Source organism: Corynebacterium halotolerans YIM 70093 = DSM 44683, assembly GCF_000341345.1.
In the GTDB taxonomy this organism is placed as follows: Bacteria; Actinomycetota; Actinomycetes; order Mycobacteriales; family Mycobacteriaceae; genus Corynebacterium; species Corynebacterium halotolerans.
In genome coordinates this window covers 56388-114058 of the sequence record NC_020302.1, presented here as the reverse complement: position 1 = coordinate 114058, position 57671 = coordinate 56388, and the positions used below count along the sequence as shown (strand labels likewise).

Sequence of the window (57671 nt, the reverse complement as noted above, 5' to 3'; positions counted from 1 at the left end):
CCTCGATGGAACGTTCTTTGCCATCACCCCCACATGCGACACCCGGGAGACGGCTACAGGGATTCGGTGACCGGGCAGTGCCGCTCGGCGAGATCCCGGAAGACGCCGCCATTGAGATCGAAGGCCCGGTTGGCCTCGGAGATCAGCCAGCCGGACCCCGGGGCGTCGAGGCCGAGGGCGTCGAGACGTGCACGGTAGGCGTCGCGGTAGGGCTTGATCTTGCCGATCGATGAGAAGTCGTAGAAGTTCACGCCCCGCTCGCCGATGCCGTAGCGCTGACGCAACATGCGCGCGATGACCTGTCCGCCCGCCAGGTCCCCCAGATAACGGACGTAATGGTGGGCGATGAGGCCGAGCTGGTCCCCCTTGTCGGCCAGCTCGTCTAGGCGCGCCACGTAGGCGGCGGTACCCGGACCGGGGACGAGTTTCTCACGCCAGTCCAGTCCCACCAGCTCCAGCAGGTCGCGCTCGAGGGCGTCGAGACGCTCGAGCCGCGGATCCGCGATCGCCGCCAGGTACGGCAGATGCATGTTGCCCCGCACCGCCCGCTCGAGGGCGGCGTAGACGAACCAGAGCTGGCCGGCGTAATCCGCGACGGCACCCCGGGTCAGCGTGCCCCGGACCAGGCGGGACATGAACGGCGACTGCTCGGCGTGGCCGTGGGCGGCGGCGGTACACTCGCGCAGACTGACGGACAACGGCGCTTCATTGGCGATGAGCATGAATCAAGCCCCTCTCTTCGGTAAAGCCCAATAGGTTAGGCTTGCCTTAACTCTGTGAGGCTGACCTTAGCCGCGGGTTATTCCCGGGGGTATGGGCGCGAGGAAAATTCCTCCTTTCGATTGACCCCGGAGAGGCCGCCGGTCCCCGGCGGGGTACGCACCCGGGAGCCGGACCGGGGTGCCCCGTCCACGGAAAAGGCCTCCCGGAAAACCGGGAGGCCCGGGGCGAAACCGGGACCAACAGTTACCGGTTGCCGTCGTTGCGCGGGTGGGCGGTGGACAGCTGGGCGTCGATACGCAGCAGTCCGGAGCCGTCGTCCCCGACGAGCCTGATCTGATCGACGATGCGCGAGACGGTGTCCTCCTCCTCGATCTGCTCGTCCAGGAACCAGTTGATCAGCGAACGGCTGTCGTAGTCCTCGACGGAGTCGGCGATGCGCGCCAGCTCGCGGATCATCTCGGAAATCTTCCGCTCGTGCTTCAGCGCGATCTCGAAGGCCTCGAGCGGGGTGCTGATCGTGGTCGGGGTGACAGGCACGTCGGAGAGCTGGACGCGCACGTCGCGGGCCAGCATGTGGTCGGCGAACTTGGAGGCGTGGAAGCGCTCCTCGTCGGACTGGTTGGACATCCAGGAGCTCATGCCTGGGAAGCTGAGGCGGTCGAGTTCGTAGGACAGCTGCATGTAGACCAGCGCGGACTCGAACTCCGCGATGATCTGGCTGTTCATGGTCTGGTGGAGTTTCTCGTTCATGCTCATGCCTGAATGCTAGAAAAAAGGATCGCTCCTGTCATTGTTTTAGGAAAGGCTTATCTTTATTTCCGTGGCCCGCAACTCCCCTACCGGCCACAACGGTTCCGTGCGGGGGTCGGCGGTCCCGGCCCGGCGCGGCTAACCTGGGGGTCAACCGTCGTACACGTAAGGAACCCGACCGTGGCCCAGGACCGTTTCGCCGATCTCCGCACCGAGCTGACCGAACGCCTGCGCCATTTCTGGCGCCCGGATCCCTCCGGGGACGGCTCCGCCGACGTCGCACCCGAGGCCAGCGCCGGATTCGCGCGCGCCGACCGGGTGCCCGAGGAGGTGGCCCGGGAGATCGTCGACAATTACGACGATGACCCGCAGCACACCCGCAACATCGACGAGGACGAGTCCGAGGCCCTGCCGCTGCTGGCGCGTGTGCGGCCCCGCGGAATGTTCAACGACGACTGGCGGGCACGGCCGACACCGACGCACCCCTGGCCGGTGGTGCTCATCCACGGCACCGGCTCCACGAAGGGCGACTGGCAGGAGCTCGGCACCGAACTACGTGAGGACGGCTGGGCGGTCTTCGCCCCCGATTTCGGCAACCGCGCCACCGCCCTCGTGGAGGAGTCCGCGGAGCAGATCGGCGCGTACATCGACGCCGTCCTGCAGGTCACGGGCGCGGAGCAGGTCATCCTCGTCGGCCACTCCCAGGGCGGCATCCTCGCCCGCTACTGGATGCGGCTGCTCGGCGGGGCACCCAAGGTGCGGCACCTGGTGTGCCTGGCGGTACCCAATCACGGCACGACGATGGGTGGCGTCGTCAACCCGGTCATCCGCACACAGCTGGCGGAGAACATCGCGAACTCGATCGTCCACGCCTGGTTCGGGCCGAGCGGTTTCCAGCAGATCCACGGCCACCCCATCATCGAGGCGATCAACGAGGACGGGGACCTCGACGAGGGCGTGAGCTACACGTGCATCGCCACCCGTGCCGACACCGTCATCCAGCCGCCCGAGACCTGCTTCCTGGAGGTCCCGGAGGGCGAGGACCCCGACCGGGTGCAGAACCTGTGGATCCAGGACATCGAGCCACGCGCCGTGGTCCTCCACCGCGACCTGCCCTGGGACTGGCGGGTGCGTCGCATGGTGCGCATGGCGCTCGATCACCTGCGGTGATCGGCGGGCCGGTGCGGTTTCAGAGGGGGCGGTTTCAGAGGGCGAGCGGTGAGAAAATACACTTCCGGTTTCCGCGGCCGGCCCGCCAACAGGGAGAATGCACCTCGAGGCCGGTTCACCACCGAGTGCGAAGTGTATTTTCCGGCTCAGCCCGGCTCAGCGGAGTGGGGCAGGCGTGATTGCACGTCCACCTGCACTCCGCCGGGCGTCGGCAGGCCGACATTTAAGCCATGCACGCGAAGTCCCAGGCCTCCACGCGGTCGGCCTCCCGGAGCACGGCCCCGGATAATGGCGGTCAGGGCCACCACGGGGGTGGCCCGTGAGCGTGAGAGGGCGAAACCGTGAACTGGTCCGAGACACTGATGCTGAGCGTGCCGCTGCCGGAGCTGCTCATCCGCGGGAGCATCACCTTTGTGCTGCTGTACGTCCTCATCCGCATCGTGGGGCGCCGCGAGTCCGCCGCCGTGGGGCTGACCGACGTGCTCGTGGTCGTGCTCATCGCCGACGCCGCGAGCACCGGCATGCTCGGCGAGAGCAAGACCATCGCCGACGGTTTCGTCGTGATCGTGGTGATCCTGTTCTGGAGCGTGGTCATTGACGCGCTGAGCTTCCACTTCCCGTGGTTCTCCCGCCTGGCGAAGGCCGGCCCGAAGCCACTGATCGAGGACGGTCAGCTGGTGCGCAGGACGATGAAACGTGAGTTCATGACCCGTGAGGAGGTGATGACGCAGCTGCGGATGAACGGCATCGGGGATCCGTCCGAGGTGGAGCGCGCCTACCTGGAGCCGAACGGCAGCATCAGCATCGTCACCAGGGAGGAGGGCGACCGTGAGCGCGAGCGCTACGGCAAGAGCCCGGAGAGCACGGAGGAGCAGTAATGCCCGCGCAGGCGAGCGCGTGGGTGGGCGTCGGTAAGCGGGGTCCGACACGCCGGCACCCCCGGCGTGTCAATTCCCCGACAAGGGTGCGTTTGTCGCCTAAAGTTTTCTGCGGTGCCACCGAATGACGAAGCGGTCGTTCCCCCGGCAAACCGGTAGGCACCCACCCGGCCGGGGCCGCCTCAGCAGCGCCCAGACGAAGGCCGGGAGATTCCGGCCTGCAGTTCCCGTCAGCTATCCCCGCCATTTTCCCGCAGGAGAGCTCCCCCATGCACGCCCTGACCAAGAACACCGCCCACACCGTCGCCGATGTCTCCGACACCCTCAAGCACGCCCGCGTCGCCGCGGGGCTGACCCAGTCGGAGATTGCCAAGCAGCTCGACGTCTCCCGCTCCTGGATCAGCCAGTTCGAGCGCGGCCAGACCAAGGGTGTGGCGCTGGCCCGCATCCTCGACATCGCCGAGGCCCTCGGCGTGACCATCTCCCTGGACTACGAGGGCGCCGAGGAGCAGCCGCAGGGTGCCGTGCTCCCGCCGGAGACCATCTCCCCGAAGGGGGCGGTCTTCCACGTGCGCAGCGGCCTGGATCTGGTGCACCAGCGCCAGACCGTCGCCGACGCCGCACAGGTGGCCCAGCCCGTGGAGCTGCCGGAGCTCGTCGAGGCGTAGCCCGGGGCCTGGGGTCCGGCCCGGGTGGGAAAGCCGCCTGTGGCTCTTCGTCGAGATCACGTCGTCGAAAGGGGACGTGCTTTCGACCAAGCGGGTCGAAAGGACGAGCCCTTTCGACGATGCGCTTTCGACGTTTCACGGCAGTACCCGTCCTACAGCTCCAGCTCATCGAGCAGCGCGTCGAAAGCCGGCGCGACCCGCGGACGCCACAACGTGGTCACCTTGCCGTCCGCCCGCCCCGGACCGCCGGGCCGTGCTCCCCGCGCGGGGACTCAGCCGACCAGGTACAGGCCGGACAGCGGGAACCCCATGTCCAGCGCGACGTGCGTCTCGATGGAGGTGTTGTCCAGGCTGGGAACCGCCCAGATCTTGCCGGACAGATCGGCGACGTAGGTCACCTGCTGGCCCTTGTCGACAGCGAGACCGACCACCTCCTCGAAACCCTCCGCGAGGATGACCGGGGCCTGGCCCTTCTCCCCGATGGCCGGCACCGCGGCGCGGTTCAGGGAGTTACCGCCGGTATGGTGACCACGGTCGGTCCAGAACAACTGGCCGTCGTCGTACTCCAGGTTGATCGGGGCGGGCAGGTCGTCCCACAGCAACTCGATATCGGAACGGTTCTCGGCGGTCTCACCCCCGGGGATCTCGAGCCCGGCGCGGAAGATCCGGCCGTCGCCGCCCTCGTGGGAACCCTTCTGGGTCCAGTAAACGTGGCCGTTCACATCGTCGACCGCGACACCGACGATCCAGTCGCGCTCAGCGCCGGAACCGTCGCGCTTGACCAGGTCGCGCAGACCGGTACCGTCGGTGCGCACCGTGGACAGGGCGAATCCCTCCCGGTTACCCCAGTACAGGTTGTCCTCACTGTCGATGGCCAGCTGCTTGCCGGTGATCGTCTGCCCGGGCGGGACGACGTCGCGGCGGTTGCCGCCGTCGAAGTCGACGGCGTGGACGCCACCGTCCGCGGCGGTGTACAGCGCCCCCTCCGGGTTGTCGGCGGGCACCCCCTCGCCCATCGTGGTCCAGTAGATGGTGCCACCGCCGGAAACGACGCCGTCCGGGTGCGGACCGGTCTCCGTGGTGATGATCCTGCGTCCCCCGCCGGGCAGGTCGATCAGAGCGATCTTGTTCTGGTCCCAGGCCAGGGCGAGCAGCTGTGACATATCGGGCTCCTCAACTTCGGGCGTCGCTGGTCATGTCGCCCGACGCACCGCCCGTTGCGGGCGGAGCGTCGGAGCACGGACATGTGAGTGTTTCCGTGCCCACGGTACCCGTGGTCAAATCCCCTCGACGGTGGCCGACCTCACAGCCCGAGCTCGTCCAGCAGGGCGTCGAAGGCCGGTGCGACCCGCGTGCGCCACAGCGTGGTCACCTTGCCGTCCGCCCGCCCAGGACCGCCGTTGATGACGGCGACCGGTTTGCCCTGCTTGCACGCGTCGAGCGCGATGCGGTAGCCGCTCATCACCGCCAGCGAGGACCCGGCGACGATCAGCGACGCCGAGTCCGCCAGCATCTGCGCCGCCCGCCGCTTGCGTTCAACCGGCACCGGCTCGCCGAAGTACACCACGTCCGGCTTCAGTCTGGCCGAGCCACACATGGCGCACCCGGCCATGACGAAACGGTCGACGGCCGACTGCGGCAGCGTGACGTCGCCGTCCGGGTTGACCATCGACGGGTCCAGCGCCACCGACTCCAGGTAGCCCGGATTCGCCTCCTCCAGACGGAGGTCGAAGAGGTGGCGCTCCTCGCGGTGCCCGCAGTCCAGGCACATCACGGTGGCCAGATCGCCGTGCAGGGGGACGAGATTCTCCGAGCCGGCCTCGCGGTGCAGGCCGTCGACGTTCTGAGTGACGACACCGTGCACGAACCCGGCGCGCTCAAGCTCGACGAGCGCGAAATGGGTGCGGTTGGGCCCCGCGACATCTATCTGCCGCCAGCCGACGTAGCTGCGCGCCCAGTACCGGTGCGAGGCGGCCGGGTCGTGGCTGAACTCCTGGTAGGTCATCGGCCGGTGCCGGGACAGCGAGCCGCGGGGGCCGCGGTAGTCGGGGATGCCGGAGTCCGTGGACACACCGGCGCCCGTGACGACGAGCGCGGGTCCGAGGTTCAGCTGTTCGGTGATCTGCTGGAGGGCCTGCTCCGGTGGGGTGGGCGTGGCCGTCTCGTCGACCACGCGCGCGATGGAACGCAGCGCCGCCTGGTGGGCCTGGTTGATGCCCGGCTCCGGGAAGGCGTCGGATGGGCCGAAAATTGTAGTCACAGTGCCCAATGTAGTGGTGCAGGGACCTGCGGAGCGAGTCTTGGGCGGGCGCCGGGAAGCGGGATATTTTAGCATGTCAGAAGCGTGCGCGTCCGGGTTATTTTGCTCTACTACTGTTATCTAATTTCCCTCCGGCCGGGGTGTGAGGGAAAATACACCGCATGAGCACCGACACCACACAGGACGGTGTGACACCCGAGCCCGTCAGCACAACATCAGCGGACGGCAACTCGGCTGCCCACCAGCAACGTCAATTCTTCGGTCAGCCCTGGGGGCTGGCGAACCTCTTCGGGGTCGAGATGTGGGAGCGCTTCAGCTTCTACGGTATGCAGTCGATCCTCGCGTACTACCTCTACTACTCCGTCACCGACGGTGGTCTGGGCATGGACCAGACCGCAGCGCTGTCGATCATCGGCGCCTACGGCGGCTTCGTCTACGTCACCTCACTGATCGCCTCCTTCGTCGCGGACCGACTCATCGGCTCCGAACGGACCCTGTTCTACGCCGCCGTCACCGTGATGGCGGGCCACATCGCCCTGGCCCTGATTCCGGGCTACGTGGGCCTGTCCATCGGCCTGGTGCTGATCGGCCTCGGCTCCGGCGGCGTGAAGACCGCCGCGCAGGTCGTCCTCGGCCAGCTCTACAGCCGCACCGACACCCGCCGCGACGCCGGCTTCTCCATCTTCTACATGGGGGTGAACATCGGTGGCCTGTTCGGGCCGCTGCTCACCGGCTGGATCTGGGGCATGCAGGGCTTCCACTGGGGTTTCGGCCTGGCCGCCATCGGCATGGCCCTGGGCCTGATCCAGTACGTCCTCATGCGCAAGTCCACCATCGGTGCCGCCGGCCACGCCGTCCCCAACCCGCTGCCGAAGAAGCAGTACCTGCCGTGGGCCCTGGGTGCGGTGGTCGTCGTCGCCGTCGTCATCGCCCTGATCGGCACCGGCATCATCCGTCTCGAGTGGCTGTCGACGATCACCGCCGCCATCGCCTTCATCGCCGCCGTGGTGCTGCTGTCCCAGATGTACACGTCCCCGCTGACCAGTCCGGAGGAAAAGTCCCGTCTCCTCGGCTTCATCCCGATGTTCGTCGGCGGCGTGCTGTTCTTCGCGATCTTCCAGTCACAGTTCACCGTCCTGGCCGTCTACGCCGACCAGCGCCTGAACCTGAACTTCCTCGGCCTCGAGCTCACCCCCAACCAGGTCCAGTCCTTCAACCCGCTGTTCATCATCATCTTCTCCGGCGTCTTCGCCGCCCTGTGGACCAGGTTGGGCAAGCGCCAGTGGTCCACCCCGGTGAAATTCGGCGTCGCCAACATCATCATCGGTGCCTCGCTGTTCTTCTTCCTGCCGTACGCCGGCGGCGGTGAGAACTCCACCCCGATGCTGGTGATCATCTGGATCCTGTTCCTGTTCACCATGGGTGAGCTGCTGCTCTCCCCGGTGGGCAACTCCCTGGCCACCAAGGTCGCCCCGCAGGCCTTCCAGTCCCGCATGTTCGCCGTCTGGCTGATGGCCGTGTCCATGGGCACCTCGCTCTCCGGCACCCTCGGCGGGTTCTACAACCCCGAGGACGCGGGCGCGGAACGCACGTTCTTCGTCACCGTCGGCATCGCGGCGATCGTCCTCGGCCTGGTGACCATCGCACTCAAGCGGTGGGTGCTGAAGAAGTTCGTGGACGTGCGGTAAGTTTCTGACGTTTCCGTCCGTTTGGGCCGGGTCCTGCGCCTTCGGGTGCGGGGCCCGGTTCTTTTGTTGTCGGGGGGTGCACAGCTGCGTGCCGGTGATGCTGATGGCGAATCAAATCCACGCACCTACAAACAGCAATTTTTTAGCCCGTTCGCTGACCTGCGGTTTCAGGATTCTACTTTCAACGGCTGCAAGTATCCGCGTGGATCTGACCGGATTCAGTCGCCGCGGAGTGGGCGTTTTGGCACTTCCATGAATGAGGGGACTTCTAAAACTGACGTAGGCCTACCCGACGAAAGGGAGGTACAACCTGCCGTTGACGTCCCGCCTGCTCACACCCGATACATTGAAAGCGGCCAGCAAACGGAAGGACAGCCCCCGATGAATCTCAGGGAACAGAAGGCAGCCGAGACCCGCCGGCGCTTCATCGACGTCGCCTTCGAGCTGTTCTCGGAGCAGGGCTACGGCGCGACGAGCATGAACCAGATCGCCAAGCACGCCGGCGGTAGCCGGGCGAATCTCTACCTGCACTTCCGCAACAAACCTGACCTGGTGCTGGCGAAGATGCGGGAGATCGAACCCGGCATCATCGGGCCCTTCCGCGGGCTCTTCGAGTCCGCGCCGCACGACGCGGCGTCGGTACGCGCCTGGCTGGAGCGCATGCGCGACCTGTGGCTGGAGACGAAGGTGGAGTTCGCCGCGATGGAGCAGGCCATGTCGGAGGACGGGGAGGTCGCCGCGGAGTGGCTGGACATGATCCGGCGCATGAGCCACACGATGCCCGGCCTGGCGGAGAACAGGCAGCGGAGGCAGGACTTTGTGTGCCTGCTGATGAGCCTGGACCGCAACTACTACTTCCTCTACGTGCGCGGCCACCGCGAGAACGAGGACTTCGTGCTCGAGGCCCTGACGCGGCAGTGGCTGACGTTGTTTCCTTAGGAGGGGTAGAAGGGCAGTCATTGGGCAGGCCCGGAGAACATGCTTCCGAGATCCCGAAGAGCTTTCGCTCTTGAGGTCATCGCGCACGAGCGGAGGGACAATTGGTGTTCGAGGAGATGGGGAGCCGACGTTCAAAAATCGTATGCACGGGTGTCAGAAACTGACAGAACTCCTCGCTTGCTCCCAACTGAAGTGTCTCGGTTCCTAGGAACCGAGACATACGGCACGCCCATTACACAATGAGTAACGGAAGTTCAGAGCGCCGCCTATCTCCCTTGGTAGGGGTCCTGGATGCCGATGTACTGGACGGTGGTGTACTCGTCGAGGCCCTCGGCGCCGCCCTCACGGCCGAGGCCGGACTGCTTGACGCCGCCGAACGGGGCCGCGGCATTGGAGATCACGCCGGAGTTGAAGCCCATCAGGCCGAACTCGAGACCGTCGGACAGCCGCCACATGCGGCTGGGGTCCTCGGTGAAGACGTAGGACGCCAGGCCGTACTCGGTGGCATTGGCCAGGGTGATGGCCTCCTGCTCGGTGGAGAAGGTGATGACCGGGGCGACGGGGCCGAAGATCTCCTCCTGGACCACGCGGGCGTCGGCGGGCACGTCGATCAGCACGGTCGGCTCGTAGAAGTAGCCGGGCCCGTCCACCCGCCTGCCACCGGCGACGGCGCGGGCACCGGAGGCCACGGCGTCGTCGACCAGCGAGGCCACGGAATCGAGTGCCTTCTGCTCGACCAACGGCCCGCAGGTGACGTCCTCATCGAGGCCGTCGCCGACGTTGAGCCCGCTGATGCGCTCGGCGAACTTGTTCGCGAATTCCTCGGCCACGGACTCGTGGACGATGAAGCGGTTGGCCGCGGTGCAGGCCTCGCCGATATTGCGCATCTTCGCGCCCATCGCGCCCTCRACCGCCTCATCCAGGTCGGCGTCGGCGAAGACGATGAACGGGGCGTTGCCGCCGAGTTCCATCGAGGTGCGCAGCACATTGTCGGCCGCGGCCTTCATCAGGGTCTTGCCCACCGGGGTCGAGCCGGTGAACGAGACCTTGCGCAGACGCGGATCCGCCATGATCGGCTCGGAGATCGCAGACGCCGACTTGCCGGCGACCACGTTGAGCACCCCGGCGGGCAGGCCGGCGTCGAGCATGGTCTGGGCGAAGTACTGSGAGGTCAGCGGCGTCAGCTTCGCMGGCTTGAGCACCATCGTGCAGCCGGCGGCCACGGCCGGGGCGATCTTGCGGGTGGCCATGGCCAGCGGGAAGTTCCACGGGGTAATCAGCAGGCACGGGCCCACCGGCTTGCGTACCGTGACCATCCGCAGCGTGCCCTCCGGGGCGGGGWAGGCCCGRCCGTAGTCGCGCACCGCCTCCTCCGAGAACCAGCGCAGAAACTCCGCGCCGTAGGTGACCTCGCCGCGGGCCTCGGAAAGGGGCTTGCCCATCTCGAGGGTCATCAGTGCGGCGAATTCCTCCGCGCGTTCGTGCACCAGGTCGAAGGCSCGGCGCAGGATGTCGGAGCGCTCCCGCGCCGGGGTGCGCGCCCACTCGTCCTGGACGGCGCACGCGGCGTCGAGGGCGGCGTTCGCGTCATCCGAGGTGGCCGAGGCCAGGGTGGCCAGGGTCTCACCGGTGGCCGGGTTCTCCACGTCGAAGGTCTCGCCGTCGCTGGAGTCGGTCCACTGGCCATTGATGAGCAGGCCGGTGGGGACCTTGTTGATCAGTGAGATGAGGTCACGTGGGATGTCTCCGTCCGAGGAATCGGTAGATGATTTCTGTAACAAGGTAGTGGTGTCCATGAAAAGCTCCTCGTGGTGGGACCGCGGCTATGGTGCCGCATGTTCAGGCACTCTCCTCCCGCAGCGTGGACAAAGCGGGAGAAATGTGACCCAAACCATAACGGAAAAATGCCGCGGAAAACCTGGATAAGACCACATTATTTACCTCTTTATATGTAGTTTTCTACACCTTTTCCCTGCCTGCAAGCGCGGTGAGCCGGTCTAGAGTGAAGTGCATCACGATTCAATTCTCTCCAGCAAGGCTAGGACGAGAAGCACCCCTGCCCGGAACGACGAAAGGAAGACAGATGACCGAGAGGGAACCGCACCCTCGGGTACTGGTAACCACCGGCGGCGCTTCAGGCATCGGCCTCGAAGTCTGTCGCCGTTGGGCTGCGGATGAGGGGGTGGCCATACTCCTGGATATCGACAGCGACAATCTCGACGCCGCCGTCGACTTGATAGGGAAGAATGCTCGCGGCGTCGTCGTCAACGTACGTGATTCGTCGTCCGTGGATGAGGCTTTCTCCGTCATCACCGACGAATTCGGCCAGATCGACGCACTGGTCAACTCGGCTGGGAACTCTTGTCCCTCTCCGACCGCCGAGATGTCAGACGGTGATTGGGAGTCAGTCATCGACATTCATCTGAATGGCACGATGCGTGTCTGTCGCGCGGCCTACCCCCTGCTCAAAGCGGCGGGAGGAGCAATTGTCAACGTTTCATCCGTGGCCGGCGTTCTCGGCATGCCACAGCGGGCAAGCTACAACTCAGCCAAGCACGCCATCGGTGGCCTAACGAAAAGTCTTGCCGTGGAATGGGCAGCAGAAGGAATCCGCGTGAATTCCGTCGGTCCCGGCTATGTGCTCACCACCCTGACCCGGAAGCTCATCGCTGACGGGGCGCTCGACACTGAACCCGTCACCCGCCGCACCCCGCTGGGCCGCTGGGCTCGGCCGGGAGAAATCGCGGACGGCATCGGCTTTCTCCTGAGTAACCAAGCGAGCTTCATCACGGGACACACCCTGATGATCGACGGCGGTATGACCATTGACGGCAACTGGTACAGCGACTGAAAGGAAAAACATGAGCCACCCCCACCCTTTCTCCACGACCGCATTCGAAGGAAAGCGTGCATTGATCACAGGGGCCGCCGGAGGTATCGGTCATGCATGCGCCCGCGTTCTTGCGGTCGGTGGCGCAGATCTTCTCCTCACCGATCTCGACCAGATTCGTCTCGACAAACTTGCCGGGGAGATCAGCGCCACCGCAGGCAGACCTGTCACTGTCGAGACATTCAGCGGCGATCTCACCCGACCCGATACTCGGGCAGACCTCATCGCACTGGTGGCCGAGGCAGGCGGCATTGACCTTCTCATCCCGGCCGCCGGAATCTACCCGGAGTCACCATTCCAGAAAATTTCCGATGAGGACTGGGAAACAGTGCTCTCGGTTAACATGACCGCGGTGTTCACCCTAACCCGGGACTTGTCCATGCACCTGCGGCGAGGTGGGGCGATCGTGAACTTCGGCTCGATTGCGGGCGCGCGAGGCAGCCGTAACCACAGTCACTACGCGGCGACGAAGGGGGCGATTGCGGCGTTCACTCGGAGCATCGCAATCGAACTCGCGGACCGGGATATTCGAGCCAACACCGTTGCACCCGGAATCATCCAGACCTCGATGACGAACAACCTCGTTGCGGACGTTGGAGACGATCTTCTGAAAGCCACTCCCCTACACCGCTTTGGAACCCCAGAAGATGTCGCCGGGATTGTGGCTTTCTTGTGCACCGATACCGCTGGCTTCATCACCGGTGAAACGATCCACGTGAACGGCGGCTTGCACATGGCATCATGAGCGCATGAGTTTGCTCGTAAAGATTCTAGAGTACATACAAGCGGGACAGCCCGTTCCCCAGGAAATCTTCAGCAGTCTCAACCCCGAAGAGCAGGCGGCGGTACGGTCATTCGAGAACAGCCGTCAGATTGAGCACCGTTGGCGCGACATCACTCTGTCCCTTCTGCGTACCGCCACCGACCTGTCCCGAGGACAGGACCGCATGAAGGTACTCGACGAGCTGGTACATAGCAGTCGACAAATCATCCGCTCCGACGTCGCGTACATCAGCCTTAACAACGAGAACACAGCGTCGACCTCGGTGTTGACCACTTCCGGGGTGATCACCGAGCAGTTCCGAAACATCCGGATCCCCTTCGGAATCGGTGTGCTCGGCGTGGTGGCATCGACGAAGCAGGCGTCCTGGACATACGACCATGAACAGGATCCCAAGGTCTCCCACGTTCCCGAGGTGGACGAAGCTGTGCGCGCGGAAGGCATCCGGGGGATCTTGGGAGCGCCGCTGGCGATCGGCGGAGAAATGATCGGAGCGCTTATGGTCGGCGACCGGCGACCACGGTCCTACACAGCCGACGAGATCGTCATTCTCGATTCACTAGCCTCACTGGCATCGGTCGCACTGGAGACCTCGCAGTTGATCGAGGACCTCGAGGAGAATATCACGGCGCTGCGGGACGCCCAGGAGCAAAGCGAGCAGCAGATTGAGCAGCTTGAGACCCTCTCAGAAGCCGACTCCCGCCTGATGGACACCTTGACCAAGGGTGCCCAGCTAAAAGGTGTCTACGAGATAGTCAAAGAGAAGCTAGGTTGCCAGGTATGGTTCTGGCGCGACGGCGAGCCATTCCCGGTGCACACTGGTGAACGCGTAGAACTTGAGGAAAACGCCGAGCAGGAGATGCGTCGCCTGATCGCGGAATCACAAGACACGGGGAGCATCACCATAGGCGAGCAGATCTCCGTGCTCGCCCTCACCGTCAATCAACGTCACCTGGGGGCGATCTGCGTCGACCGCCGAGTCAGCGCTTCGGAAGCCCGGATCCTCCATCGAGCGTCACTTACCTTCGCTGCGATCATCCTATTCCGAGAAGCCCTCGTAGAGGCCGAGAGCCGCCAGGTCGACGACCTGCTGCGCAGGGTAGTCGCCGGCTCCGCCATCGAAGAGGATGCCGCCCGGTTGAAGAAACTGACCGGAGTCAACCTCAAAGAGAACGTGGACCTGCACATCGTTGTCCTAAAGTCCCCCACCCCCGCACCAAGCGCCAGGACCCTCGACAGACTTCTGGCCAAGAACGGCCTGGTGTTCGAGCACGGCGACCACCGGTGCGCCGTAGTACGCGCACCCACAGGAATTGAAGGCACACTCCGCGTCCTGTTCGACACAGCCCGCCAAGACGGGCGCAAACTCTACGCCGGTGCAACCCACTTTCCCGATGACCCGGGCGAGATTGTGTCCGCACACTCACGCGCCGTGTCCCTGGCGACCAGCTTGCAAGGATTAAACCTGGCGAACCAGGTGGCCACGCCTTCCACTTTCGGGAGTCTGGGGCTACTCCTCAGCACGGAACCTTCCACCGTCGACCAGATCATCACGGACAGCATTGGTGCGTTGATCGCACATGACGAAAAACACTCTACCGAGCTCACAATCACAGCAGCCCAGCTCTTCGACAACTCGCGAAACATCAGCGCCACCGCCAAGGCACTCTACGTTCATGAGAACACTGTTCGCCAACGACTGGAACGGATCACTGGAATCCTGGGCCCGCACTGGAATACAGGAGTTCGCGCTTTCGACACTCACCTGGCGTTGCGCGCGTGGAGGATCCGGACGCAAGCCGCACCGGAACCGAAAACATGACCACCGGATGCCCCCGATCGCCTCAGGACGTGAAACGGGACCTTTCCCCGGATGATATCGATGCCCCCGAGGACTCTTGTAGAAAAGGACATCTCACCAGGAAAATAAAGTAGCTTTCTCCATACCGTAATCCTTCTAACAACATGTTCTTGAATGTAATCTAAGTCTCACTTCCTCCCGGAAAGACCAGAAAGTGAGACTGCAATGTCTACTACATCCAGGGCGTCGAGCGGCCACACTCAGTCAGATAAAGGCACTCTCCGCAGGGCTGTCACCGGCTCAATGGCCGGCACCGTCATTGAATGGTATGAGTTCTTCATCTATGGTACCGCCGCGGCGCTTGTGTTCAGCGTGACGTTCTTCCCGAATGGCGGCAACCCACTGGACGCGGTACTCGCCGCGTTCCTGACCTACGCCATCGGCTTTATTGCCCGTCCCCTCGGCGGCTTCGTCTTCGGACAGCTCGGTGACCGGTTCGGACGCAAGAAGATGCTGCAGGTGTCGCTCATCATGATTGGCGTAGCCACTTTCCTCATGGGCTGCCTGCCGGACTTCAGCGTCTGGGGCTACGCGGCACCCATTGCGCTTGCTGCCCTCCGCTTCATCCAGGGCTTCGCCGTCGGCGGCGAGTGGGGCGGCGCTGTCCTGCTGGTTGGTGAGCACAGCCCACCCGAGCAGCGTGGCTACTGGGCCTCCTACCCGCAGGCCGCCGCCTCCGTCGGAAACGTCTTGGCCACCATCGTGCTCCTCGGTTCGAACTTCCTGCTCTCCGAAGAGGCCTTCCTTGCCTGGGGCTGGCGCATCGCCTTCTGGCTCTCCGCGGTCGTCGTGTTCATCGGCTACTACATCCGCAAGAAGGTCGAGGACGCCCCGATCTTCAAGGAGGCCCTCAAGAGCCAGGAGGAGAACTCCCACGCTTCCACCGGCCTGCGCACTGTCATCACGCAGTACCCGAAGCAGCTGGCCGTGGCTACCGCGGTGCGCATCGGTGAGAACGCCATGTACTACCTGATCATCGCGTTCACGCTGACCTACCTGACGATCTTCGACGCCATGACATCCCAGGATGTCCTGTTGATCATGTTCATTGCGAACATCGTTCAGTTCTTCTCGATGATCTTCGGCGGCTACCTTTCCGACCAGATCGGTCGCCGGAAGACGTACCTCATCGGAGGAGTCCTGGCCCTCGTCTGGGCCCCATTCTACTTCCCACTGCTGAACACCGGATCGTTCATCATCATCCTCTTCGCTGTCATCTTCGGCCTTGTCGTCCAGTCCTTCATGTATGGCCCTGAGGGTGCGCTGTTCGGTGAGCTCTTCCCCACCCGTGCCCGCTATGCCGGCGTCTCCGCCGCCTACCAGCTCGGCTCGATCCTCGGTGGTTCGTTGGCCCCGATCATCGCCGTCTTCCTGTGGAACACCTTCGACAGCTGGATCCCGATCGCCATCTACCTCTTCACCCTCCTCGCCTTCTCCATCTTCAGCATGGTCTACGGCGTGAAGGAAACTAGCGGCACGCTTCTCGAGGACGTCGATGAGGAGGACTTCGACAAGCACATCCGTTCCTCCGCACCGGCAGTCGAAACCGTAACCGAGCGCCCCACCGTGAAGAGCAGGACTCTCTAATGACCACAGTTACCCAGGCCCCCGCCCGCCTCATCCAGGGCGCTGTTCTCGAAAACTCCGGCGCTGATCGCCCCTACGCGCAGTCACAACCTATTGTGGTATCCGAACTGGAGCTTGCTGGCCCGGAAGACAACGAGCTGCTCGTCCGCATTACCGCCGCTGGTGTCTGCCACTCTGATCTCTCCGTGGTGAACAACGACCGGCCCCGCCCCGTCCCGATGCTGCTGGGCCATGAAGCCACCGGCATAGTGGAACTGGTCGGACCCGGCGTGAATGACATTGCCGTCGGCGACACGGTCGTCATGACCTTCCTGCCGCGCTGCGGCAACTGTCAGGGCTGCCGGTCTGAGGGAAAGATCCCCTGCGAGAACGGTTCCCGCGCCAATGAAGCGGGCACTCTTCTCGGAGGCGGACGCCGCCTCCGCCGTAACGGTGAAAAGGTCCAGCACCACATCGGTGTCTCTGGCTTCGCCACGCACGCCGTCGTCTCCCGCAACTCCGTCGTGCCAATCGGCAGTGATGTCCCGCCGGAGGTCGCCGCGATCTTCGGCTGCGCCATCCTGACGGGCGGCGGCGCCGTGCTCAACGTTGCCAAGCCAGCGTCGGACGACACCATCGCCGTCATCGGCCTCGGAGGCGTAGGTATGGCGGCTGTCATCACCGCCGCCGCCCTCGGAGTCAAGGAGATCGTCGGTATTGACCTCCAGGAGTCCAAGCGGGATATGGCACTGGAACTCGGCGCTAGCTCGGTGATGTCCCCGATCGAGGCAGAGGCCTCCGGGAAGCGCTTTGCAGCTGTTATCGAAGCCGCCGGGCACCCCAAAGCCCTGGAGACCGCCTGGGCGATCACCGAACCGGGCGGGATGACTTGCACCGTGGGCCTTCCTGCACCGGGTCAGAAAATCGAGATCGACCCGCTGCAGATCACCTCCCAGGCCCGCCACCTCGTGGGCAGCTACCTCGGCTCCGCCGTGCCGAGTGTGGACATCCCAATCTACGAAGCGTTGTGGCGCGAAGGAAAACTCAATGCCGAGGGACTCATCTCCTCACGGATTGAACTCACTGACATCAACGAGGCAATGGATCAGCTGGAGCAAGGTAACGTCCTGCGGCAGATTATTGTTTTCCCCACTCCCTCCGACGAGGAAGACAAGGAATGACCATCATGAGCAATGACCACGTGTACAACGCGATCATCATCGGTGCCGGTTACTCCGGCCTAGGCCAGGGCGCGCAGTTCGCCCGGGACGGGATCGACAACTTCCTCATCCTGGAGAAGGAGGATCAGCTCGGCGGAGTCTGGCGGGACAACACCTATCCTGGGGCCGCTTGCGACACCCAGTCCGTTATCTACTGCTTCAGCTATTTTCTCCATCTCGGGGTGTCCCGCATGTACGCCGGCCGCGAGGAGTTGCTGGGCTACCTCAACGCCCTGGCCGACGAATACGGCCTCAAGGATTATCTTCGCACCGGCCAGCACGTCACCTCGGCGGTCTGGGACGAGACCGATAAGGTGTGGGCACTGACGACCAAGGAGGGAACCCGGTACCGGAGTCGTGCGCTGGTCCCCGCATGGGGGCAGCTCGGCACGCCGAACATCCCGAACTTCCCGGGCCTGTCCACTTTTGAGGGTATCTCCTTCCACTCTGCCGAGTGGCGGCATGACGTCGATCTCACCGGCAAGCGCGTCGGCTCCATCGGCGCGGCGGCTTCCGCCGTGCAGTATGTCCCCGAGGTCGCGGAGGTCGCCTCCCACCTGTCAGTCTTCCAGCGTTCGGCCAACTACATCCTTCCTCGCAATCAGCAGGTGTTCACCGAGGAGGAATTGGCAAGCTTCCAGCGCAACCCTGAAACCTATCGTCAGCTGCGCAAGTCGATTCACAACGAGCGCGAGGCGGGCTTCGAGCGCACCCGACGTCAGACTGATGCTGCGGCCGAGGGCATGCGGCTCGCCCGGGAGCACCTGGAGAACCACATTCAGGATCCGGTGCTGCGCGAGAAGTTCACACCAGATTACGATTTCGGCTGCAAGCGAATCCTGCGCTCCGATGACTTCTACCCGACCTTCAATCGAGAGAACGTCTCGCTGGTTACCGAGGGAATTGAGCGCATCACACCCAGGGGCATCGTCACCCGCGACGGCGTGGAGCACGAATTCGACGTACTGGTCTTCGGCACCGGATTTCAGAGCCAGGCATTCCAGGCGGGCATGGAAATCATTGGCCGCGACGGCGTGAGCCTGGACGAGCGATGGGGCAACGCTCCCGAAGCTTACCTGGGCATGAGCGTGGACGGGTTTCCCAACATGTTCATCCTCTACGGACCCAATACCAATCTGAACCACCACTCGATCGTCGCCATGATCGAGGCCCAGAATCGCTACATTCGCCAAGGTGTCGACTACCTGGGTGCCGACGAGCAGAACGTCCTCGACGTCACCCCGTCGACCCTGCGCACGTTCAACGTCCAAATCCAGGACGAACTGAGCAAGTCCGCCTACTCCTCGGACTGCTCCTCCTGGTATAAGAACGAGGACGGCAAGGTCATCAACAACTGGTCCGGCACCGTCGCCGAGTACCACGCCCTCGCAGCCGAGCTGAACCTCGCTGACTACGGCATCATCGGCGACGCCGAGGTTGCAGCAGAACTAGATCTGGCAGGTTACGGAGCAAGCTAATGCGAGTTGACAAGGACGAATTCACCGGCCGAGCGATCGCGAAGGACGCTCTTCCCCCGCTTGAGGCATTCCGCCGAGCTGGCGGTCTGCCCTTCCACGAGTACTCGGTCGAGGACGTGCGTCGCATGTACGTCGAAAACTGCGAAGCCGCCCCTCTGCATGAGACGCATACCCCGGAGCAATCCGACTTTGAGGTGGGCGCTTTCCACGTCCGTCTCTACGATCCGCGCTCCAAGACGGAGCGCTCCAACCCCACCGCCGGCATCCTGTTCGTGCACGGCGGGGGGTGGATCATGGGGAACCTACGGACTCACCACTTCGTGGCTCGTCGCTTGTCAGTCCGCACCGGTCTTCCCCTGCTGGCGGTGGATTACCGTCTTGCCCCGGAGCACCGCTATCCCGCCGCTATCGATGATTGCCGGGAGGCGATGGACTGGTTCCTCGAGCGGGACGACCTGCACGGCGTCCGATTATCGTCACTGAGTCTCGTCGGGGACAGTGCGGGAGGCCAACTGGCTACGGTGTTGACCAACGAAGCGGTGGCGGGCGGCGTCAAGAATCCCATTGATTCCCAGGTGCTGCTTTATCCAGTCACGGACCTGACAGAGGGGAACATCACTACCTCCGCGTCATACCAGCGGGTGGTGGCTGGCTTCCCATTGGTCGCCGAAACGATGGAGTGGTTCGCGGATGCCTACGTCAGCAAAGAGGTGGATCGCTCCGCATCAGACCTGAGCCCCTTGCAGGCCGTGCTTCCCGAGGGCCTGCCCGCCTCCTACGTGATCACGGTAGACAACGATCCGCTGGCTGAGGAAGGAGCACGTTATGCGGCAAAGCTCGCGGCGGCAGGTGCCCCTGTCCAGTATGAACACTTAGTCGGTTACGCTCACGGGCTTTTCACTTCGGCCGGGAGGATTCCTACCGGCGAGCACTACGTGAACAAGGCTGCGGACTTCATCGTGGAGAACACCTCTGTGTAGCGGGGTGAATTGCCCCGTCACTGCTTGAAAGGCCGAAGCCACCATTGACCCGCGCGTTTTTCGGGAACCGGAGTTCTTGTGAAGCGGTACCGGGAGTCTTGCCGATACCCAGAAAACCAGTACCATTTACCCGCGCGCGTCACCACCATCCCGGCCCCTGCAGAAGGGAATCAGATTAGTAGGTTGGGCCTTTATCCCGGATGGTGGGCACGGGGTAATACTAGATGATTGATTCCAGGGGAGTCGCTACCCAAAAATAAAGCGAGAGTGTTCAAGATCGAAGTTGTGGACAACAATCTCAACACTCTCGCAACCGCACTCTACGTCACCGCCGACGACTTCATCAACACCCATCCCGAGCTCGCGCCACAGCGACCAGCCACCGGAATCCAACCACGGATCAGCGACGCGGAACTCATCGTCCTGGGCATCATCGAAACCCTGCTCGGATTCACCTCCGAACGCCGCTTCATCCGCTTCGCCCGCACACGACTGGCCAGCGTATTTCCCTATATCCCCCAGCAGCCCGGCTACAACAAACGCCAACGCAACCTCACCGAACTCATGCAGCACATCATGACCCACCTGGCCACCTGTACCGGGCTGCTCAACGATGACGTCTGGGTCGTGGACTCCACCCCGGTCGAATGTGGCCGCTCCCGGGAAACGGTGAAACGATCGAACATGGCCGGGTTCGCCGAGTACGGCTACTGCGCGTCGCACTCCCGCTTTTTCTGGGGACTACGGCTGCATCTGGTCTCCACCCTGCACGGTCTGCCGGTCGGCTACGCGCTCACCGGGGCGAAGGCCGATGAACGCGCCACCCTGCTGTCCATGCTGGATGCGGCACCGGTGCCCGTGCCGGCCGGCCAGATCATCATGGCGGACAAGGGCTACAACGGCACCTGGTTGGAAGAAGAACTCAACAATGGTGGTGTCGAACTCATCCGGCCGGCCCGGAAAGGGGAAACATCCAGGCCCGGCAAGCACTTTCTGAAACCTCTGCGGCAACGGATCGAGTCGGTGTTTGACACGTTGAAAGGCCAGTTGGGCCTGGAGCAGCACGGAGGCCGGACCATCTCCGGGGTGCTCAGCCGGATGGTGCGGCGGTTGCTGGCGTTGAGCGCGGTGATCTGGCACAACCACACCACCGGCCAGCCGGTCCTAAGATCATTGACCGCGTACGACCACTAAACCCCCGGAATCAATCATCTAGGCTAGGACTCGTAGCTTATCAGCGTAGATGTCCTCGTACGCATTCAGAGGCTGGTACTTGCAGTAGGAGTGTCGGCGCCGGGTACTTTAACAGGTTCCCCACCGGAACACTGATGCGAGCTGTTACTCGCAGTTGGTGCCGTCGTTGTCACCGTCGCGGTACCAGTTGTATTCCGGATCGACACCGGAGACGTAGGGACCGAAGCCGGCGGCCTTGGCAGCCTTGCAGCTGCCGAACTGCGGATCCGTTCCCGCCGACTGGGGAACCTCAATCTGCGGGGCCGGGGCCGGTGCCTCGGTCACGGGAGCCGGTGCCGGAATCTCAGCCACCGGAGCCACCGGAGCCGCAGGGGCCGGGGACTGGGTGGCGGTGGTATCCACCTCGTAGGCGGCAGTCTGGCCGGTCGGCAGCGCCTGCCCGGGGCAGTCGGACAGCACCGTCGCCATGGCGTCCTTCTCCGCGCTGGTCACCCAGAGGTCGTAACGCGCCTTCACCGCGATCTGCCGGGAGACGTAGTCACAGCGGAACGACCGGTTGGCCGGCAGCCAGGTCGCGGCGTCGCCGTCACCCTTCTGGGCGTTGGCCGGACCGTCGACGGCCAGCAGGTTCAACGGGTCGTTGGCGAACTCGGTGCGCGTGGTCTCGTCGAGCTGCTGGGCGCCCTTCTGCCAGGCATCCGACAGGGCCACGACGTGGTCGATCTGCACCTCGGTGGAGGTGTCCTGGCCGCGCTGGAAGTGGATTTCGGTGGCGGTAAAGGGATCGTCGAGGACACCGGTGAGCACCACGCAGTCCTGGGTGCCGGGCCGGAAGGTCTCGGACTCCAGGTCGCGGGCGAGGATGTCGTTACGGGTGTCGCAGCCGTTGTGGTCGGTGTCCGCCCAGGCGGGCCCGAACATGTCGCGGTCGTACCCGGTCTTCGGGGCCCGGCCCTTGACCTCCAGGGTCTCCAGCGCGGCCATCGCGCTCCCCGCGGCCGCAGTCTGATCGCCCGGGGCACCGGACTGCTCCCCCGCCGCGGCGGCGTCCCCATCCGGAGCGGTGTCGGCTGCCGGTGATACTGGTGCGGTGGTTTCCGCCGCCGGGGAGGCCGTGGCCTCGACCGTGCTCGAATCAGTCGCTCCCCCGTCCGGGGACGTGCAGCCCACAGCAGTCAGCCCCACGATCAGGGCCGCCCCGGAAACAGTAATCCAACGCTTCAACGTCATGAGGAGATATCTTAGAAGAAGGCTGAATGAAAACTAAATAATGGCTCACTGATGGCGATTGCTGAGGAGGTTGGCGAGCTTGGAGGCGCCTATAAGCGCGGATCACTCTTATCACTTCTTACCCAGGCATGGAACTCCAGCATAGGAACACAGGTTCTAATATTAAGTGCATCTGTGAAATCCCTGTCTATCCCCCTTGATAATGTCTTTCCCCGTCCAAGGCGTCCGTCGAGAGCCCCATCCAACAGAAGGGTCACAATGAGCCACCCGGGAGAGCAGCCGAACCAATATCCGGCTTTCAACCCAATCCCCCAGCCGATCGAGAAAAAGCCCGGCTGGTCAACGAAAAAGAAGGTCGGAGTTACGCTGGGCAGCCTGGCTGCGCTCGGCGTGACATTTTTCGCCGGTTTCGGCACCGGATATGAAGAAGCAAGATCCGACATCATTGCCGCTTACGAAGATGCCTTCAGCGATGCTTTCAGCAAAGACCTCGTTGAACCTGCAACTGACGCATCAGACGATTACACCGCGACGCAGGAACCGGAGTCACTCTACCCTGTGACGCTCAATGTCGGAGACTCTGTTGACGTGCCCTGCTCGATGTACTCGCCGGAAGATGGCACGTGCATGACCCTCACACTCACTGAAGTTAATTCACAAGCGGTATGCCCGGAATCTAATCACGTTGGCCGCTTCGTCTCTCTGGCTTTCGAAGCAACGATGCCCGCCGACGCAGATTCCGATTTCACCTCCCCTTTCCGCTCGTTCCCCTGGTCAGCCACCACCACTGATGGAAGAATGACCGGTGTTATGCCTGAGTCCTACTGCAATGGCGCAGGAACCCACAGTGACCTTCGCGCGGAGTTCCCGGGGTACTCGGCAATAGGCACCTCTTTCTTGCCCGTTCCCGACAATGTGGCAGAAGTTCACTTTGAGTCAGACCACGAGAATCTGTTCATCGTTCCCATCGAATAATCCGTAGTCACATCATCTCGGTTTTTCATGTGTCGTTGGCAAGAGACCGACGAAGACGAGAAACCAGTGCCCCATCACGGTAGAGCCCGCAGCGACAATCTACGTCCTCAATGTCTCGGCTTTAGAGCAATTGATGCCCTTCCGGATTTCCCAGAAAGGCATCAATCGCCCAACAAGTCCAACTACCGCTCCAGCACGAGCTTCCCGCAGCCCCGCTCGGCACGCGAGACACAGATCATCATGGTGTCGTTGGCGGCCTGCTCGTCCGCGGTGAGAATCGAGTCGCGGTGGTCCACGGAACCACCCAGCACCGCGGTCTCGCAGGTACCGCAGGTGCCGGTCTTGCACGGGGCCGTCCCCTGTTTGGTGGACACGCTGACCCTGGCCCAGAATGGGCCGGAGAATGCGAGAGACCACCATGCCGAAGAACACCTACACCGATGAGTTCAAAGCCGACGCGGTCCGGCTCTACGAGGACACCAAGGGCGCTTCTTTTTCCTCAATCGCCGTGGACCTCGGCATCAGCCGGGCGACGTTGAAGAACTGGGTCTACGCCGCCCGCAGGGCCCGCGGCGTCCAGCCCAGCCGCACCGCCGAGGACCCCACCGACGAGCTGCTGCGCCTGCGCAAAGAAGTCCAGCACCTGCGCTCGGAGACCCAGAAGCTTTCCACCGAGCGCGATATCCTGCGCAAGGCCGCGAAGTATTTCGCGGGAGAGACGACCTGGTGATCCGCTTCCAGTTCGTTGACGACTACGCCACCACCTACTCGGTGAAGCGGTTGTGTCATGTCCTTAATCTGAACCGGTCAAGCTTTTACAAGTGGCGGGACGGCAAGCCTGCCCGCAGGCAGCGCCAGCACGCCGATGAGGTGCTGGTGGCCCAGATGCGGGACTACCACGAGGAGTTCGACGCCACGATCGGAGTGCGCCGCATGACCGCCGAAATCAACGACACCGCGCCCACGCCGGTCAACCACAAACGCATCGAACGTCTCATGTGCCAGCACCAGATCGTCGGGGTGAGCCTGCGCAAGAAGAAGCGCACCACCATCCCGGACCAGGACGCGAGGGTCTTCGACGACCTCGTCGGCCGAGACTTCACCGCCGAGGACTGCAACCAGCTCTATATCGGCGACATCACCTACTTGCCCTGCGGGAAAGGAGAATTCATGTACCTGGCCACGGTCATCGACGTCTGTTCCAGGCGTCTGGTCGGCTACTCGCTTGCGGACCACATGCGTACCAGTCTCGTCCAGGACGCGATTGAGGACGCGGCACGCACGAGAGGCTCCCTGGACGGGGCAATATTTCACTCGGACCACGGCAGCGTCTATACCTCCTCAGCGTTCCAGACCACGTGCCGGAGGCTGGGGATCCGCCAGTCGATGGGCCGGATCGGATCGAGTGCGGATAACGCGATGGCTGAGTCGTTCAACGCCTCGCTGAAGCGGGAGACGCTGCAAGGTTCTGGTGGTTGGGCGTCGCCGGTTCAGTGTCGACGGGAGGTGTTCCGGTGGATCACGAGGTACAACACACGTCGTCGGCACTCCGGGATCAGTTACTTATCGCCGAGAGCTTTCGAACACCGCGCCACGGCTGTTACCGTGGCACCCGCTGCTTGATCAATCCTGCGTGTCCACTCAAAGGGGGACACCCCCCACGAGGAGATCACCGGCAGGCCCGCCCGGTCGGCGGCCTCGAGAATGCTCTCCCCCGCACCAACAGCAACGGTCCTCCCCGACCCCGCGAACTCCACCTCGAAGGCCTCGTCCTCGTAGTCACGGGTGATCACCTTCGGGGAGAAACGCTCCAGGCGTAGGCTGTTCTTCGGCCAGTGGGCCGAGCCCTCCTCCACCGCCTGAAGCAGACCCTCCGGGCCGCAGCAGTAGATCAACGTGTCCTCGACCGCCTCACCCAGCACCGACGGCAGGTCCAGGTGGCCGAGCTCGTCCTGCGGGACGAGCTGCACCTTGTCGCCGTACTGCGAAAGCTCATCGACGAACGCCATCGACGCCCGCGTCCGCCCGCCGTAGACCAGCCGCCAGTCCCTGCCTTTCCGCTCGGCCTCGCGGATCATCGCGAGGATCGGGGTGATGCCGATGCCGCCGGCGATGAACAGGTACCGCCCGGCGTCGACGAAGCGGAAGTTGTTGCGCGGCCAGGACACGGTGACCGTGTCGCCCTCCTGCACCCGGTGCGCGGCCACGGATCCACCGCGTCCGTCGTTCTCGCGCAGCACCCCCACCCGGTAGGCGGACCGGTCCTCGCTGTCACCGGACAACGAGTACTGGCGCAGCAGCGTCTCCCCGTCCGTGTCCGACCCGTCCGTGCCCGACCCGTCCGTGCCCGCCAGGTGCAGGTCGATGTGCGCGCCGGGCCTCCACTTCGGCAGCTCGCCGCCGTCGGGGTGGCGCAGCGTCAACGACACCACGCCCTCGGATTCCTCGCGGCGCTGCGCCACGCTCAGCTGAAGGGTGCGCACCACCTGCTGCCTGGAGAACTCGACGTCCGCCACGTCCCAGTGGACGTTCAGCGAGCGGCGGGCCGGGAGCAGGGCGAAGCGGACGAAGTCGAGGGCGTCCGGATCGTCCACGCGGACGGAGGGCAGACGCTCGAAGAGCACCTTCAGACCGGTCGCACCCTGGACGCGGGCCAGCGGGTTGCCCAGACACTTGTGGCGGCCGGTGGAAAAGGCCAGGTGGTCCTCCGGATCGGGGCGGTGGATGTCGAAGGCGAAGGGGTCCTCAACATACGAGGGGTCCGTGTTCACCGAGCTCAAGGCGATCCACACCATGTCGCCGGCCTTGATCTGCGCGCCGGACAGCTCGACGTCGATCATGGCCTTCCGCGAGGCGAAGGTCGACGACGGGCGCCGGCGGACGGTCTCCTCGAACACGCGCGGCCACAGCTCGGGCTCGAGCAGGGCGTCGTCGAGGGCCTCGGGGTTCTTCTCCAGGAAGAGCAGGGCATTGGCCATGGCCTGGGCGGTGGTGTCGGTGCCGGCGGCGGCGAACTCGGTGAGGTGGATGGCGATCTGGTCCGCGCCCAGGATGAACTCGCCGTTCTCATCCTTCTGCGATGCCATGATGGAGATCAGGTCACGGGCGTCCGACTCGCGGCGGGACTCGATGATCTCGCGCAGTCGCAGGTTGGCCTCCGTGTAGCGGGACCAGACGATGGAACGCTGCGGCTCCTCGAAGGGCTCCTGGGCGGAGGCGAGCACCTGGAAGAAGTCATCGCGCAGCTGCTTGATGAAGTCCGCGTACCCGTAGCCCAGTCCCATGTGGGCCAGCAACGTCTGGGTGGTCAGTTCCAGGCAGTAGTCCTCGAGCAGGTTGCCCTTTCCGTTGTTCTCGAAGGAGTCGATGATGCGGTGGGCGCGCGCCTCGATCTCCGGGGCGAGGGCGTCCATGTCCGCCTGCAGGAAGCCCAGCTGGGCGACGCCGCGGGCGATGGTGTGGCCCTGCGGGTCAGAGCCGACGAGCACGCGGGAGATCAGGTCCTGGGAGATGACGTCGCGGTACTGCTCGGGAACCTCGATCATCGCGGAGTTCGCGGCCGAGGAGAACTTCCGCCAGTCACCGAGCACCTGCAGCGCGTCCTCGCGGCGGGTGATGATCCAGGCGTTGAGGTGCGGGTAGAAGAAGGTCGGGGTCTCATCACGGACGGAGGCGAAGTGAGCCGCCGGATCGGAGAAGTAGTCGTCCCCCATGGCGTCGAAGCCGTGGGCGAAGGGGCACTTGCCGGCGGGTGCGGTCTGCTGCACGGTGGTCATGGTGACCTACCTTTCTGCTGGAACGGTGAGGGGGCGTAGGCGTCGGTAAGCGGAGGTCAGACGGCCGCGGCCACGACCATGGTGGACAGTTTCTGGAAGCGGGCGACATTGTCGCCCTCGTCCATGACCCCGGAGGACAGGAAAACGAAGGTCAGGTCGCGCTCCGGGTCGACCCAGAAGAGGGTGGAACCGGCGCCGTAGTTGCCGAAGGTGCGCGGGGAGGTAAAGGGTCCGAAGAAATTCGGGGCGGTGCCGGTGCCGGACAGGGAGAAGCCGAGGCCGAAGTTGCCGGCCGGGGTCTCCCAGCTGCGCTGGGCGGCGAGGCCGGAGTACAGGTCGTTGGGCATGTCGCCGGTCTGCAGGGTGGTGGCCTGCTCGACGACGGCCGGCGCGATGAGGTGCTCGCCGTCGACCTCGCCCCTGCGACGGAAGAGCTCGGCGAACTTGAACACGTCATCCACGGTCGAGGTCGCACCCACCCAGGGCATCTCGGCGTCGGCGGTGATGTAGTCGTTGAGACACTCGATATCTTCCGGGGCGAGCCAACCGTCCTCCGGCACATAGACCTTCAACGGGACGGCGCGGCCCTCGTTGGCCCTGGGCAGGCCAAAGGCGGTGTCCGTCATGCCGAGAGGCTCGAAGACGAGGTCGCGGGCCAGGTCGCGGAAGTGCCCGTAGCCGTAGGCGCGGCGGACCATCTCGCCCATCAGCGCGTGGTTGATGCTCGGGGCGTAGTTGAGGTTCGTGCCGGGCTCGTTGACCACGTCGACGGAGCCGAGGGCGGCGATGACGTCGGCGAGCACGCCGAACCTGTCGGCCGGCAGGCCCGGGTCCGGGGTGGCGGGCATGCCGGAGCGGTGCGTGAGCAGGTGGGCGAGGTTGATTCTGTCCTTGCGCACGGCGCGGAAGGGATCGGTGCCGAGGAACTCCGGGATGAGGTCGACGACCCGGGTGGACAGCGCGAGCTTGCCCTCCCCGAGCGCCCGGTAGGCCAGGGTGTTGGTGAAGGCCTTGGACATCGACAGGATCCGGTAGACGTCGTCCCGCTTCGTCGGGCGACCGGTGGCACGCTCGGCGTAGCCATAGGTGCCCTGCAGGGCGATCTCGCCGTGGCGGGCGACGATCAGGTTCACACCGTCATAAGATCCGCGCTCGATGTCGGCGTTGATCTCGTCCTCGAGCCGCTTCAGGGCCTTCTGGTTCATGCTCATGTGGGGGTTTCCTTCCTGCTGCCTGCTTATCGACGTCCGCGGTGGCTGCGGTGGTGGGGACCGCTTGAGGTTTAGGTGAGGTACGCGCCGCCGGAGGGCGAGAGAATCTGGCCGGTGTAGTGCGTGCCGGCGTCGGAGGAGAGGAAGACGAGCGTCTCGGCGATCTCCTCCGGCTCGGCCAGCCGCTTGAGCGGCTGCATGGACAGCAGGGCCTGGACGTGGTCGTCACCGGACTGGGTGAGCAGCGCGGTGTTGATGCCGGCCGGGGCCAGGGCGTTGACCCGGATATTGAAGGGCGCGAGTTCGCCGGCGAGGGAGCGGGTCATGCCGATCACGGCGGTCTTGGAGGCCGGGTAGTAGGCGGGCATCGGCAGGGCGACCAGGCCGGCGACGGAGGCGAAGTTGACGACCACTCCCCCGCCGGCGGCCTTGAGCAGCGGCGCGGCGGCGCGGGTGGTGAAGAAGGTGCCGTTGACGTTGATCTTCATCACCCGGTCGAAGTCCTCGTCCGGGATCTCGGTGAGGAACTCGGGCGTGAACGACTCCCCCGACTTCATCGCGTCCATCATCCGGTGGTTGATGGAGTCCAGCCACTCGGTGGCCCGCCGGTTCGGGGTGTTCACGCCCGCGGCATTGATGAGGATGTCGAGCCTGCCGTGGTCCTGGTTGATGCGTTCGAAGGCTTCATTGACGCTCGCGGAATCAGCGATGTCGAGGGCGATGGTCGTGACACTGTCCTCCGCACCGAGCTCCCGGTCGAGGTTGTCCCGGGAGATATCCAGGGCGTAGACCCGTGCGCCCTCACGGACGAAGGCGCGGACGGTGGCCAGCCCCATCCCGGAACCGGCACCGGTGACCACGGCGATCTTGTCCTCGAGAGCAGTGTTCGGGTGGAGAGCCATGCCATTCCTTTCGCCGTGATGTGTGTTAGGGCACATTCAAACAGGATGGATGGACAGGTATCTAGTGAAAGGATGAAAGTGAGCGCTTTGGGAACGCAGGTATTCCCTTTGCCGCCCCCGGATAGGGCTGGAGTTCAGGATCTCGGTGACAGCTCAAGGCTCTGGGGGAGCTTGAGACACGCGCCGGCGTTATTCCCACGCATTTCCGGAATTCCATTCCCGGAATTCCCCCTTCTCTCGACATGATGAGCACCAGCTTCAGATGCCACCAAGACCTTTCGCGCGCCTGAACAGCGGGATTGACTGCATCCCAAGCGCGGCAAGAATATCGGGGTGGAGGTACGGCAACAGGGCCGCACCCAGCCGGAAGACTCCGAGCTCGAGATGGCGGGCAGGCGTGGGAGGACAGCAGATACATTGCGAACGCGTTCAGCAACTGCTTGTTTGCTGTTGTTTAACCCGGGGTTTTCACGGGAAGTGGCCTGCCACGGGCTAATGACACCGAGCGCGCCGACCGCTCTCTCGATGCCTCCCCGGGTGTCGATAAGCGAAGTCCTACCCCGCGTAGCCCGCGATCTCGCCCAGTGCCTCGTCAATGATGTCGAGCCCGCGGACCAGGTCCTCCTCGGTGATGGCCAGCGGCGGGGCGATGCGGGTGCGGTTCATGCCGATGTACGGCCACAGACCGACTCGGCTGGTGATAAGAACGACAGATCTGTGTCGGGGTCAGCTCCATGATCTGCGGGCACCTCGACAATGGCGGTGCCGATCACGTCCACCTGCCGACGAGTCAGCCGATCGAGGAGCCGAGGGAGGAGGCCGAGCTGCCGAGCAGGCTGGAGCCGCCCGACGGCCGGTCGCCTTCCCTGTCGTGGCCGCCGTCAGCGTCATAGAGGGGGTTCGGAATCGTGATCGACCGGATCTCCTCGTTGATGGTGTTGTCGGCGCCGTCCTCGGCGACCGTCCCGAAGTCCCGTGCCGTGATGACCATGCGGTCTTCGTAGGCGTCGACGGTCAGACCGCGGTTGATGTCACGGGTGACGATCTCGGTGGCGTCGGCGGTGTTCTCCCCGCGGGCATCCCATTCGACCTGCATCGAGGCGGTGTTGACGGCCCAGAAGCCATCGGGGTGGCCGGTTGCGCTACGCCGCTGGACGGCCCAGTCGCCGTTCTCGACCGGGTAGTGGGTGTGTCCGGACAGCATGATCGCGTTCGGGTGATCGGACAGCATCCGGGTGAGCAGGTCGTTGTGTTCGTAATGCTCGCTGTACTGCGGCATCCAGGTTCCCCCGGTGGTGTTGCCCAGCGGGAAGTGCGAGGCGACCAGCACCTGCCGGCCCTGGGCGGTCCAGTGGTCGAGCCGCTCGTCGAGCCAGGTCAGCTGCTCTTCACTCATCGGGACCTCGGGCGGGCGCTGCTCCTCCTGGCCCAGGACCAGAACCGGGATATCGACGCCGGCACCCTCGAGGACGTACTCACCCCACACCTGCTCACGGTCGGCGAATTCCAGGAAGCGGTCCTTGTGGACCTCCCACGGCGCGTCCGAGTAGGACTCGTGGTTGCCGATCGTCGCGACGAGTTCGGGCAGGATCTCCTGCCGTTCCTCCATCACCGCGTGGATGTCGGCCCACTCGTCCTCGGTGCCGTTCGGGACGATGTCACCGACCGTGATCAGGCCGGAGGCGTCGGGACGAACGGTGTGTAGATCGGCGAGCCCGTGCGACAGGTCGTCAGGGTCCCCCTGGATATCGGAGACGACCCAGGCCGAGGTCGCCGGGACGTCGGCCTCCGGCTGGGCCGCACGGACCGCAACCGAGTCGATGGCCCAGTACCAGCTGTTCTCGTCCGCCTGGAAGGACCAGTTGAATACGGCATTCTTGGCGCCGGCGGGTACCTCGATGCGGTGGGTCTCGTTCGCGCTGATCACCCGGCCGTCGTAGTCATCGGTGACGGTGGTCGAGTCATACCGGACGACCTCCTGCGGTGCCCCTCCGTCGAACGAGATCGTGACCGTCGCCGACTGGCCCGCCCAGCCGCGGTAGTGCGAGTCGAATGACAGCTCGACCGCGTCGAGCCCGCCGACCGGAACCTCATCGGAGGTAAGGGTGGTTGTGAAATCATGCGCTCCCGGGTGGTGGTCGTGGAACTCATCGGAGTCCGCCACGGCGATGACCCCCTGGGCGCGTGAGAACCGGTCGCGCATCTGGTCTTCGGCATCCACCCAGAAGTCGCGGGTGGTGAAGGACCAGCCACGCCACTCCTCTGCGCCCACCCCTGCCATCGAGAGATCGTTCTCGACGGTCCAGCCCTCCGGCGCGGTGCGGGTGAAGCCGACGGTGCCGTCGTCGATGCTCGGGTCATTGACCCGCTGCTTCAGCTGAGTGGCGAGCCCGTCAAAGGATTCGCGGGCGATGACGTCGTCGGTGGCGCTGGTGTCGGCGGGCCGGGGTGCGAAGTCGACGGGAGCGGCGTGGGCCACCGGAGTCAGCAGGGTGGCGGTAGCGAGTCCGGCGGCGAGTGCCGCACGGTGGAATCGGGGATTAGACATGGGGCATCCTGGTATTTGTTCGAGAATGTACTGGCGGTACTGAGGGAAAACGGCCTGACCTGCGTCTCGGTGACGTGGTTTCGAACCGTCAACGGAGGACAGATGAAGGGGTGGGCCCGGGTTGCGGGCCGGCAGGGGCAGGCAGCAGCGGCAACTGAGTCTGGTGAAGGCGGCCGCCTCTACATCAGCCGGGCCAAGAGATCAGGACTGACTGGAGAAGGCCCCACCGGGCATGGACGACATGCTGCTCCCGGGAAGGGGGCGGTCGCCGGAGGGGTCGGGCTCATCCTCGGCCGGTTGCGGCAGGGCCGGGGCGTCGCCTTCCTCGACCTTCTCGAATCCGCGGGGAGTGTCCGCGGTCCACTTCATCAGGTGGAGCGTCGCGGACTCGCGCTTCTCACCCGATGAGAGGTCATCGAAATCCTCGGCGAGGTAGAAGTACCCGTCGCCGATCGGCTCGATGCCGACGTCCGCCTTGTCCTCAAAACCGGTGATTCCGGTTGCGGGGTCGACGATCCCCAGGTCCGCGAGAGGCACGACCAGCCCGGAGTCCTCGACCGGCTGCCCCTTCAGCTCCTCGAGCTCCGGCTGTGAGGCACCGTCGACGACATACAGTCCGTAGTTGGGGAACTCGGGCTTGGAGCCGCGGTAGACGCCGAGGTACCACAGACCGCTGTGGTCGTCGTAGGTCAGATTCTGGACGCCGTAGCGGGTGTTGCCGGTGGGCACGAAGAATTTGCTGTCCTCGTCGGCGGGGCCGGACTGGTGCGGATCGGCCTGCGTCAGCGGCTTCTCGTACTGCGCCCACTCCGACGTGTCGTACTCCAGGATGACCTGGTAGTTGTTGTCGTCCCGCTCGTTGTTCTCGTAGATGCCGTACGCGACCATGAGCCGCTGCTCCCCGTCCGGATCACCGAACCTGGGCCCGAAGGACACCCCGTCGATTCCGCTCGAGCCGTAGCGGTGATCGGGGGTGTCGGCGACGTCGCCGTCAAACACACCGTCACCGTTCATGTCGGCGGTGAAGTCCTCGACGACCTCCTCGAGGTAGACCGCTGTCACGATGCCGGAGTCCTCGGCGTCCATGCCGACCTCGGTGATCTTGTCCACGTCGAAGATCGCGATGTAGAAGGACTCCTCGTCCTTGTACTCCAGAGAACCGTAGACGCGGCCGTCCTCCGGGTTGAAGTCGAGATCGCCCAGGTGCCCCGTGAAGCCCTCGACGGTGCCGATCACGTTCCCCTGGAGGTCGGTCTTGACGAGCATCTGGGTGAACGAGTGGTAGACGTACCCGTTCTCCTCGTCGATGGCGATGCCCTGGATGTGACCGGCGTCCCAGGATCCGGAATCGATGGTGAGCGGATACGTCGGGCCTGGATCAGCGGCAACGGAAGGAGCCGCCGCTCCGACGGAACCGGCGAGCAGGGCGGGGGCAAGGACCAGGGCGAGGTGCCGTAAACGCAACGTATTCTCCTGAACGGGGACAGCGGGAACTCATCAGGCAGATGAGCCGGTCAGCCACCGTAGAACACGGGTTTGAATGGCGGATTTCCGGAAGGTGAAGGGTTGCCTTCCGGTCAGTGAACTCGGGGTGCAGAGTAGCCCGGGTACAGCTCGCCGCAGGACACCCCCGGGTTTTCACTCTTTTTCACTGCGACCGCGTAGGTCCACGGGACAGCCCCGCCGCCCGACACCTGAAACGCATAAGTGGCAGGAACGGGCGTCGATAAGCGAAGTCCTACCCCGCGTAACCGCCGATCCCACCCAGCGCCTCGTCAATGATGTCGAGCCCGCGGAGCAGATCCTCCTCGGAGATGGTCAGCGGCGGGGCGATGTGAGTGCGGTTCATGCCGATGTACGGCCACAGGCCGGCCTTCTTGCAGGCGGCGGCGAACTCGTTCATGGGCGTCATCTGGTCGCCGGAGGGGTTGTAGGGCACCAGCGGCTCACGGGTCTCCTTGTCCTTGACCAGCTCGATGGCCCAGAACAGGCCGAGACCACGGACATCACCGACGATGGCATGCTTCTCGCGGAGCTCCTCCAGCCGCGGGCGCACGACGCGCTCGCCGAGGTCGCGCACCCGCTCCAGGATGTTCTCCTCCTCGAAGACCTCGAAGGTGGCGACCACCGGCGCGCAGGCGAGCGGGTGACCGGAGTAGGTCAGGCCACCCGGGAAGGGCTTCTCGGCGAAGGTGTCGTGGATCTTGTCGCTGATCACCACCCCACCGAGCGGGACGTAGCCGGAGTTGCTGCCCTTGGCGAAGGTGATCAGGTCCGGGGTGACGTCGAAGTTCTCGAAGGTGAACCAGGTGCCGCAGCGGCCGAAACCGACCATGACCTCGTCGGCGATGAACAGGATGCCGTACTTGTCGCAGATCTCCTTCAGGCCCTTGAGGTAGCCGACCGGCGGGACGATCACGCCCATGCCGCCGACGACCGGCTCCATGATGATCGCGGCGATGGTGTGGGCACCCTCGAGGACGATCTGCCGCTCCAGGTGCTCGAGGGCGCGCTCGGACTCCTGTTCCTCGTTCTCCGACCAGAACGGCGACTGATAGGTGTACGGGCCCTGGAAGTGGACGACGCCGCCGTCGGTGTGGCGGTTGTTGAAGCGGCGGGGCTCGCCCGTGAGCGTGATCGCGGTGGCCGTGGCACCGTGGTACGAGCGGTAGGCGGCCATGACCTTGTCCCGGCCGGCGTGGATGCGTGCCATGCGCACGGCGTTCTCCACGGCCTCGGCACCGCCGTTGGTGAAGAACACATGGTTCATGCCCTCTGGGGCCACGCCCGCGATCAAACGCGCGGCCTCCGAGCGAGTGTCATTGGCGAAGCTGGGTGCGATGGTGGCCAGCTTCCCGGCCTGCTCCTGGATCGCCTGGACCAGCTTCGGGTGCTGGTGGCCCAGGTTCAGGTTGACCATCTGGGAGTTGAAGTCGAGGTACTCATTGCCCTCGAAGTCCCAGAACGTGGCGTTCTCGCCGCCCGCCACCGGCAGTGGGGAGATCTTGTCCTGGGCGGACCAGGAGTGGAAGACGTGCGCGCGGTCGAGATCATAGGTGGCCTGGCCGGCCTCCGGGTCGGGACGGGTCGCAGCGGACACACGGGACGGTGCTGACATGGTTGGGCGCTCCTCGGTCATCATCGGACGCCGCCGGTGCCGCGTCCGGGACAATTCTGTGGTGGAGACCACTCTAAGGGAGTCCGGGGCAAGTTTCCGGGCTTCGCGGCAGATCCCCTGCAGGCACCCACGCGCAAGATCCGACATCGGTGACCGGGTAAAAATGCATTTTCCCTGTTCGTGACCGAGGGTCGCCCGAAAAAATACACCTCGCTGGCCCTCTCACCACGGCAGCCCGATCGGCCGAATGGAATCCCACCACTCCCCTTCCGCCCGCGACTACATTGGGCCCCATGAGGAAGCTTGGCCTGATAGGCGGTACCGGTCCGGAGTCCACACTCATCTACTACCGGCGCATCACCGAAGCCGTTCAGAAAGCGGCGGGTGAGACGACGATCCCGCCGATGACGATCGAGAACCTCAGCGCGTTCGAGGTCTTCGACTTCTGTGGGCGGCAGGACTTCGACGGACTGACCGACTACCTGCTGGCGGGGCTGGACAATCTCGCGGCGGCGGGGGCCGAGGCCGCCGCCCTGACCGCCAACACCACGCACATCGTCTTCGACCGGCTCGCGGAATCCTCCCCGATTCCGCTGATCAGCTCCATCGACTCCACCCGCCGGGCCGTCACGGAGGCGGGCGTCGGCAGCGTCGTGCTGCTGGGAACGGAGTTCACGATGGCCAATGATTTCCTGGCCTCACCGCTGCGCGAGGACGGGGTGCACGTGGCCGTCCCGGACGGCGAGGAGATCGGCTACATCCAGGACCGGATCGCCACCGAACTCGAGCACGGCGTCGTCACGGACGAGACCCGCGACGGGTTCCTGCGGATCGTCGACCGGTTGATCGCCGGCGACAGCGCGGAACTGGTCATCCTGGCCTGCACCGAGCTGCCGCTGCTGTTCAGCGGCGGGTCCCTGCCGCTGCCGTCCCTGGACACCATCGACCCGCACGTCGCCGATCTGACCCGCGCGATCCTGGCCGACTGAACCCCTTCAGCTATCCCTCCAGGATCCTGGTCAGCAGCCGCGCGACCCGGTCCGGGGCCAGCGAGCGGCCCAGCGCCAGCGCCCTGTCCAGGCCCGAGACACCGTGGTGCACGCGGACGAGGGGCTGCTCAAGTACACGGAGGCGCGCACCGTCGCCGTGCAGCGGGTGCTGCCGATCAGCGGGCCGCCGGAGAAGCCGAAGGAGAAATACGTTTCGGCGCTGTCCACGGCCCTGAAGCTGGGCAAGCGCGTGCTGCGCTGAAGATTGCCCGGTCCTACAGCTCCGGCATACCCGCCACGTAGGCGGCCTGCCCGAGGTGCTGGACGGCGTCGTCCACGATGGAGGTCAGCCGCACGCCGCGGGTGACCGGCGGATCCCAGTTGTGGTCGATGACCTCGTCCCACTGCGCGGGCTCCAGGCTCCCGGCGTAGGCGATCAGCGCCCGCAGGCACTCCTTGACGTAGTCCTGCAGCGTGCGCTGGTCGCCGGTTTCGATCGCGGCGGCCTGCTCCACGTCATGCCCGTAGCCGAATGAGTCGCCGGCCTCACCGAGGTTCAGGCGCTCACGGAAGCCGGACTCCTCCCACACCTGGGGCCGGTCGTTCAGTGTGGAGAGCTGCACGTCGATCTCGCGGCCGGTGTGCCACAGCAGCCACGCCACGGAGTTCGGGTGTCCGGCGGGATGGGCGTTGAGTTGTTCTGGTGTGAGCTCGGGCAGCTGGTCGACGGCCCCGGCCGGCCGCTCGGCGAAACCACGGAATACCTCATTTGCGTCCATGCCCCGCACCCTACCCGCGCCGGCGGCTTCCGGAGCGGGAAATTTCCGCCTCAGTCCGCTTGGACCGGTTCGGCCGGGCCGTCGTGGTGGGTGGCCTCGAGCGCGAGCGTCACGACGTCGCGCAGGTCGTGGCGGGCGGAGTACGCCTCGCGCTGGCGCCGGGCCCCGGAGCCCTCGCCCAGCATGTCCGCCACCGCGGCCTCCACCGCCGCCTCCTCCCCGTACTCGATGAACACCGGGCGCAGGCTCTCCAGCAGATGGCCGACCACCTCGCCGGCCGGGGCGGGGGCACCGGTGACGGGGTCGATCAGGCCCGTGCCCACGCCGTGGCGGCTGGCCTGCCAGGACCAGGTCCGGAGCACGGGGGTGGGCGTACCGGGGGCAGGGACCCCGGACCGCCAGTTGCGGGCGGAGGTCTCGACCAGGGCGCGGGTGATCGTGGCGAGCACGGCCGCGTGCTCCGCCTCCAGGCACACGTCGGCGACCCGGATCTCCACGGTGGGAAGGTGCTCGCTCACCCGGGCGTCGAAGTAGAGCATGCCCGTGTCCATGGGCACCTGGGTGCTCAGCAGAGCGGCCTGGTAACGGTCGTAGGCCTCGGCCGAACCGAAGACATCGGTCGGCCCGGTCGTGGGCCAACGGTTCCATGCCTGGTAGCGGTAGGAGGAGAAAGCCGTGTCGACGCCGCGCCAGAACGGGGAGTTGGCGCTCAGCGCCAGGAGCACCGGCAACCACACCCGGATCCGGTCCAGCACGGCCACCCCCTCCTCCCGCGATTCCACCGCCACGTGGACGTGGAAGCCGCAGGTGAGCTGCTCCACTGCGGTGAGCCCGAACTGTTCACTGATCCTGCGGAAGCGCGGATCCGGGACCAGGTGCGGGGTGAGCAGTTCGGGGACGGTGGGAAGAGCAATCACCCGGGCACCCAGCCGGGCGGCGGCGGCGTCGGCCAGGGCCCGGCCCGCCCGGATCGCCTCGAGCTGATCGGCGAGAGTGGTCTGCGGCGGGGAGACGATCTCGATCTGCTCCTGCTTGAACTCCAGGGCCATCTTGTGTTCGGTCTGTGCCCGCTGTTTGTGCAGGGCCACCGTCCTCCCGCTGACGGGCAGCGGGGTCAGGGTGGCCGCGTCGACCAGGAGCAGCTCCTCCTCCACCCCGAATGTGCGCACGGCCCGGCCCTCCCCGTGATCAGCGTTGCCCTGTGGTTTCACGGGACTCACCCCGCCCGGTGGCGCGGTGGCCACATCCCGAACGGCTTCCGGCACAGCGGCGATGTGGGGCCCGGCCGAGAAGCCGCGCCACCGGAGAAGGCGGTGGGCGGAAACGTGGAGACGAACAGCATGGCCATGACATACTCCCTAAGGACGGCGGGGATCAGCCTTGGTTCAACGTTAGTTCCTCTCCGTCATGTTTGCTCCGGATCAGGCCGTTTTCCTGTTGTTTTCCCAGATACGCAGCAGGGGCGCAGCCGTACCCGGGACAGCGCGGGACGAGGGAGAACGAGCGGTCCACCGAGGACATGGAAGCGCCGACCCCCGCCTCGTCACGGTCGCCCGGTTTCCCGGGCGGGTAAGAGAAGGTCGGCGTTTTCTTCCGGTCCGAGGGGCACTTAACGCCCGGCGTCCGGATCCATGTGCGGTCGCGGCTGGTCGGTCTGGTCGATGTTCTCGGTGGCCGGCGGCTCGGCCTGCTCGGCACCTTGGTCACCCATGCGTTCGTCGGCCAGGTCGCGGGCGTTTCCGATCCGGTCGGACTGCCCCTCGTCGAGACGGTCAGTGGCGGCCTGCTCCGCCTTGTCCAGTCCGGCGTCAGTCTTGTCTTCGTCTCCCAGGAGATCCTTGGCCTTGTCCTTGGCCTTATCCATGAAACCCATAGCCTGAGTCCTTTCCGTGATCGGCTATCTGCTTCCTTCTGTTCGACTCACCCCGGAGGGTGGGTATATCCCCGACGGTACCGACACACCGAAGGAGGTTCCACGTGAAACATCGCTTCGTGATCCGATGTTGACCCAATGGAGACGCCCACCCGTCAAACGGCAGGTTCCACGGAGATGTTTCACGTGAAACCGTCACCGTTCCAGGTACCCGGAATCCAGTGTCCCGTGCCGCGAACAGGACGCCGACCACCCCTCGGGGCGCACCTGCACCTTCATCCGTCGTCCACACAGCTGACAGAATCTGGGGACCTCCAGCCCAGCGCGCGCGGCGGGTGAGAGTCTGACCTCCGCCCCGGAGGCGAGTTCCTGCCCGGTGTTGGGGTGGAAGAGCGGGGGCTCGCCGGCGAGCACCGCAGCGGCCAGCTCGTCGGTCAATGCATGGCTTGCCACTGTCACACCGCCGAGTTCAGGGCCTTGATCGGCAGCTGGACGCGGTCCATCATGTCCAGATCCTGTTCCATGGGCCGGCCCAGCGTGGTCAGGTAATTGCCCACGATCAGCGCGTTGATACCGCCGAGCAGCCCTCGTTCCGCCCCGATCTCGCCGAGCGTGAGCTCGCGACCGCCGGCGAACCGCAGGGTGGTACGCGGCATGGCCAGACGGAAGGCACCGATGGCCCGCAGGGCGTCGGCGCTGTCCATGACGGGATAGTCGGCGAACGGGGTTCCGGGACGCGGGTCGAGGAAGTTCATCGGCACCTCGGCCGGTTCAACCTCGGCGAGCTGGGCGGCGAACTCCGCGCGCTGGGCGAGGGTCTCCCCCATGCCGAGAATGCCGCCGGAGCAGACCTCCATGCCGGCGGCGCGCACCAGTTCGAGGGTGGCGCGGCGCTCCTCCCAGGTGTGGGTGGTGACGACCTGCGGGAAGAAGGAACGGGCGGTCTCCAGGTTGTGGTTGTAGCGGTGCACGCCGGCGGCGGCCAGGCGTTCCACCTGCCCCGGGGTGAGCGTGCCCACTGATGCTGCGACCTGAATGTCCACCTCGGCGTGGATCGCGGCGACAGCCTGCTCCAGCTGGGCCATCAGCCGCTCATCCGGCCCCTTCACGGCCGCGACGATGCAGAACTCGGTAGCCCCGGTCTTGGCGGTCTGCTTGGCGGCCTCGACGAGTTCGGCGATGTCCAGCCACACGGAGCGAACCGGGGACTCGAAGAGCCCGGACTGCGAGCAGAAGTGGCAGTCCTCGGGACAACCACCGGTCTTGAGCGAGACGATCCCCTCCACCTCAACCTCCTCACCGCACCAACGCAGGCGGACCTGGTGGGCGAGTTCAAGGAGTTCGGGGATGCGGTCGTCGGCAAGCGTGAGTACCTCGAGCAGCTCGGGCCCGGCGAGACCGGCGCCTTCCTCGAGAACTTTGCTGCGGGCGCGGGTGAGGATGTCGGTCATGGTTCTCCTTGGGCAGGTGGTGGAGGCGTAATTGAACAACGTTCAAGAATGTCTGGAAGCAGTCTAGCCCAGAAATTGAACGGTGTTCATGATTTGCCCTGGACAGCCCGCCACCCTGGTGGCATCATTCTCCGACAGGCTGAAGGCCCCAGCGAGCGAAGGGAATGCGCCGGAGCAGGAAGGAGAATGACATACCCAGGCCCTCCCACACCCTCCCCGGAAATCCCCATCCCGCCGGAGTTTAGGCACGCCGGAGACCAGCCTTTCCTTCGAGCAGCCCCGCGGCCTCGGCAACTCGCCCGGCTGGCTAGATGATTCACGGGTGGGTAACCATTCCCCTACCCCCTTCAATCCAGACATTCAGCGCAGCAATGTCAGTGAGTGTCAGCGGCCATGAGCAACTGACCGATGGCGATTGCACGACCAAGGACTACTCAATGGCGGGAATCGTGGGGAAGGCCGGTGTCACCTGATCGGGCCCCCTACCGGCACCTGCCACCCCATTCGGGAGGAACGCTCACAGCAGAGGATTAATTTGGGGACCACTCATTCCCGGCATGGACACCACGTGGCACACACCAGTTTCAAAAAGATCCCGATTGTTATCGCACCTCTTCAGACAAGGGTGACAGAGACGTGCAGCCTCCGGAATCGGCCCCTGGCAGCACAGCATCCTCCATCAACTCGCGCCCCGCATGCCTTCAAGACACTCCACGATGTTTCACGTGAAACCTCTACCCCACCAGGCCATGTTCCATGTGAAATCGCTACCCGTGACGTAATTGAACCGACCAGAAACCGAGGGAATCTGCCCCTACGTGAACCGCTCGGGCTTCACTTTTCCGCTTCCCGACGCCCCCGCAGGAACATGACCGCCCCGACCGACAGCACACCAGCGGTCAGCCAGGGCCGGGCAACGAGAAAGGGGTCGATCCAGGTGTGGGAGAGGTCGGCGCGATTTCTCCCGAAGCGGGAGGAGAAACCGTGGTGGGTGAATTCGCTGCGGATCCCGGTCTCCGTGGTCGGATTGTCGGGCCGCAGTGTGAACATGGACCTCATATGGTGTTCACCGGCGTCGACCCGGTCAGCAGCCAGGAGCAGCAACCAGTGGGCGGCCCGCGCCTCGCTGAACCGGTTGTAGGCGAGCCTGCGGATCGGTGCCGCCAGGCCTCGGAGCGGTTGGGCGGTGCCGAAGACCGGGGTGAGGAATTTATGCTCGATGGAGCGTTCGCGCGGTTGCTTCTCCTCCTGGCGTTCGGGGAAGTCCCAGTGGGCCCCTGTATCCAGGTCGGTGCGTTCACGCGGGACGGAAGGCCGGTCGGCAGGATCGAGGTCGACGCCCCAGCCGGGAATCTCGGCGCGTAGCTCGTCGCTGCTCCTGCGGCGGGGCGGTTCATCTGCGGTATACGGCATGACGTGTCCTGGGCCTCTCAGTCGGCGTGCGGCAGCACCACGGTCTTGATGCAGCCGTCGAGTTTGCTCGAGAAGATGTGGTACCCCTCGGCGATGTGCTCGAGCGGGATGCGGTGGGTGATGATCTCGCTGGGGGTGAGATGGCCGTTGCGCACATGCTCGAACAGACGCGGCCACTGACGCTTGACCGGGCACTGGTTCATCCGCAGCGTCAGACCCTTGTTCAGTGCGTCACCGAATTTCACGGCGCTGAACATCGGGCCGTAGGCACCCATCACGGAGATCGTCGCGCCCTTGCGCACCGAGTCGATCGCCCAGTTCAACGCGATGGGTGACCCGCCCTGCAGCTTCAGCTTCGCGGAGGTGACGTGCTGGAGAAAATTGCCGTCCGCCTCCGCCCCCACCGCGTCGATGGCGACGTCCGCGCCGTAGTGGTCGGTGATCTTCTTCAGGTGGACCACGATGTCGTCGTACTCGTTGAAGTTGTACGTCTCCGCGTGCGCCATCGTGCGGGCCTTCTCCAGCCGGTCGTCGAGGTGGTCGACGACGATCACCCGGCCGGCGCCCATGAGCCAGGAGGATTGCGCGGCGAACAGGCCGATCGGCCCCGCACCAAAGACGACGACGGTGTCACCCTCCACGATGTCCCCGAGCTGGGCGCCGAAATAGCCGGTGGCGACAGCGTCGGTGAGCAGCAGCGCGTCCTCCTCCGCCATCCAGTCCGGGATGAGAGACGGGCCGACGTCGGCAAAGGGCACGCGCACGAACTGGGCCTGCCCACCGTCGTAGCCGCCACAGGTGTGGGAATAACCGTAGATCCCACCCGCCGCTGTGGCGTTGGCGTTCACATTGTGGCAGTTCGAGTACAGGCCACGGGCGCAGTAGAAGCACGACCCGCAGAAGATGTTGAAGGGGACCATGACCCGGTCCCCTGGCTTGAGGGTCTGCACGGAGGGGCCAACCTCGTGCACCACGCCGATGAACTCGTGGCCCAGCGTATGGCCAACCCGGGTGTCTGGCATCAGGCCATGATAAAGATGCAGGTCAGAGCCGCAGATCGAGGCCATCGTGACCTTGATGATCGCATCGTTGGGATGCTCAATCCGGGGCATATCCTTGTTTTCGACGCGGACCTTATAAGGGCCCCGATAAGCCATGGCGCGCATGGGCTCCACCTTAGGGATAGACCAGCAATTGTGAGCTGCGTCCCATTCTCCCCATGTTCACCCGCCAGGTCAACGAGTTCCGGAGGACAATATCGTTCCGGCTCCCGGATCACGTCCTGCGGGGGCGTAGACGAGCAACCGCACCTCCAGTGCTCCGGCCCACGCCGTCCCACCCACCGACCAGCAAGGCCGCCATCACCCCAAGGGTCCGACTTCCCCCTTTGGAGCCGCCGTCACGATCGTCGCGACGGTGATCATCCTCGTCATCGTCGTCCAGGGCCTCCAGGTTCCGGCAACTGGCCGTCCCGCCGCTCCCGCCACAACTGATGCTCGTCGCTGAAATATCCACCCTCACCGGGGCTCTCCCGGTGGGAGCGGTTTTCCTGCGGGGGCGGCTGCCGGTGCCTGACCTAGAGTGGTGTGGTCAGACGAATGAAAGGTGGCCTTCCCCCGTGACCCTCTACGACGACACCCTCGCCCTCCTGCGGGAGATGATCCGCAACGCCTGCGTCAACGACCTGACCCCGGACTCCGGGCAGGAGATCCACAACGCCGACACCCTCGAGCGTTTCTTCGCCGGCACCCCCGGCATCCAGGTCTCCCGCTACGAGCCGCGGCCGGGGCGCACGTCGATCGTCGTCACGGTTCCCGGCACCGATCCGGAGGCCGAGCCGCTGACCCTGCTCGGCCACACCGACGTCGTGCCCGTCCACGAGGAGCGGTGGGAGCACCCGCCCTTCGACGCTGAGATCGTCGACGGCCGCCTCTACGGCCGCGGTGCGATGGACATGTTGTTCATCACGGCGTCGATGGCCGCGGTCACCCGCGACGCCGCGCGCAACGGCCAGCCGAAGGGCACGCTGACGTTCGTCGGCATCGCCGACGAGGAGGCCCGCGGCGGCCTGGGCGGCAAGTGGCTGTCCGAGGAGCACCGCGACGCGTTCTCCTGGCGCAACTGCCTGTCGGAGACCGGCGGTTCCCACCTTGAGGTGGCCGACGGCACCGACGCGCTGGTGGTCGTCGTCGGCGAGAAGGGCGCGGCCCAGCGGCGCCTGCACGTCGGCGGCGACGCCGGCCACGGCTCCAACCCCTTCGGCAAGGATTTCTCCGTGGTCAAGATCGGCGAGGTCGCCCGCCGTATCGCCGCCATCCGCACCCCGGTCAGCTCCGACGAGATCTGGCAGGGCTTCGTCCGCGCCTTCCGCTTCGACAACGACACCGAGCAGGCCCTGCTCCACGGCACCGATCCGGACGCCTACGAGAAGTTCGGGCGGCTGGCCGCCTACGCCGACGCGATGAGCCACCTGACCATCTCGCCGACCGTGCTGCACGCCGGCGGGGCGATCAACGTGCTGCCCAGCCACGCGTACATGGAGCTCGACATCCGCCCGCTGCCCGGCATGACCCAGGACGACGTCGACCGCGTGCTGCGCGAGGGCCTGGGCGACCTGGCCGACGAGGTGCGCATCGAGCGCCTCATCTCCGAGGAGGCCACCGTCTCCCCGACCTCCGGACCGTTGTATGACGCGCTCCTGGCCACCTTCGAGGAGTTCTTCCCCGGCGTCCCCGTCGTCCCGACGATCTCCGCCGGCGGTTCCGACCTACGCTTCGGCCGCCGCCTCGGGGGCGTGGGCTACGGCTTCGCCCTGCACGGCCGCGAGCGCACCCTGGCCGACGTGTTCTCCCAGCTGCACTCCCACGACGAGCACCTCGACCTCGAGGATCTCGACCTGACCGTGCGCGCCTACCGCTCGCTCGTGCGGCGGTTCGTGGGGGCGTAGCGGTTCGCTTGCCGACGCCCGCGTGGGGCGGGGCGGGCGTCGGCAAGCGGGATACCGGGTGGTGCATATCCACGCACCCTTTTTCGCGCCCCAAACGGCTGACACGGTGACCTGCGGAAACAGCGGGCCTGAAAAGTCGCACGATTGTAAGTGCGTGGATTTGCCCCATCGCGGTCCAGCCCGGTCCTCGCCATGGCGGCCGACGCCAGTGACCGCCCGCAGCCCCGCGCCCCCGACTATCCGGCGGATGTCCGAGTGGTTGTTGGCCGGTGGCTCCGACCCGCGCTTCGGCCACCGCCTCGGGGGCGTGGGGCTACGGCTTCGCCCAGCTGCACTCCCACGACGAGGACCTGACCGTGCGCGCCTACCGCTCGCTCGTGCGGCGGTTCGTGGGGGCGTAGAGAGCCGCTTGCCGACGCCCCCGCGCACGGAGGGCCCGCACCGGTGGTGTTCTGCCTTTCTGGCCCGCAGAATTGCCCCCGGGCCACCAGTGGAGATCAGTCCTCCGGAGACGTTCCGTCCAGGGCGTCTGTTGCACCTGCCGGAGGGGCGGAGTCGGTCAGAGGCCGGCGTGCGGGCGGGGACTCAGCGGACGTGAGAAATCCTCAGGTGTCTGTGGTCAACAGTCCAGGCAGTTCGTCGACGGGGGCGACGACCACGTCGTAGATCTTCCAGTCCAGTTCCCTGCAGCCGTCGCGCGCCTTGATCAGGCTGTCGACGGCAATCGTCTCGGGATGCGTCGGCACCACGAACGCCTCGACGTGGAAGACCTGCCCTTCCTCACGGACCCGACACCCCGCCTCTTTCACCCACGACAGGCCAAGCAGGTAGCGGTTGACCTGCGCGGGGAGCGGATGCGGCTTCGATTCACCCAGAGCATCAGGAGTGGAATCAATCAACGAACTCAACGAGGCCCACAGATTCCGAATCCCGTCCCACAGGATGTCGAGTGAGATGATGATCGCGGCCACCGCATCGGCCCACCAGATGCCGACCCCGACACCGAGCACACCAACCACCGCGGCCAGGGACGACGTCCAATCCGCCTTGTTCATCTTGCTGTCGGTGAACAGGACCTTGTTGTGCAGCTGCTTGGCCGGCTCAATTTTCATCCGGCCCAGAATCAGCGGTGGGATGGCGCCGGCGACCAGGACCGCCACCATCAGCCAGCCATGCCAGATCTCAAACCCGAAGATCACCATCAAGCCGATGTCGGGCCGCTGGGCGTTGAGCAGGGACATCGCCGACTGAACGAAGAGGAAGCCTCCGAATCCCAGCAGGGCCGTGGCCGACAGGAAATGGGAGACGTCCATGGCCTGGTGAAATCCGTACGGAAACCGTTTGCTCGCCCGGCGGGCGAGGACACGTGTACCGACGAGAAATGACAGCGGAGGCACCAGAGCCAGAAGGTCCTGAATCCACGCCACCTGCATGGCCTGCGAGTTGCCCTTGACCAGGAACAACAAAGTCGTGTCGATAACCAGATAACCGAGCGTCAACCACGTGAGCATTATCGCCCGTTTCAATGCCCGCTGCTGAGCGCCCGGCATTCTTTCACGTTGCACCACTGTCATGCCATCGACTCCAATTCCTCCCGGTGTCATCGACCGGAGCTTCTCGTCCGACGCTGCTTCTGGCAATTCTTGGGGTTGTCTGCCTTACACAATCATCGGTATCAGAAGAACCGATACCCGGTCCGGCCGACCAAAGAAAATTCATTCTGATCAGGCGAATCGTTAGTTGTTCAAGTTCCAAAGGTTCAGGTCGAAAAGTTGGGGGTGTCCATTACTCGACCCCTTTCTCCTTCTGCCCTCCACTGGGGTTGTGGTGGGCGTTCGAGGTCGTCACCGAAGACACGTCGGAGTCGGTGGCTGCGCAGATCGCATCGGCCTACCGCACGCTGCGCATCCTGCGACGCACACGCGGGCGCGGAACTGGCTAGCGTGGGAGACGGGAATGTCACCACCACCACTATTCGGAGGTAAAACCATGACCCGCATCGCCATCATCGTCGGCAGCACCCGCCCCAACCGCCTGGCACCCCAGGTCGCCGAATGGGTGCACGAGCACGCGCAGCAGCACGGCGGCGCCGAGTTCGAGCTCGTGGACATCGCCGACCAGAACCTGCCCCTGCTGGATGAGCCCATGCCCCCGGCCATGGGCCAGTACTCGAAGGACCACACCAAGGCCTGGGCCGAGAAGATCGCCTCCTACGACGGCTTCATCTTCGTCACCCCGGAGTACAACCACTCCGTGCCCGCCGCACTGAAGAACGCCGTGGACTTCCTGTACGCGGAGTGGAACAACAAGGCCATCGGCTTCGTCAGCTACGGCAGCGCCGGCGGCACCCGCTCCGTGGAGGCGTGGCGGCTGATCGCCGCGGAACTGCAGATGGCCGACGTCCGCGCCCAGGTGTTCCTGCCCTTCAGCTCCGACTTCGAGGACATGTCGAAGTTCACCCCGACCGAAGGCGCCACCGGCGCTCTCACCGACGTGTTCAACCAGGTCACCGCCTGGTCGGAGGCGCTCAAGACGCTGCGCGGCTGACCGGCAGTTGGTCTGAACCAGGCCGAACGCGGCGAGAAACCTGTGGTTTCCCGCCGCGTTGTCGTTCGTTGCTCGCCTCAATGCCGAGCCGTTCGAGTTCTTCCGGATTGCCCCGCATCTCCCGGACCACCTCGGGCGTGCGGCTCCCAGTCGAGGATCTCCTCCACTGCCCGTAAACCGCTTGTCCGTCAGGTCGGGGTCGTCCTCGAAGGGGACCGGGGTTCCACCCGGTGGATTCTGCCCGGCCACTCCCCGACCGCGGGTCCCGCTCCCCGGATGGACGCATCCAGGGTGGCGGTCAGGTAGCTGAAGTTCGCCGATTCCCCCTCGCACAGATCAGTTCTGGTGCCGTGGGAAAAGGGGTCTCTCCCCTGGCCCGGGACGGTGCCGGTTCGGCTGTCATACGCACCTTCGCCTGAATTGGACCCACCACGGCAATCCGCTGCACGACAGGCCCGGTGAGCCCTTGTTCCCCGTACCTCGCTCAGCTCGGCAGAGTCCCCGCCACTAGGCTCGGGGCACATGACAACTCGACCGGATTCCCTCCGGCACTGGGAGTACTTCGTCGCCGTGGCCGAGGAGGGCAGCGTCACCGGTGCCGCGGAGCGGCTGGGGCTGACCCAGTCCCCCGTGTCCCAGGGGCTGAAACGTCTGGAGTCGAATCTCGGCCTCGACCTGATCCGCCGCTCCGCCACCGGTGCCACCCTCACCGAGGCGGGCCGGTCCCTGCTCCCGCAGGCCCGGATTCTGGTCCGGGACGCCACGGAACTGCAGAGCATGGCCCACGCCATCGCCGACGCCGGGGCCGAGGTCCGCGTGGGGCTGGCCCCCTCGGTGCCGCCGGGCATCGCCTTCGACCTCACCTCCGCGTTGCGGGACGTCGGCCGGGTCAGTGTGCACACGGCCGAGGTGTCGCAGCTGGTCACCCGGGTGGGCGAGGGCCGTCTGGACTGTGCCGTCATCGAGGACCCGGCGCCGACGGGTGAGTTGTCTCGCGGGCAGCTGCACGAGGTTCCCCGGCTGCTCGCCGGGCCCGCCGAAAAGCCCGCGACCTGGGCGGCGTTGCGGGGACACACCCTGCTGGACAACACCGCCGCCGTCAGCCCGGCGGCCGCCGGACGCCTGGCCGACGCCTTCTTCACCATCGGCTTGCACCCGGAGACCGAGCTGTGGCCGGACCGGACGGTCCTGGCCGCGCGGCTCGGTGCCGGAGGCGCGATGGTGCTGCTCACCCCCGATCAACTCGGGGGCCTGCCCGCGTTCCCGATGCCGGCGGCCTTCCACCTGCGGCTGCGGTGTGTGGTGCCGCCGCAACGGGGCGGGGCCGTCGGAAAGCGGGATCTGCGCGACGTCGTGGACCGTGCCCTGCGGCGCTCCCTCGGGCGTCTGGGGGAGACCGGATGACCAGGAGCCTGCGGGCCCGGATCGGCACCGAATTGGTCGCCGCGGGCTGTGACGGTTGGTGCTGGGCGCACCCGGTCGGCGAGGAGGCGGCCGGCGTCGGGGTCGGCGCCGACAGTCAGACCAGCATCTCGTCGATGTACAAGGTCCACCTCCTGGCCGCCTTCTGCCTGGCTGTGGACCGCGGGCTGCTGAATCCGCTCGACGCGGTGACGCTCAGCGCGGATGACGGCCCGGTCGGGACCCCGGGAGTGGGGCTGTTCGCCGACCCCGTGACGATGAGCCTGCGGGATCTGGTGCGTCAGATGGTGGTGCTCTCCGACAGCATCGCCGCCCGGGTGCTGCAGCGGCGTCTCCCGCCGGGCCTGGTCGGGGAGGTCGTCTCCCTGGCGAATCTCGAGGACACCACGATCGTCGCCCCGGGCACCACCGAGTCCGAACTCCCGGCCCTGCCCGAGGACGGCTCCGCGGCCAGCGAGGCGATCCGGCTGCTGGTCTCCTACCCCCGGGTCCGCCAGGATCCGGCCGCCTACCGCTCGGTGAGCACCCCACGCCAGCTGTGCCGCCTGCTGGACTGGATCTGGACGGGCCCGGATCTCACCGGGGTCTCCCGTGCCTTCGCCCGGACCGTGCTCGGGCAGCAGGTGTGGGGCCACCGGATCCCCTCCGGCTTCCCCGCCGGGGGCGTGCGCTTCCACGGCAAGACCGGGACGATCGGCCCCGTGCGCGGCGAGGTTTCCGTGGTAGCCGTCGACGAGGAGGCACCCATCGTCGTCACCGTGATCACCCGTTCAGCCCGCAGCGGCCCGAACCTCGCGGCCGCGGACGCCGCGATCGGCCGCATCGCCCGGTTACTCGTCAATGAACTGCGTATGTCGCGCTGAGATTCCCCACCGGAGAACACCCCGCCGAGCAGGCGGTATTCGTCTCCCGACTGGCCGGAAGTCGCGCGGGAACGTGGTCGCGGTGAGCCCGGGGGCCTAATCTCATCCGGCATGACCACCCGCACCACTGTCCGTGTCTCCGCCCTGCTCGCCGCCGCGGCGCTCGCGCTCTCCTCCTGCACCGTGCCCTGGTTCCGGGACGCGGTGGACGAGTTCGTCGCCGCCTTCAACGCCGGTGACGACGCCGGTGCCGCCGCGCTCAGCGACGATCCCGCCCGGGCCGCAGCCGACCTGGAGCAGCTGCGCGCGGGCATCGGCGGGACCAGCGTGGAACTGGACGCCGGCGGCGAGGAGGGCGAGGAGGACGGCGCCACCGAGATCACCGCCACCTGGACCGTCCCGAACGGCGATGAGGCCACCACCACCGGGACGATCACCCTCTCCGAACAGGACAGCGACCTCATCACCTGGGACAAGCGGATCTTCTCCACGGAGCTGAACGGGGACAGCCGCTTCCTCTACTCCGATGACAAGACCTTCACTCTGCCGGTGACCGACCGCAACGGCACCGACATCCTGTCCTGGACACCTGTCACCGTCGTCTCCGCGGGTCCGGAGCTGATCCCGCGGGCCGGGGGGATCGCCACCGCCATCCGCCCGGTCGTGCCGACCGCCACCGGTGAATCCGTCACCGCCCAGATCGAGTCCGGGGACGGCTCCCCGGTGGGGCTGTTCACCCTCCGGGAGGAGGACTTCGCCGTGGTGGGGGACGCCCTGCGGGCGATCGAGGGACTGGACCTGCGGGAGGAGGGCCGCATGCTCGGCCCCACCCGGGACACCGCCTCCCCGGTGGACGGCGGCCTGCGCGACTACTGGTCGGAGAAGATCACCGCCGACGCCGGCTGGACCCTCCGGGCCACCTCCCCCACCGGCACGACCGTCCTGGGGCAGGTGGAACCGGCGGAGAGTGAGCCCGTGCGCACCACGATGGACCTCGGGGTGCAGACGGCCGCGAAGCGGGCCCTGGAGCCGATCGAGCAGCCCGCGGCGATCGTCGCCCTCAGCGCCTCCACCGGCGGGGTCATCGCCGTCGCGCAGAACGACGCCGCCGCCGCCCTCGGCCCTGTCTCGCTGAGCGGGCTGTACCCGCCCGGCTCCACCTTCAAGACAGTGACCACCGCCGCCGCCCTCGAACGCGGCACCGTGGCACCCGACTCCACCGTCGCCTGCCCCGCCACCGCGGAGATCGACGGCCGCGTCATCCCCAACGACGGCAACTTCGCCCTCGGCGACGTCTCCATGACGCAGGCCTTCGCCCAGTCCTGCAACACCACCCAGGGTTTCATCTCCCAGGATCTGGAGCCGGACGACATGAGGAACATGGCGGCGCGCCTCGGGCTGGGCGTGGACTTCACCGCGCCCGGCATGACCACGGTGACCGGCTCCGTCCCCGTCACCGAGCCCGGCGCGGCTCGCGTCGAGGCCGCCATCGGCCAGGGCGAGGTCCTCTCCTCCCCCTTCGGGCTGGCCGTCATGGAGGCCTCCCTGGGCAACAACGGCCGGATGGTGCTGCCGACCCTGATCCAGGGTGAGGAGACCACCGCCGACCAGGACCCCGAGCCGCTCGACCCGGCGACGGTGCGGGCCCTGCGCGCGATGATGGCGGAGACGGTGGACTCCGGGACCGCCGCCAGCCTGAGCGACATCGACGGTCTCGGCGGCAAGACCGGGACCGCGGAGGTCGGGGGCAACCGGCCCGCCCACGGCTGGTTCGCCGGCATCAAGGGTGACCTGGCGTTCTGCACCTTCGTCGCTGGGGCGGAGTCCTCGGGACCGGCGGTGGCGGCCACGGGCCGTTTCCTGCGCGATGACGCGGTGTCGGAGTGGCGCTGAGCGGGCCCCCGTCCCTCCGGGCCGGTGCTCGCGCCGAACCGGAAAAGTAGTATTATTGCAGGTCAGCCCCATTTAGGGGCGGAAGAGGACGTTCCGGACAAAAGTCCGCGATACCTCGGGGGGTCACGTCAACTTCTGGGTTAAAAATGAGGGGTCGTTCACTGTCGGTCAACATATTCGAGAAGGTAACGCGTGAAAAAGGTCAGTGCGCCCCTGAGCTCGAGCCTTGAGGACCGAGGCTCGGACACCCTCCTTCGAGACGACCCGCCCCGGGCGAATCAGTCTCCCCGCACAGGTGAGCCCTCCCCCGCCTCCCGCGCAGTTCATCTGCGGGTCGTCTCCTCTGCCGACATTGATGGACCGGTCGGCGGGGCAGAAACCCCCACGGCCACGGATCCGTCCCCCGGTATCGGCTCCGACAGGTTCACACGGAAGACGGGTAAGGGCAGTGCGCGGACCAATCGCCCGGTTGCCCTCCTGCCGGGATCCCCTCGGGAGGTGGAGGACGTTCACTTCAGCAGCTCCCCGTTCTCGGTCCCCTCACTGGTGGAGACCGGACGCCGGCTGGCGGGGTTGAGTTCTCTTCCCGCACCGGTGGGCGTTGTCGGCCACGGGGTGGAGGCATCGGCCTCCGGGGGTCCGCAGGACCTTGATCTGGTCAAGGGCGTGCTGTGGCACGCCTGCATGGTGACGGTTGATGAGCTGTTCGAGGATCTCATGTCCTTCACGGACGATCTGAGCATCCAGGGCAGAATTCAGGCGGAGACCCTGGTCCTCTCCGAGCTACCACCACGGTACGCGGACAAAGTCAACGGATTTTTCGCCCGCAAATTCCTCACCGCCGTCGTCGACGTCACCAATTACCTCACCCATGAGTGGCAGCCGTTGCCCACGATCGCCCACGCACTCGCCCTACGGGTCCTGCTCAACAAAACCGAGTCCCTGGCCGAGATCTTCGAGGTGGAGATGCCCACCAACTGGCGGACGGTGCTCGAGGACACCCTCTACGACGGCCTGGACCTCGCACCTCTTTACGCTCCCGCCACCGCCGGGGCTGCCCTGTCCCATCCCGCTGCCGACACGATGATGGACTTCGCCACCTGGTTCACCCCCCTCAGCCCGGAACGGCACGTGACTCCTTTCGCCGCCTCCTGAGCTCAGCCGCCGCATTCCGAAACCGTTCGCGTGTCACGTGAGTGTCAGCTTCACGTGGTGGTCCCGCCCCGCTCATCCGGGAACCGCCACATGAAGGGGACAGCCACGCACGACCCGCAGCGACCGCCGGGCGGGCGCCCGGCTGCGCGCCGGTACGAGAGCCCGGATTTTCCATAGGCTGGGGAGAAAACGCATCCGAGACACGTGGAGGCAGCCTTGTCCACACCCCTGGAGGACTACGCACTCCTGTCCGACACGCAGACCGCCGCCCTGGTCTCCCGCGCGGGCAGCATCGACTGGCTGTGCCTGCCGCGTTTCGACGCCCAGGCGACCTTCTCCGCGCTACTCGGCGGTGAACAGGACGGCCACTGGCTCCTCGACATCGCGGACGGCGTGGTCACCGAGCGCCGCTACCTCGGGGACACCTTCGTCCTCGAGACCGTCTGGCGGTCCCCGACGGGCCGGGCGAAGGTCACGGACTTCATGCCCATCAACCCCGCGGGCGAGGGCGAGCATGAGCACACCGTCACCGACCTCATCCGGATGGTCGAGTGCCTGGAGGGTGAGGTGGACGTGCGCAATGTCCTGCGGCTGCGCTTCGATTACGGCGCCTCCGACCCCTACGTCCGCCACCACAACGTCGAGGGGATCGAGGAGCTGCGTGCCATCGCCGGCCCCAATTCCGTCCATGTCCGCGGCCCCCGGCTGGAGCACCACCCCGAGACCGGGTGCCACACCGCCGTCCACACGCTACGGACCGGGGACGCCGTGCGCTGGGTGCTCACCTGGTCGCCATCCCACTTCGAGCATCCGCCGATGCCGGATCACAGCGACGCGCTGGAGCACACCCGGAAATTCTGGCGGGAGTGGATCGACCGTCTCGACGCCGAGGGTGAGTACCTGGAGCCGGTCCGGCGTTCCCTGCTGGTGCTCCGCGCGCTCACCCACTCCGCCACCGGCGCAATCGTCGGTGCCCCGACCACCTCTCTTCCGGAGGAGTTCGGGGGTGTGCGCAACTGGGACTACCGCTACACGTGGTTGCGGGACTCCGCGATGGCGATCGAGGTGCTCGTGGAGAACGACTTCAAGGAACGCGCCGTCGAGTGGCGGGACTGGCTGCTGCGCGCCATCGCGGGCGACGCCGACCGGCTGCGGATCATGTACGGCCTCGGCGGTGAGCGCCACCTGCCGGAATTCGAGCTCGGGCACCTGGCCGGCTACGAGGACTCCACCCCGGTGCGCATCGGCAACGGCGCCGCCGAACAGTACCAGTCCGAGGTCGTCGGTGAGGTGATGGTGGCATTGAAGCGGCTGCGCGACTCGGGCGTGGAGGACGGGGAGTTCTCCTGGGAGCTGCAGAAGGCCATCCTCGATTTCCAGGAGGCCCAGTTCGACGTCAAGGACCAGGGCATCTGGGAGATGCGCGGCGAACCGCACCACTTCACTCAGGGCCGGGCGATGATGTGGGCCGCCTTCGACCGCGGCGTCCAGGCCGTGGAGCAGCACGGCCTCGACGGGCCCGTCGAGCACTGGCGCGACCTGCGGGAGAGGCTGCGGGAGGAGATACTGACCCGCGGCTTCAACGAGGAGCTGAACTCCTTCACCCAGGCCTACGACAACACTGAGGTCGACGCCTCCCTGCTGATGCTCGCCCAGATCGGCTTCGTGGACTACGACGACCCGCGGATGCTCGGCACCGTGGAGCGGATTGAACGGGAGCTGCTTGACGACGCTGGCTTCCTCTACCGCTACCGCGCCGGTTCCGGCTCTGACGGCCTGCCGGGTGAGGAGTACCCGTTCCTGATGTGCTCCTTCTGGCTGGTCGAGCAGTACGCCCACTCCGGTCGCCTCGAGGACGCGAGGGAGATGATGGACCGCATCCTGTCCGTGCGGACCGACCTCGGCCTGCTCTCCGAGGAGTACTCGAGCAGACATCAGCGGCTGGTCGGCAACTTCCCGCAGACGTTCTCGCACCTGGCGCTGGTCCGCGCCGCCTACGCGATCAAACATCCGAAGGAATCCCAGTACTGATCACCGGGCCGCAGCGATGCCGTCCTCCTCCATCGGCGCGGTCTCCGTGCCAGCGACGACGGCGGTGGCGGTGTCCCCGGGACGCTGGTCCGATGGGAAGGCAACCTCCTCCTTTTATCACTCCTCCCGGAAAGTGATCGCCCCGACGAGCGGCCCGATCCCTGGGGCTATTCGCAAAAATTAGCGCGGGGGCGGGGTGACGAACGCATAATGCCTGTTCGGTAGGCGAGAGACGTGAACTTTTGCGATATCCTGCCTTACGCTCCTGTCCGAGGACCTAGACAAGGATGCCTCAGTTCCTGGGAAACGGGACACCTTGTGAATTGGGGGTACCGGTTTACTGCGACTGTTTTAGCCGCCGTGTACAGCGCGGCGATACCATCGCCGGCCATGCGATCGAACACGGTGGCGCGCTCCCGCCTCGTGGTCACCAGGCCGGTGCGCTTGAGTTGTTGCAGATGCGCAGACGCTGTCGTCATGCCCATGGCCGACAGGTGAGCCAGGGGTTCAACGTTATGCTCGTCCTGAGCCATGAGCTCCAGTAGCTCCAGCCGACGCGGATTCGCAACCGCCTTGAGCACCTGGACAAAGGACTCAAACATCGCCTCCCTGCCGGGAGGTTTACTATTCCGTTGATTAACGGAAGGGCCCGGCACTTGATGGCATTAATCTTCAATAGGGGGCCGACCGTCGTGTCGCGCGCGGAGGTAAAACCGATACGGTTACCCCGTTCCCTGGCCCGCTCGTCTACCGCGCTGAGCCCACCCCGTCCCTCTCCTGGGCTGAATCGGCCATCGATATCGGTAAGTTCTGCCTCCCCCGGGAAGGGCAAGTCTGCGCTCTTTTCCGGGAGAAATATTCTCCAGGTGCAGGTCTCCACGCTTCTTTTTCAACGACGAAGTGGTTGCGTATGCCGAGTTCCTGGGCCGAGAATGGCAGGCATGAGCTCTCAAGATATGTGGGAATCGCGCTACCGGGACGATGAGGGGCACGCGCCTGACGGGGTACAGCCGCACCCGCTTGTCATGGAACAAGCCCAGGCGCTTATCGCTCAGGCGAAGCCGACCGGCAGGGCGGCGGATGATCTACGCGCCGTCGATCTCGGCTCCGGGCCCGGGCGGCACGCCGTGGCGCTGGCCGAACTAGGCATGCAGGTCACCGCGGTTGATTTCGCCGCCTCGGCCCATGAGCTGTTGCGCCGGGAGGCCACCGAGCGTGGGGTCGCGGACCATATCGCACCGGTTGTGGCGGATGTCTCGTCCTGGCAACCGGCTGATGCCTCCAGATTCGACCTGGTAGTGGCGGCCTATCTGCACACCGACCTGGAGGTGCTGATCAACAGTGCGCACCTGCTGGCGCCCGGGGGTCGGCTGATCTGGATTGCCCACGCCCCTGACAGCCCACACGGCCCCCCGCCGGAGGTCATCCGCGACAGTCTCGCCGACTATCGTCGGCAGCTCGATCGCCTGGACGGATCGAAGTGGCAGGTACTGCGCTTGGACGAGTATCAGCTCAACGCTGAGTTCCTGGACATCATCACTATTGTCGAGCGTTCCACGTCGTGAGGCGCCGGCTAACAACCGAGAGGTTCCGGTGACCCCGGCCAGTGGAAGTGGCCCTACTGGATAGGGCCTGAAACGGAGACAGGGCAGGTAAAAGAAAGGCGGCGGCGCCATGTCGCAGCGAGCAGGAATGCCCAGGGGTGCCGCTGGGGTGTTTTTGTTCTTCCACTCCCAGAGTATCGATTACCTCGTAGAAAACGGCTGGGGCCACCCTGGGCGGATCTGTCTATGCCTACGGACACATACGTATTGAGCCGCGCTTACGCCACTCTACTTAGGGACATGCCTCGTTCTTCGAGGTTCGTCGGTGACGGATGGACAGTGCGTACGAAAGATTTCGTCAGCTGTCCCCGGTGGTCTGGTCAGGCGCCTGCATCGCTGCCGGCGGCAATGTCGGCCAGCGCCGCCTGAAGTCGGGCGTCAGCGTCGTCGGCGACCTCACGAACCCGGTCACTTTCGCCGAGCTTGACCATGGTCTGCGGATCAATCGTCTCGATGGTGGTCCGGTCATCCCCTGCCCCGCGGCGGACGACGACGTTGCACGGCAGCAGCGCTCCGAGCTCCGGTTCCGCGGCCAGGGCCTTGCTGGCCAGGGTGGGGTTGCAGGCGCCGAGGATGACGTAGTCCCCCACCGCCTCGGCAGCGTCGGCCCCGAGCTTCTTGTCGAAGGTGGCACGGACGTCGATCTCGGTGAGTACGCCGAATCCGTGCTCGGCGAGCGCCTCCCGGGTGCGTTCGACGGCGTCGTCATAGGACAGGGACACGGCAACGGTGTGGGTGTAGGACATGCTCTGACTCCTTACGGTGAGTGACTCGGCGATGACTTGACACCTCCAGCCTGACAGCGGCCGGTGGATCAGGCAAGGGAGAGGAAGAGCTTCTCCATCTCCTTTTTATCCATCGACTCATCCGGATTGGTTAGGCACTGCTCGAGTCCGGTGGCGATGATCGCAAACCCAGCCCGGTCAAGCGCCTTGGTCACCGCGGAAAGTTGGGTGACGACGTCCTTGCACTCACTTCCCTCCTCGAGCATGCGCACCACGGCAGAAAGCTGCCCCTGGGCGCGCTTGAGGCGGTTGACGACCGGCTTGAGCTCGGTGGGTTCGAGTTGCATCGGGACTCCTTATGCAGGCTGGGGACGTGCCTTCACCCTATACCGACAGGGACATTTTGCATACCCCCTCCCGTATATTGCATACCCCGGGGGGTATATGGAAGACTGGGCGGCGCACCCAGTAACAGCCTTCGAAAGGATGTCCATGACCCCGTCCACCACCATCACCACCGTCGAGCCGGCCACCCTGCGCCAGTGGATCACCGACCACGAGGACCTCGTCGTCATTGATGTCCGCTCGGCCGCTGAATTTGAGGCCCTGCACATCCGTGGTTCCTACAACGTGCCGCTGCCGCTGGTCTCCGAGCACACCGAACAGCTCGCCGAGCGTCTCGGTGAACGCGTGGTCCTGGTCTGCCAGTCCGGCGTCCGCGCTGAGCAGGCCCGTCAGCGTCTCGGCGCCGCCGGCGTGGAGACCGCCCATGTGCTCACCGGTGGGGTGAACGCCTTCGCCGCCGCCGGCGGTGACGTCATCCGCGGCGCACAGCGTTGGGACCTCGAACGTCAGGTGCGCCTGGTCGCCGGCTCCCTGGTCGTCACCGGCCTGGTGGGCGGTAAGTTCCTCTCCCCGAAGTTGCGCACCGTCGCCGGAGCCATTGGCGCCGGCCTGACGTTTTCCGGGGTGACCAATACCTGCGCGATGGGCAAGGCCCTGTCGGTGATGCCGTGGAACAAGACCACCGCTGCTCCCACCGCGGCCGAGGCCATCAACCAGATCCCCCACCCGTCGGCCTGATCAACCCACCACCTCCTCCCCTAGCCGTCAGAAGGAGTAAGACCATGGCAGAAATCACCGTCCCCGACACCCAGAAGCGCTACACCACGG

Annotated in this window: 52 protein-coding genes and 1 pseudogene (1 of these 53 only partly in view); 28 read left to right on the top strand and 25 right to left on the bottom strand. The window is 65.5% G+C overall.

Annotation, left to right across the window (positions count from 1 at the left end):
• Positions 1-53: 53 nt before the first annotated feature.
• Together A605_RS00510 and A605_RS00505 are read right to left on the bottom strand one after the other, a co-directional pair.
• Positions 54-722, bottom strand: coding sequence for a biliverdin-producing heme oxygenase (locus tag A605_RS00510; RefSeq protein ID WP_015399543.1), 669 nt, complete (start codon positions 720-722; stop codon positions 54-56).
• 244 nt (positions 723-966) lie between these two features.
• Positions 967-1479, bottom strand: a complete 513-nt coding sequence (locus tag A605_RS00505; protein ID WP_034991252.1) for a ferritin — start codon at positions 1477-1479, stop codon at positions 967-969.
• A gap of 174 nt (positions 1480-1653) precedes the next feature.
• Here A605_RS00505 and A605_RS00500 point away from each other — a divergent pair, with 174 nt between their 5' ends.
• The 3 genes from A605_RS00500 to A605_RS00490 all read left to right on the top strand — a co-directional run bounded on the left by A605_RS00500 (position 1654) and on the right by A605_RS00490 (position 4189).
• Positions 1654-2643 carry an esterase/lipase family protein gene (locus tag A605_RS00500; RefSeq protein WP_015399541.1) on the top strand — a complete coding sequence of 330 codons (990 nt, stop codon included), beginning with the start codon at positions 1654-1656 and terminating at the stop codon, positions 2641-2643.
• Between the two features lie 341 nt (positions 2644-2984).
• Positions 2985-3521, top strand: a complete 537-nt coding sequence (locus tag A605_RS00495) for a DUF421 domain-containing protein (protein ID WP_015399540.1) — start codon at positions 2985-2987, stop codon at positions 3519-3521.
• A 269-nt stretch (positions 3522-3790) separates the two neighbouring features.
• Positions 3791-4189, top strand: a complete 399-nt coding sequence (locus A605_RS00490) for a helix-turn-helix domain-containing protein (protein WP_015399539.1) — start codon at positions 3791-3793, stop codon at positions 4187-4189.
• Between the two features lie 272 nt (positions 4190-4461).
• On the opposite strand, the gene A605_RS00485 is transcribed toward A605_RS00490, so the two are convergent.
• Together A605_RS00485 and A605_RS00480 are read right to left on the bottom strand one after the other, a co-directional pair.
• On the bottom strand, positions 4462-5352 hold the full coding sequence (locus tag A605_RS00485; RefSeq protein WP_015399538.1) for a TolB-like translocation protein: 891 nt from the start codon (positions 5350-5352) through the stop codon (positions 4462-4464).
• A gap of 140 nt (positions 5353-5492) precedes the next feature.
• Positions 5493-6458 carry a Sir2 family NAD-dependent protein deacetylase gene (locus A605_RS00480; RefSeq protein WP_015399537.1) on the bottom strand — a complete coding sequence of 322 codons (966 nt, stop codon included), beginning with the start codon at positions 6456-6458 and terminating at the stop codon, positions 5493-5495.
• 152 nt (positions 6459-6610) lie between these two features.
• On the opposite strand from A605_RS00480, the gene A605_RS00475 reads away from it, so the two are divergent.
• Positions 6611-8137, top strand: coding sequence for a peptide MFS transporter (locus A605_RS00475; RefSeq protein ID WP_015399536.1), 1527 nt, complete (start codon positions 6611-6613; stop codon positions 8135-8137).
• A gap of 381 nt (positions 8138-8518) precedes the next feature.
• Positions 8519-9076, top strand: a complete 558-nt coding sequence (locus A605_RS00470; RefSeq protein ID WP_015399535.1) for a TetR/AcrR family transcriptional regulator — start codon at positions 8519-8521, stop codon at positions 9074-9076.
• 266 nt (positions 9077-9342) lie between these two features.
• Here A605_RS00470 and A605_RS00465 read toward each other — a convergent pair whose 3' ends face one another.
• Complete coding sequence (locus A605_RS00465) at positions 9343-10872, bottom strand: NAD-dependent succinate-semialdehyde dehydrogenase (RefSeq protein ID WP_015399534.1); 1530 nt, start codon at positions 10870-10872, stop codon at positions 9343-9345.
• A 287-nt stretch (positions 10873-11159) separates the two neighbouring features.
• Between A605_RS00465 and A605_RS00460 the strand changes: the two genes are divergently transcribed.
• From A605_RS00460 to A605_RS00425, 8 genes are all read left to right on the top strand, one after another.
• Positions 11160-11927: an SDR family NAD(P)-dependent oxidoreductase gene (locus A605_RS00460; protein WP_015399533.1), complete on the top strand. Its 768-nt coding sequence runs from the start codon at positions 11160-11162 to the stop codon at positions 11925-11927.
• A 10-nt stretch (positions 11928-11937) separates the two neighbouring features.
• Positions 11938-12711, top strand: a complete 774-nt coding sequence (locus A605_RS00455) for an SDR family NAD(P)-dependent oxidoreductase (protein ID WP_034991296.1) — start codon at positions 11938-11940, stop codon at positions 12709-12711.
• A 4-nt stretch (positions 12712-12715) separates the two neighbouring features.
• Positions 12716-14569, top strand: a complete 1854-nt coding sequence (locus A605_RS00450; protein ID WP_015399531.1) for a helix-turn-helix domain-containing protein — start codon at positions 12716-12718, stop codon at positions 14567-14569.
• Between the two features lie 282 nt (positions 14570-14851).
• The gene (locus tag A605_RS00445; RefSeq protein ID WP_015399530.1) at positions 14852-16195 is read left to right on the top strand and encodes an MFS transporter; all 1344 of its coding nucleotides are present in this window, start codon (positions 14852-14854) and stop codon (positions 16193-16195) included.
• Positions 16195-17355: an alcohol dehydrogenase catalytic domain-containing protein gene (locus tag A605_RS00440; protein ID WP_015399529.1), complete on the top strand. Its 1161-nt coding sequence runs from the start codon at positions 16195-16197 to the stop codon at positions 17353-17355. Before A605_RS00445 ends, A605_RS00440 begins: the two co-directional genes overlap by 1 nt.
• A gap of 5 nt (positions 17356-17360) precedes the next feature.
• Positions 17361-18872: a flavin-containing monooxygenase gene (locus A605_RS00435; RefSeq protein WP_149029358.1), complete on the top strand. Its 1512-nt coding sequence runs from the start codon at positions 17361-17363 to the stop codon at positions 18870-18872.
• Positions 18872-19852: an alpha/beta hydrolase gene (locus A605_RS00430; RefSeq protein WP_015399527.1), complete on the top strand. Its 981-nt coding sequence runs from the start codon at positions 18872-18874 to the stop codon at positions 19850-19852. The genes A605_RS00435 and A605_RS00430 overlap by 1 nt, the downstream gene beginning before the upstream one ends.
• 285 nt (positions 19853-20137) lie before the next feature.
• The gene (locus A605_RS00425; RefSeq protein ID WP_042440207.1) at positions 20138-21046 is read left to right on the top strand and encodes an IS982 family transposase; all 909 of its coding nucleotides are present in this window, start codon (positions 20138-20140) and stop codon (positions 21044-21046) included.
• A 144-nt stretch (positions 21047-21190) separates the two neighbouring features.
• On the opposite strand, the gene A605_RS00420 is transcribed toward A605_RS00425, so the two are convergent.
• The gene (locus A605_RS00420) at positions 21191-22276 is read right to left on the bottom strand and encodes a GmrSD restriction endonuclease domain-containing protein (RefSeq protein WP_034991310.1); all 1086 of its coding nucleotides are present in this window, start codon (positions 22274-22276) and stop codon (positions 21191-21193) included.
• A gap of 258 nt (positions 22277-22534) precedes the next feature.
• Here A605_RS00420 and A605_RS15200 point away from each other — a divergent pair, with 258 nt between their 5' ends.
• Entirely contained in the window at positions 22535-23251 is a 717-nt protein-coding gene (locus A605_RS15200; RefSeq protein ID WP_149029357.1) for a hypothetical protein, read from the top strand.
• A gap of 182 nt (positions 23252-23433) precedes the next feature.
• Here A605_RS15200 and A605_RS00415 read toward each other — a convergent pair whose 3' ends face one another.
• Positions 23434-23625 (bottom strand): 2Fe-2S iron-sulfur cluster-binding protein, encoded by a 192-nt coding sequence (locus A605_RS00415; protein ID WP_015399524.1) that lies wholly within the window; start codon positions 23623-23625, stop codon positions 23434-23436.
• A gap of 44 nt (positions 23626-23669) precedes the next feature.
• Here A605_RS00415 and A605_RS00405 point away from each other — a divergent pair.
• A protein-coding gene (locus A605_RS00405) for an IS3 family transposase (RefSeq protein WP_149029457.1) occupies positions 23670-24874 on the top strand; the annotation gives its coding sequence in 2 pieces (ribosomal slippage) (positions 23670-23964 and positions 23964-24874; 1206 coding nt in all).
• On the opposite strand, the gene A605_RS14910 is transcribed toward A605_RS00405, so the two are convergent.
• The 7 genes and pseudogenes from A605_RS14910 to A605_RS00375 form a co-directional block, all read right to left on the bottom strand.
• Complete coding sequence (locus A605_RS14910) at positions 24811-27027, bottom strand: cytochrome P450 (RefSeq protein ID WP_015399521.1); 2217 nt, start codon at positions 27025-27027, stop codon at positions 24811-24813. The two genes, A605_RS00405 and A605_RS14910, sit on opposite strands and share 64 nt — an antisense overlap.
• A 56-nt stretch (positions 27028-27083) precedes the next feature.
• Complete coding sequence (locus tag A605_RS00395; protein WP_015399520.1) at positions 27084-28238, bottom strand: serine hydrolase domain-containing protein; 1155 nt, start codon at positions 28236-28238, stop codon at positions 27084-27086.
• 71 nt (positions 28239-28309) lie between these two features.
• The gene (locus A605_RS00390; protein WP_015399519.1) at positions 28310-29140 is read right to left on the bottom strand and encodes an SDR family NAD(P)-dependent oxidoreductase; all 831 of its coding nucleotides are present in this window, start codon (positions 29138-29140) and stop codon (positions 28310-28312) included.
• Positions 29141-29695: 555 nt separating this feature from the next.
• Positions 29696-29833: pseudogene (locus A605_RS16000) on the bottom strand (aspartate aminotransferase family protein); the annotation flags it as partial.
• Between the two features lie 97 nt (positions 29834-29930).
• Entirely contained in the window at positions 29931-31688 is a 1758-nt protein-coding gene (locus tag A605_RS00385) for a metallophosphoesterase (protein WP_015399517.1), read from the bottom strand.
• 201 nt (positions 31689-31889) lie between these two features.
• Positions 31890-33152, bottom strand: coding sequence for a hypothetical protein (locus tag A605_RS00380; RefSeq protein WP_015399516.1), 1263 nt, complete (start codon positions 33150-33152; stop codon positions 31890-31892).
• Between the two features lie 274 nt (positions 33153-33426).
• Positions 33427-34806 (bottom strand): aspartate aminotransferase family protein, encoded by a 1380-nt coding sequence (locus tag A605_RS00375; protein ID WP_015399515.1) that lies wholly within the window; start codon positions 34804-34806, stop codon positions 33427-33429.
• Positions 34807-35099: 293 nt separating this feature from the next.
• Here A605_RS00375 and A605_RS00370 point away from each other — a divergent pair, with 293 nt between their 5' ends.
• Positions 35100-35795 carry an aspartate/glutamate racemase family protein gene (locus tag A605_RS00370; protein ID WP_027004393.1) on the top strand — a complete coding sequence of 232 codons (696 nt, stop codon included), beginning with the start codon at positions 35100-35102 and terminating at the stop codon, positions 35793-35795.
• A 103-nt stretch (positions 35796-35898) separates the two neighbouring features.
• Positions 35899-36057: a succinic semialdehyde dehydrogenase gene (locus tag A605_RS15190; protein WP_015399512.1), complete on the top strand. Its 159-nt coding sequence runs from the start codon at positions 35899-35901 to the stop codon at positions 36055-36057.
• A gap of 13 nt (positions 36058-36070) precedes the next feature.
• On the opposite strand, the gene A605_RS00365 is transcribed toward A605_RS15190, so the two are convergent.
• The 7 genes from A605_RS00365 to A605_RS00335 all read right to left on the bottom strand — a co-directional run bounded on the left by A605_RS00365 (position 36071) and on the right by A605_RS00335 (position 42477).
• On the bottom strand, positions 36071-36574 hold the full coding sequence (locus A605_RS00365; protein WP_015399511.1) for a mycothiol transferase: 504 nt from the start codon (positions 36572-36574) through the stop codon (positions 36071-36073).
• A 50-nt stretch (positions 36575-36624) separates the two neighbouring features.
• On the bottom strand, positions 36625-37743 hold the full coding sequence (locus A605_RS00360; protein WP_015399510.1) for a glutamate--cysteine ligase: 1119 nt from the start codon (positions 37741-37743) through the stop codon (positions 36625-36627).
• A 440-nt stretch (positions 37744-38183) separates the two neighbouring features.
• Positions 38184-38447: an antitoxin gene (locus tag A605_RS00355; RefSeq protein WP_015399509.1), complete on the bottom strand. Its 264-nt coding sequence runs from the start codon at positions 38445-38447 to the stop codon at positions 38184-38186.
• A 195-nt stretch (positions 38448-38642) separates the two neighbouring features.
• Positions 38643-38885, bottom strand: coding sequence for a biotin synthase auxiliary protein BsaP (bsaP, locus tag A605_RS15740; RefSeq protein WP_425277970.1), 243 nt, complete (start codon positions 38883-38885; stop codon positions 38643-38645).
• Between the two features lie 17 nt (positions 38886-38902).
• On the bottom strand, positions 38903-39898 hold the full coding sequence (gene bioB, locus A605_RS00345; protein WP_015399508.1) for a biotin synthase BioB: 996 nt from the start codon (positions 39896-39898) through the stop codon (positions 38903-38905).
• A gap of 834 nt (positions 39899-40732) precedes the next feature.
• Positions 40733-41311 (bottom strand): hypothetical protein, encoded by a 579-nt coding sequence (locus A605_RS00340; protein ID WP_015399507.1) that lies wholly within the window; start codon positions 41309-41311, stop codon positions 40733-40735.
• A gap of 17 nt (positions 41312-41328) precedes the next feature.
• A complete protein-coding gene (locus A605_RS00335) occupies positions 41329-42477 on the bottom strand; it encodes a zinc-dependent alcohol dehydrogenase (protein ID WP_015399506.1) in 1149 nt (382 codons plus the stop codon).
• Between the two features lie 452 nt (positions 42478-42929).
• On the opposite strand from A605_RS00335, the gene A605_RS00330 reads away from it, so the two are divergent.
• Positions 42930-44258, top strand: a complete 1329-nt coding sequence (locus tag A605_RS00330; protein ID WP_015399505.1) for a M20/M25/M40 family metallo-hydrolase — start codon at positions 42930-42932, stop codon at positions 44256-44258.
• Between the two features lie 269 nt (positions 44259-44527).
• Positions 44528-44659, top strand: a complete 132-nt coding sequence (locus tag A605_RS15185) for a hypothetical protein (RefSeq protein ID WP_425277946.1) — start codon at positions 44528-44530, stop codon at positions 44657-44659.
• Positions 44660-44863: 204 nt separating this feature from the next.
• On the opposite strand, the gene A605_RS00325 is transcribed toward A605_RS15185, so the two are convergent.
• Positions 44864-45832, bottom strand: coding sequence for a cation efflux transmembrane domain-containing protein (locus tag A605_RS00325; protein WP_015399504.1), 969 nt, complete (start codon positions 45830-45832; stop codon positions 44864-44866).
• Between the two features lie 415 nt (positions 45833-46247).
• Here A605_RS00325 and A605_RS00320 point away from each other — a divergent pair, with 415 nt between their 5' ends.
• The 6 genes from A605_RS00320 (at position 46248) to A605_RS00295 (ending at position 54169) form a co-directional block, all read left to right on the top strand.
• A complete protein-coding gene (locus A605_RS00320; RefSeq protein WP_015399503.1) occupies positions 46248-46805 on the top strand; it encodes an NADPH-dependent FMN reductase in 558 nt (185 codons plus the stop codon).
• Between the two features lie 522 nt (positions 46806-47327).
• Positions 47328-48209: a LysR family transcriptional regulator gene (locus A605_RS14680; RefSeq protein WP_015399502.1), complete on the top strand. Its 882-nt coding sequence runs from the start codon at positions 47328-47330 to the stop codon at positions 48207-48209.
• On the top strand, positions 48206-49090 hold the full coding sequence (locus A605_RS00310) for a serine hydrolase (RefSeq protein WP_015399501.1): 885 nt from the start codon (positions 48206-48208) through the stop codon (positions 49088-49090). The genes A605_RS14680 and A605_RS00310 overlap by 4 nt, the downstream gene beginning before the upstream one ends.
• Before the next feature lie 111 nt (positions 49091-49201).
• Positions 49202-50983: a penicillin-binding transpeptidase domain-containing protein gene (locus tag A605_RS00305; RefSeq protein ID WP_015399500.1), complete on the top strand. Its 1782-nt coding sequence runs from the start codon at positions 49202-49204 to the stop codon at positions 50981-50983.
• 498 nt (positions 50984-51481) lie between these two features.
• On the top strand, positions 51482-52138 hold the full coding sequence (locus tag A605_RS00300) for a hypothetical protein (protein WP_015399499.1): 657 nt from the start codon (positions 51482-51484) through the stop codon (positions 52136-52138).
• A gap of 216 nt (positions 52139-52354) precedes the next feature.
• The gene (locus A605_RS00295) at positions 52355-54169 is read left to right on the top strand and encodes a glycoside hydrolase family 15 protein (protein WP_149029356.1); all 1815 of its coding nucleotides are present in this window, start codon (positions 52355-52357) and stop codon (positions 54167-54169) included.
• A 257-nt stretch (positions 54170-54426) separates the two neighbouring features.
• Here A605_RS00295 and A605_RS15995 read toward each other — a convergent pair whose 3' ends face one another.
• On the bottom strand, positions 54427-54771 hold the full coding sequence (locus A605_RS15995) for an ArsR/SmtB family transcription factor (protein ID WP_015399497.1): 345 nt from the start codon (positions 54769-54771) through the stop codon (positions 54427-54429).
• 339 nt (positions 54772-55110) lie between these two features.
• On the opposite strand from A605_RS15995, the gene A605_RS14675 reads away from it, so the two are divergent.
• Positions 55111-55734, top strand: a complete 624-nt coding sequence (locus A605_RS14675) for a class I SAM-dependent methyltransferase (protein WP_161607620.1) — start codon at positions 55111-55113, stop codon at positions 55732-55734.
• Between the two features lie 359 nt (positions 55735-56093).
• On the opposite strand, the gene A605_RS00280 is transcribed toward A605_RS14675, so the two are convergent.
• Together A605_RS00280 and A605_RS00275 are read right to left on the bottom strand one after the other, a co-directional pair.
• Complete coding sequence (locus A605_RS00280; protein ID WP_015399495.1) at positions 56094-56519, bottom strand: DUF302 domain-containing protein; 426 nt, start codon at positions 56517-56519, stop codon at positions 56094-56096.
• Positions 56520-56587: 68 nt separating this feature from the next.
• Complete coding sequence (locus A605_RS00275; protein ID WP_015399494.1) at positions 56588-56845, bottom strand: metal-sensitive transcriptional regulator; 258 nt, start codon at positions 56843-56845, stop codon at positions 56588-56590.
• A 145-nt stretch (positions 56846-56990) separates the two neighbouring features.
• On the opposite strand from A605_RS00275, the gene A605_RS00270 reads away from it, so the two are divergent.
• Together A605_RS00270 and A605_RS00265 are read left to right on the top strand one after the other, a co-directional pair.
• Positions 56991-57581, top strand: coding sequence for a rhodanese-like domain-containing protein (locus A605_RS00270; RefSeq protein ID WP_015399493.1), 591 nt, complete (start codon positions 56991-56993; stop codon positions 57579-57581).
• Between the two features lie 44 nt (positions 57582-57625).
• Positions 57626-57671, top strand: the 5' end (the start) of a protein-coding gene (locus A605_RS00265; protein WP_015399492.1) for a rhodanese-like domain-containing protein. Its footprint extends 251 nt past the window's final position; only the first 46 of its 297 coding nucleotides appear in the window; the start codon lies at positions 57626-57628; its stop codon lies beyond the right edge, outside the window.

Bases quoted from the DNA above. Each gene is read 5' to 3' on its own strand.
- A605_RS00510 (WP_015399543.1), bottom strand. From the start codon at position 722: ATGCTCATCGCCAATGAAGCGCCGTTGTCCGTCAGTCTGCGCGAGTGT.
- A605_RS00505 (WP_034991252.1), bottom strand. From the start codon at position 1,479: ATGAGCATGAACGAGAAACTCCACCAGACCATGAACAGCCAGATCATC.
- A605_RS00490 (WP_015399539.1), top strand. From the start codon at position 3,791: ATGCACGCCCTGACCAAGAACACCGCCCACACCGTCGCCGATGTCTCC.
- A605_RS00485 (WP_015399538.1), bottom strand. From the start codon at position 5,352: ATGTCACAGCTGCTCGCCCTGGCCTGGGACCAGAACAAGATCGCTCTG.
- A605_RS00475 (WP_015399536.1), top strand. From the start codon at position 6,611: ATGAGCACCGACACCACACAGGACGGTGTGACACCCGAGCCCGTCAGC.
- A605_RS00470 (WP_015399535.1), top strand. From the start codon at position 8,519: ATGAATCTCAGGGAACAGAAGGCAGCCGAGACCCGCCGGCGCTTCATC.
- A605_RS00460 (WP_015399533.1), top strand. From the start codon at position 11,160: ATGACCGAGAGGGAACCGCACCCTCGGGTACTGGTAACCACCGGCGGC.
- A605_RS00455 (WP_034991296.1), top strand. From the start codon at position 11,938: ATGAGCCACCCCCACCCTTTCTCCACGACCGCATTCGAAGGAAAGCGT.
- A605_RS00450 (WP_015399531.1), top strand. From the start codon at position 12,716: ATGAGTTTGCTCGTAAAGATTCTAGAGTACATACAAGCGGGACAGCCC.
- A605_RS00445 (WP_015399530.1), top strand. From the start codon at position 14,852: ATGGCCGGCACCGTCATTGAATGGTATGAGTTCTTCATCTATGGTACC.
- A605_RS00440 (WP_015399529.1), top strand. From the start codon at position 16,195: ATGACCACAGTTACCCAGGCCCCCGCCCGCCTCATCCAGGGCGCTGTT.
- A605_RS00435 (WP_149029358.1), top strand. From the start codon at position 17,361: ATGAGCAATGACCACGTGTACAACGCGATCATCATCGGTGCCGGTTAC.
- A605_RS00430 (WP_015399527.1), top strand. From the start codon at position 18,872: ATGCGAGTTGACAAGGACGAATTCACCGGCCGAGCGATCGCGAAGGAC.
- A605_RS00420 (WP_034991310.1), bottom strand. From the start codon at position 22,276: ATGACGTTGAAGCGTTGGATTACTGTTTCCGGGGCGGCCCTGATCGTG.
- A605_RS15200 (WP_149029357.1), top strand. From the start codon at position 22,535: ATGAGCCACCCGGGAGAGCAGCCGAACCAATATCCGGCTTTCAACCCA.
- A605_RS14910 (WP_015399521.1), bottom strand. From the start codon at position 27,027: ATGACCACCGTGCAGCAGACCGCACCCGCCGGCAAGTGCCCCTTCGCC.
- A605_RS00395 (WP_015399520.1), bottom strand. From the start codon at position 28,238: ATGAGCATGAACCAGAAGGCCCTGAAGCGGCTCGAGGACGAGATCAAC.
- A605_RS00390 (WP_015399519.1), bottom strand. From the start codon at position 29,140: ATGGCTCTCCACCCGAACACTGCTCTCGAGGACAAGATCGCCGTGGTC.
- A605_RS00385 (WP_015399517.1), bottom strand. From the start codon at position 31,688: ATGTCTAATCCCCGATTCCACCGTGCGGCACTCGCCGCCGGACTCGCT.
- A605_RS00375 (WP_015399515.1), bottom strand. From the start codon at position 34,806: ATGTCAGCACCGTCCCGTGTGTCCGCTGCGACCCGTCCCGACCCGGAG.
- A605_RS00370 (WP_027004393.1), top strand. From the start codon at position 35,100: ATGAGGAAGCTTGGCCTGATAGGCGGTACCGGTCCGGAGTCCACACTC.
- A605_RS00365 (WP_015399511.1), bottom strand. From the start codon at position 36,574: ATGGACGCAAATGAGGTATTCCGTGGTTTCGCCGAGCGGCCGGCCGGG.
- A605_RS00355 (WP_015399509.1), bottom strand. From the start codon at position 38,447: ATGGGTTTCATGGATAAGGCCAAGGACAAGGCCAAGGATCTCCTGGGA.
- bioB (WP_015399508.1), bottom strand. From the start codon at position 39,898: ATGACCGACATCCTCACCCGCGCCCGCAGCAAAGTTCTCGAGGAAGGC.
- A605_RS00340 (WP_015399507.1), bottom strand. From the start codon at position 41,311: ATGCCGTATACCGCAGATGAACCGCCCCGCCGCAGGAGCAGCGACGAG.
- A605_RS00335 (WP_015399506.1), bottom strand. From the start codon at position 42,477: ATGCGCGCCATGGCTTATCGGGGCCCTTATAAGGTCCGCGTCGAAAAC.
- A605_RS00325 (WP_015399504.1), bottom strand. From the start codon at position 45,832: ATGACAGTGGTGCAACGTGAAAGAATGCCGGGCGCTCAGCAGCGGGCA.
- A605_RS00320 (WP_015399503.1), top strand. From the start codon at position 46,248: ATGACCCGCATCGCCATCATCGTCGGCAGCACCCGCCCCAACCGCCTG.
- A605_RS14680 (WP_015399502.1), top strand. From the start codon at position 47,328: ATGACAACTCGACCGGATTCCCTCCGGCACTGGGAGTACTTCGTCGCC.
- A605_RS00310 (WP_015399501.1), top strand. From the start codon at position 48,206: ATGACCAGGAGCCTGCGGGCCCGGATCGGCACCGAATTGGTCGCCGCG.
- A605_RS00305 (WP_015399500.1), top strand. From the start codon at position 49,202: ATGACCACCCGCACCACTGTCCGTGTCTCCGCCCTGCTCGCCGCCGCG.
- A605_RS15995 (WP_015399497.1), bottom strand. From the start codon at position 54,771: ATGTTTGAGTCCTTTGTCCAGGTGCTCAAGGCGGTTGCGAATCCGCGT.
- A605_RS14675 (WP_161607620.1), top strand. From the start codon at position 55,111: ATGAGCTCTCAAGATATGTGGGAATCGCGCTACCGGGACGATGAGGGG.
- A605_RS00280 (WP_015399495.1), bottom strand. From the start codon at position 56,519: ATGTCCTACACCCACACCGTTGCCGTGTCCCTGTCCTATGACGACGCC.
- A605_RS00275 (WP_015399494.1), bottom strand. From the start codon at position 56,845: ATGCAACTCGAACCCACCGAGCTCAAGCCGGTCGTCAACCGCCTCAAG.
- A605_RS00270 (WP_015399493.1), top strand. From the start codon at position 56,991: ATGACCCCGTCCACCACCATCACCACCGTCGAGCCGGCCACCCTGCGC.